The sequence below is a fragment of the Janthinobacterium sp. GW821-FHT03A03 genome, from assembly GCF_059421435.1.
Genome location: NZ_JBWKUZ010000009.1, coordinates 1 through 54,155 on the forward strand (window position 1 = coordinate 1; position 54,155 = coordinate 54,155).

Annotated in this window: 57 protein-coding genes (1 of these 57 running past the window's edge); 22 read left to right on the plus strand and 35 right to left on the minus strand. The window is 65.6% G+C overall.

The features are described 5' to 3' along the window. Positions 1-284: 284 nt before the first annotated feature. The gene (gene epsC, locus AC07VI_RS17475) at positions 285-1,223 is read left to right on the plus strand and encodes a serine O-acetyltransferase EpsC (RefSeq protein WP_099419904.1); all 939 of its coding nucleotides are present in this window, start codon (positions 285-287) and stop codon (positions 1,221-1,223) included. A 137-nt stretch (positions 1,224-1,360) separates the two neighbouring features. Here the strand turns inward: epsC and AC07VI_RS17480 are convergent, their stop codons facing one another. The 6 genes from AC07VI_RS17480 to AC07VI_RS17505 form a co-directional block, all read right to left on the minus strand. Further along, entirely contained in the window at positions 1,361-1,840 is a 480-nt protein-coding gene (locus tag AC07VI_RS17480) for an META domain-containing protein (RefSeq protein ID WP_086146399.1), read from the minus strand. Between the two features lie 73 nt (positions 1,841-1,913). Continuing rightward, on the minus strand, positions 1,914-2,816 hold the full coding sequence (gene bla / locus AC07VI_RS17485) for a subclass B3 metallo-beta-lactamase (RefSeq protein ID WP_172404777.1): 903 nt from the start codon (positions 2,814-2,816) through the stop codon (positions 1,914-1,916). A gap of 65 nt (positions 2,817-2,881) precedes the next feature. After that, positions 2,882-3,664, minus strand: coding sequence for a hypothetical protein (locus AC07VI_RS17490; RefSeq protein WP_492993533.1), 783 nt, complete (start codon positions 3,662-3,664; stop codon positions 2,882-2,884). Between the two features lie 65 nt (positions 3,665-3,729). Next, on the minus strand, positions 3,730-5,121 hold the full coding sequence (locus AC07VI_RS17495; RefSeq protein ID WP_099375676.1) for an LLM class flavin-dependent oxidoreductase: 1,392 nt from the start codon (positions 5,119-5,121) through the stop codon (positions 3,730-3,732). A gap of 3 nt (positions 5,122-5,124) precedes the next feature. Continuing rightward, positions 5,125-5,952 (minus strand): MetQ/NlpA family ABC transporter substrate-binding protein, encoded by an 828-nt coding sequence (locus AC07VI_RS17500; protein ID WP_086146396.1) that lies wholly within the window; start codon positions 5,950-5,952, stop codon positions 5,125-5,127. 21 nt (positions 5,953-5,973) lie between these two features. After that, entirely contained in the window at positions 5,974-7,188 is a 1,215-nt protein-coding gene (locus AC07VI_RS17505) for an acyl-CoA dehydrogenase family protein (RefSeq protein ID WP_099375677.1), read from the minus strand. A gap of 256 nt (positions 7,189-7,444) precedes the next feature. On the opposite strand from AC07VI_RS17505, the gene ssuE reads away from it, so the two are divergent. Genes ssuE through AC07VI_RS17530 form a run of 5 tightly spaced genes read left to right on the plus strand, consistent with a single transcriptional unit; the run spans position 7,445 to position 11,930 of the window. Beyond that, positions 7,445-8,065, plus strand: coding sequence for an NADPH-dependent FMN reductase (gene ssuE, locus AC07VI_RS17510; RefSeq protein WP_492993536.1), 621 nt, complete (start codon positions 7,445-7,447; stop codon positions 8,063-8,065). Between the two features lie 25 nt (positions 8,066-8,090). After that, the gene (locus AC07VI_RS17515) at positions 8,091-9,101 is read left to right on the plus strand and encodes a sulfonate ABC transporter substrate-binding protein (RefSeq protein WP_172404776.1); all 1,011 of its coding nucleotides are present in this window, start codon (positions 8,091-8,093) and stop codon (positions 9,099-9,101) included. A 12-nt stretch (positions 9,102-9,113) separates the two neighbouring features. Beyond that, a complete protein-coding gene (gene ssuD, locus AC07VI_RS17520) occupies positions 9,114-10,274 on the plus strand; it encodes an FMNH2-dependent alkanesulfonate monooxygenase (RefSeq protein WP_086146394.1) in 1,161 nt (386 codons plus the stop codon). 1 nt (position 10,275) lies between these two features. Next, positions 10,276-11,070: an aliphatic sulfonate ABC transporter permease SsuC gene (gene ssuC, locus AC07VI_RS17525; protein WP_086146393.1), complete on the plus strand. Its 795-nt coding sequence runs from the start codon at positions 10,276-10,278 to the stop codon at positions 11,068-11,070. Positions 11,071-11,084: 14 nt separating this feature from the next. Continuing rightward, entirely contained in the window at positions 11,085-11,930 is an 846-nt protein-coding gene (locus AC07VI_RS17530) for an ATP-binding cassette domain-containing protein (RefSeq protein ID WP_086146392.1), read from the plus strand. On the opposite strand, the gene AC07VI_RS17535 is transcribed toward AC07VI_RS17530, so the two are convergent. Next, positions 11,872-12,612, minus strand: coding sequence for an HAD-IA family hydrolase (locus AC07VI_RS17535; protein WP_099375681.1), 741 nt, complete (start codon positions 12,610-12,612; stop codon positions 11,872-11,874). The genes AC07VI_RS17530 and AC07VI_RS17535 overlap by 59 nt on opposite strands. A gap of 55 nt (positions 12,613-12,667) precedes the next feature. Next, positions 12,668-13,123: an META domain-containing protein gene (locus tag AC07VI_RS17540; RefSeq protein WP_086146390.1), complete on the minus strand. Its 456-nt coding sequence runs from the start codon at positions 13,121-13,123 to the stop codon at positions 12,668-12,670. Between the two features lie 158 nt (positions 13,124-13,281). On the opposite strand from AC07VI_RS17540, the gene AC07VI_RS17545 reads away from it, so the two are divergent. The 5 genes from AC07VI_RS17545 (at position 13,282) to AC07VI_RS17565 (ending at position 18,458) form a co-directional block, all read left to right on the plus strand. Continuing rightward, on the plus strand, positions 13,282-14,241 hold the full coding sequence (locus AC07VI_RS17545; protein ID WP_492993540.1) for a hypothetical protein: 960 nt from the start codon (positions 13,282-13,284) through the stop codon (positions 14,239-14,241). Further along, positions 14,238-15,707 carry a MocR-like pyridoxine biosynthesis transcription factor PdxR gene (pdxR, locus tag AC07VI_RS17550; protein WP_492993542.1) on the plus strand — a complete coding sequence of 490 codons (1,470 nt, stop codon included), beginning with the start codon at positions 14,238-14,240 and terminating at the stop codon, positions 15,705-15,707. The genes AC07VI_RS17545 and pdxR overlap by 4 nt, the downstream gene beginning before the upstream one ends. A gap of 188 nt (positions 15,708-15,895) precedes the next feature. Further along, positions 15,896-17,038, plus strand: a complete 1,143-nt coding sequence (locus AC07VI_RS17555) for a benzoate/H(+) symporter BenE family transporter (protein WP_492993544.1) — start codon at positions 15,896-15,898, stop codon at positions 17,036-17,038. Positions 17,039-17,136: 98 nt separating this feature from the next. Next, complete coding sequence (locus AC07VI_RS17560) at positions 17,137-17,880, plus strand: CPBP family intramembrane glutamic endopeptidase (RefSeq protein ID WP_086146386.1); 744 nt, start codon at positions 17,137-17,139, stop codon at positions 17,878-17,880. 35 nt (positions 17,881-17,915) lie between these two features. Continuing rightward, entirely contained in the window at positions 17,916-18,458 is a 543-nt protein-coding gene (locus AC07VI_RS17565; RefSeq protein WP_099375746.1) for a gamma carbonic anhydrase family protein, read from the plus strand. On the opposite strand, the gene AC07VI_RS17570 is transcribed toward AC07VI_RS17565, so the two are convergent. The 7 genes from AC07VI_RS17570 to AC07VI_RS17600 all read right to left on the minus strand — a co-directional run bounded on the left by AC07VI_RS17570 (position 18,431) and on the right by AC07VI_RS17600 (position 24,476). Further along, on the minus strand, positions 18,431-19,372 hold the full coding sequence (locus AC07VI_RS17570; protein ID WP_157792435.1) for an acyl-CoA desaturase: 942 nt from the start codon (positions 19,370-19,372) through the stop codon (positions 18,431-18,433). The genes AC07VI_RS17565 and AC07VI_RS17570 overlap by 28 nt on opposite strands. Further along, a complete protein-coding gene (locus tag AC07VI_RS17575; RefSeq protein ID WP_086146384.1) occupies positions 19,372-19,689 on the minus strand; it encodes a DUF3144 domain-containing protein in 318 nt (105 codons plus the stop codon). Before AC07VI_RS17575 ends, AC07VI_RS17570 begins: the two co-directional genes overlap by 1 nt. Positions 19,690-19,755: 66 nt before the next feature. After that, positions 19,756-20,226, minus strand: coding sequence for a gluconokinase (locus tag AC07VI_RS17580; RefSeq protein ID WP_492996294.1), 471 nt, complete (start codon positions 20,224-20,226; stop codon positions 19,756-19,758). A gap of 32 nt (positions 20,227-20,258) precedes the next feature. Further along, positions 20,259-20,768, minus strand: a complete 510-nt coding sequence (gene yfiB / locus AC07VI_RS17585) for an outer membrane lipoprotein YfiB (RefSeq protein ID WP_086146383.1) — start codon at positions 20,766-20,768, stop codon at positions 20,259-20,261. A gap of 17 nt (positions 20,769-20,785) precedes the next feature. Continuing rightward, on the minus strand, positions 20,786-22,057 hold the full coding sequence (gene dgcN, locus AC07VI_RS17590; RefSeq protein WP_086146382.1) for a diguanylate cyclase DgcN/YfiN: 1,272 nt from the start codon (positions 22,055-22,057) through the stop codon (positions 20,786-20,788). Beyond that, complete coding sequence (gene yfiR, locus AC07VI_RS17595) at positions 22,054-22,629, minus strand: regulatory sequestration protein YfiR (RefSeq protein WP_253251946.1); 576 nt, start codon at positions 22,627-22,629, stop codon at positions 22,054-22,056. The genes dgcN and yfiR overlap by 4 nt, the downstream gene beginning before the upstream one ends. A 194-nt stretch (positions 22,630-22,823) precedes the next feature. Beyond that, positions 22,824-24,476 (minus strand): Na+/H+ antiporter, encoded by a 1,653-nt coding sequence (locus AC07VI_RS17600; protein WP_099419898.1) that lies wholly within the window; start codon positions 24,474-24,476, stop codon positions 22,824-22,826. A 177-nt stretch (positions 24,477-24,653) separates the two neighbouring features. Between AC07VI_RS17600 and AC07VI_RS17605 the strand changes: the two genes are divergently transcribed. From AC07VI_RS17605 to AC07VI_RS17620, 4 genes are all read left to right on the plus strand, one after another. Next, positions 24,654-25,976: a cytochrome c gene (locus tag AC07VI_RS17605; RefSeq protein ID WP_492993548.1), complete on the plus strand. Its 1,323-nt coding sequence runs from the start codon at positions 24,654-24,656 to the stop codon at positions 25,974-25,976. A gap of 29 nt (positions 25,977-26,005) precedes the next feature. Next, a complete protein-coding gene (locus tag AC07VI_RS17610; protein WP_086146379.1) occupies positions 26,006-26,473 on the plus strand; it encodes a (2Fe-2S)-binding protein in 468 nt (155 codons plus the stop codon). Then, on the plus strand, positions 26,466-28,784 hold the full coding sequence (locus AC07VI_RS17615; RefSeq protein ID WP_492993551.1) for a xanthine dehydrogenase family protein molybdopterin-binding subunit: 2,319 nt from the start codon (positions 26,466-26,468) through the stop codon (positions 28,782-28,784). Before AC07VI_RS17610 ends, AC07VI_RS17615 begins: the two co-directional genes overlap by 8 nt. A 173-nt stretch (positions 28,785-28,957) precedes the next feature. Further along, positions 28,958-29,623, plus strand: coding sequence for a dienelactone hydrolase family protein (locus AC07VI_RS17620; RefSeq protein ID WP_086146377.1), 666 nt, complete (start codon positions 28,958-28,960; stop codon positions 29,621-29,623). An 18-nt stretch (positions 29,624-29,641) separates the two neighbouring features. Here the strand turns inward: AC07VI_RS17620 and fghA are convergent, their stop codons facing one another. The 7 genes from fghA to AC07VI_RS17655 form a co-directional block, all read right to left on the minus strand. After that, the gene (fghA, locus tag AC07VI_RS17625; protein WP_492993553.1) at positions 29,642-30,511 is read right to left on the minus strand and encodes an S-formylglutathione hydrolase; all 870 of its coding nucleotides are present in this window, start codon (positions 30,509-30,511) and stop codon (positions 29,642-29,644) included. Positions 30,512-30,567: 56 nt separating this feature from the next. Beyond that, positions 30,568-31,431, minus strand: a complete 864-nt coding sequence (locus AC07VI_RS17630) for an NAD-dependent protein deacetylase (RefSeq protein WP_086146376.1) — start codon at positions 31,429-31,431, stop codon at positions 30,568-30,570. An 87-nt stretch (positions 31,432-31,518) separates the two neighbouring features. Then, entirely contained in the window at positions 31,519-32,190 is a 672-nt protein-coding gene (gene lepB, locus AC07VI_RS17635; protein WP_099375693.1) for a signal peptidase I, read from the minus strand. A 187-nt stretch (positions 32,191-32,377) separates the two neighbouring features. Continuing rightward, complete coding sequence (locus AC07VI_RS17640; RefSeq protein WP_086146374.1) at positions 32,378-32,623, minus strand: hypothetical protein; 246 nt, start codon at positions 32,621-32,623, stop codon at positions 32,378-32,380. Beyond that, positions 32,620-32,871, minus strand: a complete 252-nt coding sequence (locus tag AC07VI_RS17645) for a hypothetical protein (protein WP_086146373.1) — start codon at positions 32,869-32,871, stop codon at positions 32,620-32,622. The genes AC07VI_RS17640 and AC07VI_RS17645 overlap by 4 nt, the downstream gene beginning before the upstream one ends. Positions 32,872-32,997: 126 nt before the next feature. Continuing rightward, positions 32,998-34,626 (minus strand): oleate hydratase, encoded by a 1,629-nt coding sequence (locus AC07VI_RS17650; RefSeq protein ID WP_492993556.1) that lies wholly within the window; start codon positions 34,624-34,626, stop codon positions 32,998-33,000. Positions 34,627-34,704: 78 nt separating this feature from the next. Then, on the minus strand, positions 34,705-35,247 hold the full coding sequence (locus tag AC07VI_RS17655; RefSeq protein WP_099419895.1) for a GNAT family N-acetyltransferase: 543 nt from the start codon (positions 35,245-35,247) through the stop codon (positions 34,705-34,707). Between the two features lie 83 nt (positions 35,248-35,330). On the opposite strand from AC07VI_RS17655, the gene AC07VI_RS17660 reads away from it, so the two are divergent. Then, on the plus strand, positions 35,331-35,723 hold the full coding sequence (locus AC07VI_RS17660) for a VOC family protein (protein ID WP_099419894.1): 393 nt from the start codon (positions 35,331-35,333) through the stop codon (positions 35,721-35,723). A gap of 1 nt (position 35,724) precedes the next feature. Here the strand turns inward: AC07VI_RS17660 and AC07VI_RS17665 are convergent, their stop codons facing one another. Beyond that, positions 35,725-36,309 carry a DinB family protein gene (locus AC07VI_RS17665; RefSeq protein WP_086146369.1) on the minus strand — a complete coding sequence of 195 codons (585 nt, stop codon included), beginning with the start codon at positions 36,307-36,309 and terminating at the stop codon, positions 35,725-35,727. Between the two features lie 239 nt (positions 36,310-36,548). Between AC07VI_RS17665 and AC07VI_RS17670 the strand changes: the two genes are divergently transcribed. Continuing rightward, a complete protein-coding gene (locus tag AC07VI_RS17670) occupies positions 36,549-37,463 on the plus strand; it encodes an HDOD domain-containing protein (protein WP_172404775.1) in 915 nt (304 codons plus the stop codon). 39 nt (positions 37,464-37,502) lie between these two features. Here AC07VI_RS17670 and AC07VI_RS17675 read toward each other — a convergent pair whose 3' ends face one another. From AC07VI_RS17675 to AC07VI_RS17710, 8 genes are all read right to left on the minus strand, one after another. Then, positions 37,503-38,204: an ABC transporter ATP-binding protein gene (locus tag AC07VI_RS17675; protein WP_086146402.1), complete on the minus strand. Its 702-nt coding sequence runs from the start codon at positions 38,202-38,204 to the stop codon at positions 37,503-37,505. 28 nt (positions 38,205-38,232) lie between these two features. Continuing rightward, positions 38,233-38,946 (minus strand): ABC transporter ATP-binding protein, encoded by a 714-nt coding sequence (locus tag AC07VI_RS17680; RefSeq protein ID WP_086146367.1) that lies wholly within the window; start codon positions 38,944-38,946, stop codon positions 38,233-38,235. Further along, complete coding sequence (locus tag AC07VI_RS17685; RefSeq protein ID WP_099419891.1) at positions 38,939-39,913, minus strand: branched-chain amino acid ABC transporter permease; 975 nt, start codon at positions 39,911-39,913, stop codon at positions 38,939-38,941. Before AC07VI_RS17685 ends, AC07VI_RS17680 begins: the two co-directional genes overlap by 8 nt. Further along, positions 39,910-40,782 carry a branched-chain amino acid ABC transporter permease gene (locus tag AC07VI_RS17690; protein ID WP_077402693.1) on the minus strand — a complete coding sequence of 291 codons (873 nt, stop codon included), beginning with the start codon at positions 40,780-40,782 and terminating at the stop codon, positions 39,910-39,912. Before AC07VI_RS17690 ends, AC07VI_RS17685 begins: the two co-directional genes overlap by 4 nt. Positions 40,783-40,886: 104 nt before the next feature. Beyond that, positions 40,887-42,053 carry an ABC transporter substrate-binding protein gene (locus tag AC07VI_RS17695; RefSeq protein WP_099375698.1) on the minus strand — a complete coding sequence of 389 codons (1,167 nt, stop codon included), beginning with the start codon at positions 42,051-42,053 and terminating at the stop codon, positions 40,887-40,889. A 74-nt stretch (positions 42,054-42,127) separates the two neighbouring features. After that, on the minus strand, positions 42,128-43,663 hold the full coding sequence (locus AC07VI_RS17700; protein ID WP_492993560.1) for a class I adenylate-forming enzyme family protein: 1,536 nt from the start codon (positions 43,661-43,663) through the stop codon (positions 42,128-42,130). 11 nt (positions 43,664-43,674) lie between these two features. Beyond that, entirely contained in the window at positions 43,675-44,829 is a 1,155-nt protein-coding gene (locus AC07VI_RS17705) for an acyl-CoA dehydrogenase family protein (protein WP_086146363.1), read from the minus strand. A 39-nt stretch (positions 44,830-44,868) separates the two neighbouring features. After that, positions 44,869-45,693: an IclR family transcriptional regulator gene (locus AC07VI_RS17710; protein ID WP_086146362.1), complete on the minus strand. Its 825-nt coding sequence runs from the start codon at positions 45,691-45,693 to the stop codon at positions 44,869-44,871. Between the two features lie 275 nt (positions 45,694-45,968). Between AC07VI_RS17710 and AC07VI_RS17715 the strand changes: the two genes are divergently transcribed. Both AC07VI_RS17715 and AC07VI_RS17720 read left to right on the plus strand, forming a co-directional pair. Beyond that, positions 45,969-47,957 carry a TonB-dependent receptor plug domain-containing protein gene (locus AC07VI_RS17715; protein WP_086146361.1) on the plus strand — a complete coding sequence of 663 codons (1,989 nt, stop codon included), beginning with the start codon at positions 45,969-45,971 and terminating at the stop codon, positions 47,955-47,957. Between the two features lie 30 nt (positions 47,958-47,987). Beyond that, positions 47,988-48,527: a molybdopterin-dependent oxidoreductase gene (locus AC07VI_RS17720; protein ID WP_492993561.1), complete on the plus strand. Its 540-nt coding sequence runs from the start codon at positions 47,988-47,990 to the stop codon at positions 48,525-48,527. A gap of 53 nt (positions 48,528-48,580) precedes the next feature. Here AC07VI_RS17720 and AC07VI_RS17725 read toward each other — a convergent pair whose 3' ends face one another. Genes AC07VI_RS17725 through AC07VI_RS17735 form a run of 3 tightly spaced genes read right to left on the minus strand, consistent with a single transcriptional unit; the run spans position 48,581 to position 51,454 of the window. Next, the gene (locus AC07VI_RS17725; protein WP_086146359.1) at positions 48,581-49,510 is read right to left on the minus strand and encodes an alpha/beta hydrolase; all 930 of its coding nucleotides are present in this window, start codon (positions 49,508-49,510) and stop codon (positions 48,581-48,583) included. Next, entirely contained in the window at positions 49,507-50,379 is an 873-nt protein-coding gene (locus tag AC07VI_RS17730; RefSeq protein WP_492993563.1) for an alpha/beta fold hydrolase, read from the minus strand. The genes AC07VI_RS17725 and AC07VI_RS17730 overlap by 4 nt, the downstream gene beginning before the upstream one ends. A gap of 13 nt (positions 50,380-50,392) precedes the next feature. Continuing rightward, a complete protein-coding gene (locus tag AC07VI_RS17735; RefSeq protein ID WP_492993565.1) occupies positions 50,393-51,454 on the minus strand; it encodes a sugar phosphate isomerase/epimerase family protein in 1,062 nt (353 codons plus the stop codon). 140 nt (positions 51,455-51,594) lie between these two features. On the opposite strand from AC07VI_RS17735, the gene AC07VI_RS17740 reads away from it, so the two are divergent. Beyond that, the gene (locus tag AC07VI_RS17740; RefSeq protein ID WP_086146356.1) at positions 51,595-52,194 is read left to right on the plus strand and encodes a TetR/AcrR family transcriptional regulator; all 600 of its coding nucleotides are present in this window, start codon (positions 51,595-51,597) and stop codon (positions 52,192-52,194) included. A gap of 25 nt (positions 52,195-52,219) precedes the next feature. Here the strand turns inward: AC07VI_RS17740 and AC07VI_RS17745 are convergent, their stop codons facing one another. Then, entirely contained in the window at positions 52,220-52,591 is a 372-nt protein-coding gene (locus tag AC07VI_RS17745) for a flagellar basal body protein (RefSeq protein WP_492993567.1), read from the minus strand. A gap of 263 nt (positions 52,592-52,854) precedes the next feature. On the opposite strand from AC07VI_RS17745, the gene AC07VI_RS17750 reads away from it, so the two are divergent. Then, positions 52,855-53,955 (plus strand): dienelactone hydrolase family protein, encoded by a 1,101-nt coding sequence (locus tag AC07VI_RS17750; protein ID WP_492993569.1) that lies wholly within the window; start codon positions 52,855-52,857, stop codon positions 53,953-53,955. Positions 53,956-54,066: 111 nt separating this feature from the next. Then, a protein-coding gene (locus AC07VI_RS17755) for an NYN domain-containing protein (RefSeq protein ID WP_492993571.1) crosses the window boundary here: on the plus strand, positions 54,067-54,155 show its 5' end (the start). Its footprint extends 1,411 nt past the window's final position; only the first 89 of its 1,500 coding nucleotides appear in the window; its start codon is at positions 54,067-54,069; the stop codon falls past the right edge of the window.

Below are 54,155 nucleotides of genomic sequence, written 5' to 3' on the forward strand. Positions count from 1 at the left end.
GCACGATGGCGGGGAAAGACGGCAGATAGGTGTCGATGGCAAGCGGTCCGACCATGGCCAGGCCCGCCAAAATCCAGGTTAATAATTTAGTCATGTTGAACAGTGTTTTTGTTAGTCCGTCATTTTACGCTAGCGGCAACAATCGGGTCTGGCGCGGGCCTTGTTGGTCGTCGATATGCGTTTTTCGCATATCGAACATTGAATTCCTTCGTTTGTTTTGCCTGTCGCCGCCGTTATGCTGGGGCGACCCGGCCTGTTTGCCGTTTTTTTGGAAGTGACACGCCATGCACAGTATTTACCCCGCGGCGCCAGCCGACGACACGGCCCAGTGGAACCTGGGGCCCGTGATCCAGGCCTTGCGCAGCTCGCGCGAAGACAAGCACAAGATCCGCCACAACGGCAGGGTGCGCGAACTGCCGTCGCGCGAAGCGCTGACCAGCATCGTCAACGGCCTGTCGGCGGCCCTGTTCCCCACGCATTACGGACGGCCGAACCTGACCGATGAAAGCATCGACTATTTTGTCGGCGACACGCTCAACACCACCCTGAACCGCCTCAGCGAGCAGGTGCGGCGCGGCCTGCTGTTTTCCGCTCCGGCCGGCGATGACGACGGCGGCGCCGGCGACGATGCGGCCCTGGCGCAGCGGGCGCGCGACATCACGCGCGCCTTCGCCGCCAGCCTGCCCGACATCCGCGCCCTGCTCGTGTCGGACGTGCAGGCCGCCTATGCGGGCGACCCGGCCGCCACCTCGGTGGCCGAGATCATGCTGTGCTATCCGGGCACCATCGCCATCTTGTACCACCGGCTGGCGCACCAGCTGCACGCGCTCGGTGCGCCATTCCTGGCGCGCCTGGTGGCCGATATCGCGCACACCTTGACGGGTATTGACATCCATCCGGGCGCGCGCATCGGCGCCTCCTTCTTCATCGACCACGGCACGGGCGTGGTGATCGGCGAGACGGCCATCATCGGCCAGCGCGTGCGCCTGTACCAGGCCGTCACGCTGGGCGCCAAGCGTTTTCCCGCGGACGCCGCCGGCGCGCTGATCAAGGGCACGCCGCGCCACCCCATCGTCGAGGACGATGTGGTGATATACGCGGGCGCGACGGTGCTGGGGCGCATTACCATCGGCGCGGGATCGACCATCGGGGGGAATGTGTGGCTGACGCAGAGCGTGCCGGCGAACAGCAATGTATCGCAGGCGCAGATGCGCAACGATTGAGGAGTGGCCGAGAAAACGTCCATGGCGGCGTTGCAGCGCCTGGCCGTACCAGCGCACTGCCTGCGGCGCTGCGCCTTGCCCTGAACGTTTTTCGGGCACTCTTCAAGCCGGGCGTGGCGCCTGGCTTTGCAAAGACCTTACTTCACCGTCAGCGCCTCATAGCGGGCCACGGGCACGCCATCGTTGAGCAGCAGCAGTTCCTGGTCGGCGTAGCGGTAGCCGTTGACTTCGCCCAGGGTGGTCAACAGTTCGCGTTCGAGGTCCATATCCTGCGGCTGGCACATCATCATGGTGCCGGCCAGCTGCGAGAAGGCCAGGGTGCTGACGCCGTCGCTGGTGTAGCCGCCCATCATCTGGTTGCAGCCGCTGTGGCCGCTGGCGCGGCCTTCGGCCAGCAGCAGCGTCACGTCGCGCTGCTCGGGCGCCTTGCGCGCGACTTTCTTGCCCTTCAATTCCTTCAGCTTCCACTGCGTGCCCGTCAGCTTCGGCGCCGGCCTGGCTGGCGAGGTGGCGCCTGGCGCGGCGGCGGCCGCATCGCTGGTCGCGGGTGTCTGTGCGCAGCCGGCCGTAATGGCGATGATGGCGGCGAGGGGAATCAGTCTGGCGATCTTGAACATGGCATTTCCTTCTTCAAATGAATGGCGCCAGCGTAGCAGATACGCGCCGCGCCGGCGTGCACGGTTGACAAGTCTACCGCTCCTGCTCCAGCCGCGCCTCGAGCAGGGCGCGCGCCGCCGCCACGTAGGCGCGGCAGGCCTGCTGGTCGACAAAGGCCTCGCTGCCGGCCGTGACGCTCGCTTCCAGTCGCTCCCACAGCTGCGACGCTTCCGGGTGGGCCGAGATGAGTACGTCGCAGGGCAGTTTTTCCAGGGTTGCGAAGCTGCGGCGCAGGTCGTCCACCGCATTCGGATACTCGCTGCTGGCGCTGAACCTGAAGCCGGGGCGAGAAACGGCGTTGAGGCTGTCCGCGTAGACCATGTTCAGGCAGCGGGGGCCGTCGCACGATTCCCAGGTCCAGCTCAGGCCTCCGGGCGTGTGGCCCGGCGTGGCGTGCGCCGTCAGGACTATGGGGCCGACGTTGAACTGGCCGCCTTCGCGCGCCAGACGCATGTCTGTCACGGGCGGGTACTTGGGCAGCGCATGGTATTGCGGGTCGTCCGGTCCCACTTCGCCCGACGCCAGGTCCAGCGCCGCCGAAGGGCTGGCGGCCACCAGCGCATTGCTGCGCCGCTGCAGTTCGGCCAGGCCGCCCGCATGGTCGATATGGCCGTGCGAATTGAGTATCAGCTTGACGTCCTCGATGCGGAAACCCAGCGCGTCGATATTGGCGATGATCTTGGGCGCCGACTCCGGCAAGCCGCCGTCGATCAGCACGTGACCCTGGGGCGACGTCACCAGCACGGAACTGAGGCCTTTGACGCCCACATAATAGGTATTGCCGAAAATGCGGAACGGCGCCTGGTCCGCGTTCCAGGCGGCGCAGACGTCGCAGCCCGGTGTCGGCGGCGTGGCTGGCGCCTGCGCCAGCGCCAGCGTGGCGGGGATGGCCAGCAGCGTGGTCATGGCCAGCGTGCGTGGGAGTGTGAGGGGCATTGCAGTCCTTATCAGTGGTGCCAGGATGGCGTATGCTGACATGGAACGGGGCCCGAGGCAAATGTTCACGGGGGCGCCGGCGGCCCGCCAGCGGCGTCATTCCTGTACTGCAGTTCGATCAGCGTGTCGTCCGGATAGCTGGTGTCGCCGATGGGAGCGACGAAGGAAGCGCCTTCTTTTTCCACCTTCAGGGGCACGCGGCGCTCGCCGGCGAGCAGGGTGGCGCTGGCAAGGGGCACATCGCTGCGGGCGCCCAGCTTGAGCTGTTCGGAGGAGCACCAGTCGGTGGTGCGCAGCAAGGTGCCGACCAGGGTCCGTACCCAGAACGCAATCTCCTTCTTGGCGATGGCGATCATCACCTGGCATTGCAGGCGCAAGTCACCCAGGCGGCGCATGTTGGCCGGCACGCCGTCGCTGTAGACGGAGGGCTGCCAGCGGTAATGGCCTTTTTTCTTGTTCGTGATCAGGTCCGCGTCTTCGCTGTCGGCCTGCGCGCTGCGCGGCAGCACGAAGCTGCCGTCGGCGGCCAGGGGCAGGGCAATCGCGGTTTCGTTGCCGGCGATGCGCAAGGTCAGGTCCTGCATGGCGTCTGCCGGCGCGCGGCTGCCCGCGACCAGCCTGAAGCGCACTTCGCGCGCTTGCGGCGCCAGCGCATGGTATTCATCGAAGGCGTCGAGACCTGCCGCCATCACGCGGTACGATTTCAGTTCCGGATTGCGGATGCTGTTGATGTGGATGGACTGGCCGGTTTCGGCCGGCGCGTCCGCTTGCACCGCGGCATGGCTGGCGGCCAGGAGGGCGAAGAGCAAGGTCGAAGGGCGCTTGCCGCGAAAGGAAAGGAGGTGCACGTCGTCGCCTGTGTGTTTTTGACATGACAAGCTAACATGATTGATAACGCTTGTCACTGGCGCCGTCAGGCCGCCGCCAGCGCCTCCTCGCCGGGCCCGATGCTGACCAGCCGTCCCGCGTGACCGGCCGGCAGGCGCGGGCCCCGGCCGAAGACCTTGTGGCGCAGGGTGCCTTCTTCATAATGCGTGCGGTAGCGGCCGCGCCGCTGCAGTTCCGGCACGATGTGGGCCACCACGTCGGCCATGCTGTCGTGGGCCACGGCGAAGGCAAGATTGAACCCGTCGATACCCGTTTCGTCGAGCCACGCTTCCAGCTGGTCGGCCACCTGGCGCGCATCGCCCACCAGTACGGGGCCGCGTCCGCCCAGGCCGATGTATTCGGCCGCCTCGCGCACTGTCCAGCGGCGTTCCGGGTCGGCCTGGCTGAACGAGGCCAGCGCCGAGCGTCCCGCCTCGGAATCGATGTAGTCGATGGTGGCGTCGAGCGGATAGCGGCTGAAATCGACGCCCGTCCAGCCCGACAGCAGCACCAGCGCCGCCTCGATATTGACATGGCGCAGATAGTCGGCGTGTTTGGCGCGCGCTTGCGCTTCCGTGGCGCCCGTGATGACCAGCGCCTGCGCATAGATCAGCAGCGCATCACCATCGCGCCCGCTTTGCCGCACGGCGGCGCGCAAGTCGTCCGCGTAACGCTTGACGACTGTCTTGCTGGGGCCACTGACAAACGTGGCTTCCGCGTGGCGCGCCGCGAAGCGCGTGCCGCGCGGCGAGGTGCCCGCCTGGTACAGCAGCGGCGTGCGCTGCGGCGACGGTTCGCACAAATGGATGCCGGGCACCTGGTAGTGGCGCCCGGCATGGTTGATCGGATGTACCTTGGCCGGATCGGCGTAGATTGCGCGCGCCTTGTCGTTGACGACGGCGTCGTCGTCCCAGCTTTTTTCCCACAGCTTGTAGACGACTTCCAGGTATTCATCGGCCAGGTCGTAGCGTTCGTCGTGGCCCAGCTGCTGGCTCAGGCCCAGGTTGCGCGCCGCGCTATCGAGGTAGCCCGTGACGATATTCCAGCCGATGCGCCCACCCGTCAGGTGGTCGAGCGTGGACATGCGCCGCGCGAACGTGTACGGGTGCTCATAGGTGAGGGCGCAGGTGACGCCGAAACCCAGGTGCGTGGTGGCCTGCGCCATGATGGGCACGAGGGCCAGCGGGTCGTTCAGCGGCACCTGCACGCCGTGTTCCAGGGCCGCATCGAGGCTGCCCCGGTACACGTCATACACGCCCAGCACGTCGGCAAGGAATACCGCGTCGAACAGGCCCGCCTCCAGCAGGCGCGCCAGTTCCGTCCAGTGTTCGGGATCGGTGTAGCGGTGGCTGCGGTCGCGCGCATGCGTCCACAGCCCCGGCGACTGGTGGCCTACCGTATTCATCTGGAATGCGTTGAAGCGTATCGTCTTGGCCATGGCTTATTTGGCCGCCGTCTGCAAGGCTTGCTGGTAGTCGGGTTTTGAATAGCCGGCAAAGTGTTTATTGGTGATGTCGAGGAATTCGCGCGAGCGGTAGGCGGCCGCCAGGTCTCTGGCGAACTGCTTGTCCTTGTCGGCCGTGCGGATGGCCACCAGGTTGATGTAGTTGGGCGAGATTTTCTCGGCCACCAGCGCATCCGTCAGTTTCAGCCCCGAGGCCAGCGCGTAATTGCCGTTGATGAAGGAGTAATCGGTGTCGCCCAGCGAGCGTGGCAGCTGCGCCGCTTCCAGCGGCAGCAGCTTGATTTTCTTCGTGTTGACGGCGATATCCTTTTCCGACGCGCGCACGGGGTCGAAGCTGGCGCGCAGCTTGATCCAGCCCAATTGATCGAGCAGCACCAGCGCGCGCGCCTGGTTGGTCGGATCGTTCGGCAAACCCACCGTCGTGCCTTCCCTCACGTCATCGAGCGTCTTGTGCTTCCTGCTGTAGATGGCGATCGGCGCCGTGGGGATCGTGATCAGGTCCGTCAGGGCCAGCTTGTGCTCGGTCGCGAACTTCTTCAGGTAGACGATGTGCTGGAAGACGTTGGCGTCCAGCGAACCCTCGGCCAGCGCGAAGTTCGGCTGGATGTAGTCGTTGAATTCCACCAGCTTGACCTTGTAGCCCTGTTTCTCCAGGATAGGCTTGATGCCCAGCTTGATCTGGTCCGCGTACGGCCCGGCGCTGGTGCCGATGGTGATGTCTTTCGGGTCCTTGGCGTGGGCGAAGCTGGCTGTCAAGGCCAGGGTCAGGGCGGTGAGGACGATGCTGCGGCGGGCGATGGTCATGGTGGCTCCTTGGTGGGTAAATTATGAGTACGCGGTCGGCTCGGGCACCGTGCCAGTCAGGGCAAAGCGTCCCAGGTCGCGCAGCTTGTAGTCGATGGGGTCGTGCAGCGTATGCACGCGCACGTTGCGCCAATAGCGGTCGAAGCCGTATTGGGCCGAGGTGGAACGGGCGCCCGTCAGTTCGAACATCTGGCTGCTGATTTCGAGGCCCGCCTTGTGCGCCAGGCATTTGGCTTCGGCCACGGCCACGGCCAGCAAGCCCCGTTCGCGCGCCGTCACCAGCGCGCCCTTGCGGAACACTTTTTCCAGTTCCTGCGCCGCGCCATCGGCCAGCACCTGCGCGGGGCGCAGCAGCAGCCATAGCTGGCCGTAGCGGTGCTGGATCAAAGGGTCGTCCGCAGCCCTGGCCACGCCCGAGGCGAACCAGGCTTTCGCCTGTTCGTCCGTGTAGCGGCGCGCCGCCTCGAAGGCGCCTTCGGCGATACCCAGATATAAATTTGTCATGATCAATTGCGCGATCTGCGAGCGCACGGTGGCTTGCGGCGTGGCGGCCTGCGCGGGCGCCTGCAGCACCAGCTCCTGCGGCAGGGCGACTCCTTCAAAGCGGACATTGCCGCTGTCCGTCTGGCGCTGGCCGAAAGCGTCCCAGTCCGCCTGCACGGTCACGCCGTCCTGGCGCGTGGGCAGGGCGGCGATCAGCGCCGTCTGCGTGGGCGCATGCCAGGCGGAGACGGTCAGCCAGTCGGAACCGACGGAGCCGGAAGAAAAGCTCTTGATGCCGTCGAGGATATAGCCGTTGTCGCTGTCGCTGGCCGCGACCCGCTTGTCGAGGGGATTGAGCGCATTGCCCCAGAACAGGCGCTCGTCCACGGTCAGGGTGAGCAGGCGGCGCTGCTGCTGCGCGCTGCCGTACAGCTGCAAGCCGGCCAGTTGTAGATGGTGGAAGCCGAAGACATGCGCCAGCGCGCTGTCGGCGCGCGCCAGGATGCGGATCACCTGGTACACGAGGGGCCAGGATGCGCCCTGGCCGCCGAATTCCACGGGAATCGACAAGGTGAGAAGACCCGAGTCGCGCAGCCATTCGCGTTCCCGGGCCGCGTGACCGCCGGCCTGGTCGCGGGCATTGGCTGTTTCGGCCAGGCGCGCGGCCAGCGACGTGGCGATGTGGATGGCGTCCTGCAGCGCTTGCTGGGCAGGGGCCCGGGAGCGGGCGGACTGGAGAAAAACGCTAGACATGGGTGACATTCCAGAAAGACGATGCAGCCGATATTGCACCGCTCCGCGTGCGCCGTACACGAAGAAAACCGCGCATGGATATGCGAAAAAAGCCGCGCCGGCGACGGCGCCACGGCTGGCGGGGCGTCAGGCGCGGATAGTCAAAAAACGCATATGGAAGCGCGAAAGCATTCGTTTTAACGCGCCCCTGATGGCGATAGGCTGCAAGCATCTTGAGTAGCCAAATTGATCGATCACGCACAGGGACGGACACCACATGAGCATCTTGTTATTGGGCGGCAGCCCGCAACTCCCATCGAGTTCCAGCCGCTTGCTGCTGCATGTTGGCGAGCAGCTGGCGCTGCGGGGCCACAACTGCGCCAGGCTGCATGTGCGCGACCTGCCGGCGCGCGCCCTGCTGCTGGCCGACCATGACGACGCGGCGATCGCCCGCGCCGTGCGCGCCGTGGCCGACGCCGACGCCATCGTGATCGCCACGCCCATCTACAAGGCGTCCTACACAGGCTTGCTGAAAGCCTTTCTCGACCTGCTGCCGCAGGATGGCCTGGCCGGCAAGCTGGTACTGCCGCTGGCCACGGGCGGCGGCCACGCCCACACCCTGGCGCTCGATTACGCGTTGCGCCCCGTGCTGCATGCGCTGGGCGCCAGGCAGGTGTTCACCAGCATCTATGCCAATGCGCAGCAACTGGCGTGGGACGAAGAGCGGCGCCTGAGCCTGGACACGCCGATCGCCGCGCGCGTGCAGGCCGGCGTCGAGGAAGTGGTGGCCGGCCTGTTCGTGCTGGAGGGCCAGCGCCCGCCGGCACCGGCAGAGGTCCCGCCTCCCGTGCGTTCGCTGCAAGACCAGCCTTACGCCCCCCAGTATCAAGCCGCCTGATTATTCACCGACCAAAGGAACCGCCATGACACATCGCCACGCACAACGCCTCTCGCGCCGTACCACTCTGGGCCTGCTGTTCGCCGCCGCTGCCGGCGTGATGGCGGCCGGCATGCCGGCCACGGCGCAGGCGCAGGCCAAGGGAGAAGTACAGGTGCAGGTGCGTATTGGCTACCAGAAATACGGCACCCTGACCTTGTTGAAGGGGCGCGGCACGCTGGAAAAACGCCTGGCCGAGCAGGGCGTGGGCGTGAAATGGACGGAATTTCCAGCCGGTCCCGTGCTGCTGGAAGGCTTGAACGTGGGCAGCATCGATTTCGGCACCGTGGGCGAGGCGCCGCCAATCTTTGCCCAGGCGGCCGGCGCCAATCTGGTATATGTCGGCAATGAGCCGGCGTCGCCCGCCAGCGAAGCCATCGTCGTGCCCAAGGGTTCCGGCCTGCGCACCCTGGCCGATTTGAAGGGCAAGAAAATCGCCCTGAACAAGGGCTCGAACGTGCATTACCTGCTGTTGAAAGCGCTGGAAAAGGCCGGCGTCGCGTATGCCGACATCCAGCCCGTGTTCCTGCCGCCGGCCGATGCGCGCGCCGCCTTCGAGCGGGGCAGCGTGGATGCCTGGGCCATCTGGGACCCGTTCCTGGCGGCCGCCGAAAAGCAGCTGGGCGCGCGCGTGCTGGCCGACGGCAAGGGCCTGGTGGCGAACTACCAGTTTTATCTGGCGTCGCGCACGTATGCGGAAAAGCATCCCGAGATCCTGCGCATCGTGCTCGACGAAGTGGCCAAGGTCGATGACTGGGGCCGCAACAACCCGGACGAGGTGGCGACGATCCTGTCGGCGCAGACCGGGCTGGGCAAGGATGTGGTGGCGCTGGCCGCCGCGCGCTATGCGTATGGCGTCAAACCCGTGTCCGTCGACGTCATCGCTTCGCAGCAAAGGGTGGCCGATGCCTTTTCCAGCCTGAAGCTGATACCGAAGCCGATCGTTGTCAAGGACGCGCTGCTGCCGGCGCGCCAGCTGGCCACCAGCGCAAAATAAGGAATAAATATCATGTCATTGAATGTCTTCTGGTTTATCCCCACCCACGGCGACAGCCGCTACCTGGGCACGTCGCAGGGCGCGCGTCCCGTCGACGCCGATTATTTGCGCCAGGTGGCCGTGGCCGCCGACACGCTTGGCTACGACGGCGTGCTGCTGCCCACGGGCCGCTCCTGCGAAGACGCGTGGGTGGTGGCGTCATCCTTGATCAGCGTGACGCAAAAGCTCAAATTCCTCGTGGCCGTGCGGCCCGGCCTGTCCACGCCCGGCCTGGCCGTGCGCATGGCGTCCACCTTTGACCGCCTGTCGAATGGGCGATTGCTGATCAACGTCGTCACGGGCGGCGACCAGGGCGAGCTGGAAGCGGACGGCCTGTTTGCCGACCACGCCAAGCGCTATGAAATCTCCGATGAATTCATCAAGGTGTGGCGCGCCACGCTGGCGGGCGAGGGCGGCGCTGCCGGCTACGATTTCGAGGGCAAGCATATCCAGGTGAAGGGCGCGAAAACCTTGTATCCGCCCGTGCAGAAACCGTATCCGCCCCTGTATTTCGGCGGTTCGTCGGAGCCGGCGCATGCGCTGGCGGCCGAGCAGATGGACGTCTACCTGACGTGGGGCGAGCCGCCCGCCGCCGTCGCCGAGAAAATCGCCGACATCCGCGCGCGCGCCGCCAAGCGGGGACGCACGGTGCGCTTCGGCATCCGATTGCACGTGATCGTGCGCGAAACCAACGAGGCGGCCTGGCGCGCGGCCGATGAACTGATCAGCCACCTCGACGACGACATCATCGCCAAGGCGCAGGCGGCGTTCGGCAAGATGGATTCCGTGGGCCAGCAGCGCATGGCGGCCCTGCACGGCGGGCGGCGCGACAAGCTCGAAGTGTCGCCCAATCTCTGGGCGGGCGTGGGCCTGGTGCGCGGCGGCGCGGGCACGGCCCTGGTCGGCGACGGCCCGACCGTGGTGGCGCGCATGCAGGAATACGCGGACCTGGGCATCGACACCTTCATTTTCTCCGGTTACCCGCACCTGGAAGAGTCGTACCGTTTCGCCGAACTGGTATTTCCGCTGCTGGGCAAGGGCAAGACCGTGGGTGAGCAGTCCTTGAGCGGCCCTTTCGGTGAAGTCATGGCCAGCAATATCGTGCCGGCCGCGCCGCAGAAAAAGGCGGCCTGAAATGGCGACGGCTGCCGTCAAGCGCCTTTCCGGCACGCCCTGGCGCAATGTCTTGGCGCCATGGGCCTTGCCCGTGGCGCTGCTGCTGGCCTGGCAGCTGGCGGCGCAGTGGGGCTGGCTGTCGAGCCGCATCCTGCCCGAGCCATGGGCCGTGGCGAAGGCCTTCTGGCACCTGGCGCTGTCGGGCGAGCTGTGGCTGCACCTGAAGACGAGCTTGTGGCGCGCCACGGTCGGTTTCGCCGTGGGCGCCGGACTGGGCTTGCTGCTGGGGCTGTTGACGGGCAGCTTCCGCCACGCGGAAACCCTGCTCGACACGACCTTGCAAATGGTGCGCAACATCCCGGCCCTGGCCCTGATTCCGCTGGTGATCCTGTGGTTCGGCATCGACGAGACGGCGAAACTGTTTCTGCTGGCCGTCGGCGTGTTCTTTCCCGTCTACCTGAACACCTTCCACGGCATCCGCGCGGCCGACCAGGGTTTGATCGAAATGGCGAAAAGCTATGGCCTGTCCGGCTGGCCCCTGTACCGCGACGTGATCCTGCCGGCCGCCATGCCCTCGATCCTGGTCGGCGTGCGCTTTTCGCTGGGCCTCGTGTGGGTGCTGCTGATCGTCGCCGAAACCATCTCGGCGCAGGCCGGCATTGGCTACATGACCATGAATGCGCGCGAATTTTTGCAAACGGACGTGGTGCTGGTGGGGATTTTGCTGTACGCCTTGCTGGGCAAGCTGGCCGATTTGCTTTCGCGCCGGCTGGAACGCTGCTGCCTGCGCTGGAATCCCGCCTACCGCCAATAATTGAAGAGGACACCATGCTGCTTGCACCGATCCAGATTGAAACGGATTTTCTGTCCCATTTCGTGCAGTACGACCCCGCCAGCGCGCCGCCGCAGGCCAGGGGCGCCCCGCAAACTCCTTTGCAGCGCCGCGGCGTGCCGCTGGCATTGACGCAATTGAGCAAGGCGTATGGCGCACGCTCCGTGCTGAACAACGTCGACCTGCAGCTCGAAGCGGGCGAGTTTGTCGCCATCGTGGGACGCAGCGGCTGCGGCAAGAGCACCTTGCTGCGCTCGATCGCGGGGCTGGAAAGCGTCGCGGAAGGGATGGTTGCCATCGGCAGCGGCGTGGGCGCGCCCGATATCCGCATCATGTTCCAGGAAGCGCGGCTGCTGCCTTGGAAAACCGTGCTGGAAAACGTGGCTTTGGGCTTGCCCCGCTCCGTGGGCGCGGCGGCGGCCGCCCTGTGGACGGTGGGCCTGGCAGAACGGGCCGATGACTGGCCGGCAGCCCTGTCGGGCGGGCAGAAGCAGCGCGTGGCGCTGGCGCGCGCCCTCGTGCACGAACCGCAATTGCTGTTGCTCGACGAGCCGCTGGGCGCGCTCGACGCCCTGACGCGCATCGAAATGCAGCAGCTGATCGAATCGCTGTGGCTGGCGCGCGGCTTTACGGCCGTGCTGGTGACGCACGACGTGGCCGAAGCCGTGGCCCTGGCCGACCGCGTGCTGCTGATCGAGGATGGCCAGATCACGCTGGACGCGCGGGTGGACTTGCCGCGCCCCCGCCAGCGCGGCCATGCGGCCTTTGCCGCGCTGGAGCAGGCTATCTTGTCGCGCGTGCTGCAGCCGCAGCAGGGGCAGGCAACTGCGCCAGCACGATAAAGCCGTCCGGATCCACCGTCGCCACGATGCCCTCGTAATTGGCGATGGCCGGATGGCGCGTGGCCAGCGGTTGCGCATGCGTGGCCGTGACGACGATGACCTGCGCGCCGGCCGCCTCGCCCGCCTCAATGCCGACCGACGCATCCTCGAAGACCAGGCAGTCAACGGGCGCCACGCCCAGTTTTTCTGCCGCCAGCAGGTAGCAATCCGGCCTGGGTTTGCCGGCCTTGACGTCTTCCGCCGTCACCATGATGGCGGGAATGGGCATACCGGCCGCCTGCAGGCGCGCGGTGGCCAGCGCGCGCGGCGCCGAGGTGACGATGGCCCACCGGGCCGGCGGCAGCGACCGCAGGAGGCGCCGTGCGCCGGCAACTTCAATGATCCCCGCCACGTCGATGATCTCGGCATCCGTGATGCCTTGCGACTCGCGTTGCGCGTCGACGCCGGGCAGGCGCAGCCTGGCGATGGTGTCGACCGAGCGCGCGCCGTGGATGGTGGGCAGAAAGGCCGCCACGTCGAGGCCCTGGCGCTGCGCCCATGTGCCCCAGATGCGTTCGGCGGCGGCGATGGAATTGATGACGGTGCCGTCCATGTCGAACAGCAGGGCGCGGTAGCGGCCTGCGGCGCGGGGCGGCGTCGGCGATAACGGTGGCTGCTGCGACGGCGAGGGCAGGGCGGACATGGCTTCCTTCCAGATGATGGGCTGGAAGCCATTGTAACGGCAGTCGATTTTTATTTCACAGGTAGACCGATTCAAACCGGGCCACGGGCGCGCCATCCTTGAGCAGGATCAGATATTCGCCTTCGAAACGGTAGCCCGTCACGCTGCTCAAGTTGGCCAGCACGGCGCTTTCCAGCTGCATCAAAGGCGGCGGGCAGGCCATGCGGGTGCCGGCCAGCTGCGTGAAGCGCAGGGCCGTGCCGGCCAGCGTATAGCCGCCCATGACGCGGTTGCAGCCCGTAAAACCGGTGACCTTGCCGTCATCGGACAGGGTGATGCGCACTTCGCGCTCCTGCCCGGGAGCCATCGCCACCTTGGCGCCATCGAGTTCCGTCAGCTTCCAGTAGGTATTCGTCAGGCTGTAGCTGGGGGCCAGCGCGTCGCCCGGAGCGGCATGGTCGCCTGTCCCGGCGCAGCCGGCGGCCAGGGCGATGGCGGCGGCCAGGGGCAGGTGTTTCAGTCGATGCAGCATGGGATGCTCCCGTGAAGGTGGATGATGGCTGCCAGACTAGCAGATTATCCGCCCGTCCCCCGGTACGGCAGCGCAGCGGCGATTATTTTTCATTTAGGCAGTATTGGCATTAAACTCATGCTTTATGCCTTTTTATCCTGTCACGGGGAGCCGAAGTGATGCAGCAAGCCCAATTGCTCAATAACCGACTGGTCGCCACCAGCGGCGATGACGTGCTGGTGGACCATATCGTGCCGGGCGCGCCGCTGGTCATCGCCTTCGGCTTCGTTTCATGGACCACGCGTCCCGCCTTTGATTTTTTCGGCCGCCTGAAAAAGCTGGAACAGGCCAGCGGACAGCACCTGAACAAAATCCTCGTGCGCGATTCGGCCAATGCCTGGTATCACCGGCGCATCGCAGGCCTGGGCAGCCATGTCGACGAAACGGCGCAAGCGCTGCGCGAGCTGGTGCGCCGCATCGCGCCGGGTAATGTCACCACCATCGGCCAGTCCATGGGCGCGTATGCGGCCGTCATGTATGGCTTGCTGCTGGAGGTGCAGCAGATCGTCGCCTTCGGGCCGCTGTCCTTTCTCGACGTGGAGCAGGCGCGTTTGTACCATGAGCTGCGCTGGCTGCCCGTGATGGAGTCGCTGGCCCAGGACCCGCCGCTGTCCGGCTACTACGACCTGGCCGCCCTGTGCCGCGCCAGGGCGACGCAGCGTACGCATACCCACCTGGTATTCGGCACGCGGCCTGACGCGGCCCGGCCTGACGTGGCCCGGCCTGACGCGGCCGGCGCCGGCGAATCGGTCAACCTCGACGCCATGCACGCGCAGCGCCTGGCCGCCTTCGGCCGCTGCACCCTGCACCCGTATCCGCACTCGGGACACGCGGTGGTGCAGCACCTGATCGACACGCAGCGCATCAACGGCTTGCTGGCCCAGTGCATACTCGGTCTCACCCTGGCGCCGGAAGCGATGCCGGAAATCGGCGCCGCCTGGAAGGACTGGGTGGCGGAAAACCTGCGCCTGGGCTGCGCCAGCGAGCAACTGGTGGCGGTGCTGCAGCAGCACGGCTTTTCGCACGCCAGCAGCATGGCCGCCGTGGCGGCTGCCAGCGCCATCCCGAAGGCCACATGACGCCGCAGCTCGAACTCGACACCCTGAAAATGCGCATCGCCGCCCCGCAACTGGCGGCGCTCGACTTGCGCGTGCGCGTCCAGCGCGCGCTGCGCCAGCTGATACTCGATGGCGTGCTCGCGCCCGGCCTGCGGCTGCCCGCCACGCGCGCGCTGGCGCAGTCGCTGGGGCTGTCGCGCGACACGGTGGAAATGGCGTACGCGCAGCTGCGCCTGGACGGCTATATCGAGCGGCAGGCGGGATCGGGCAGTTTCGTGTCGGCGACGATAGGGGCCAGCTTGCTGGGCAGGCCGTCGTCGGCATTCCAGCCCGCGTGCACCCAGCCGGTGGCCCTCAGCGCGCGCGGCGCGCAGATTCTCGCCAGCGGCGGCGTGGCCGACCAGCAGAGCGTGAAGGCGTTTGCCACGGGATTGCCGGAAACGCGGGCTTTCCCCGCCGACGTGTGGGAGCGCCTGCGGCGCCAGGCCGCCAGCGAACACCATGTGCTGCTGCACGGCGAGCCGCAAGGCGCGCAGCCGCTGCGCCAGGCCATCGCCGACTATGTCAACCTGGAGCGGGGCGCGCGGGCCACGGCGGACCAGGTGCTGGTGCTGAGCAGCACGCGCCAGGCCCTGTACCTGTGCGCGCAGGTGCTGGCCGACGCGCATGGCCCGATATTGATGGAAGATCCAGGCTATTTCGGCGCGCGCAAGGCCTTCGAGATGGCGCAATTGCAGGTCGTGCCCGTGCCAGTCGATGCGCACGGCTTGTCCATCGCCAGCCTGCGCGCGGACCGCAGCGGCGCCAACACGGTCTATGTGACGCCGTCGCACCAGTATCCGACGGGCGTCACCCTGGCGCTGGAGCGCCGCCTGGAGCTGGTTGCCTGGGCGGCGGAACGCCAGGGCTGGATCATCGAGGATGATTACGACAGCCAGTTTCACTACGCGGGCCTGCCGACGGCCTGCGTGCAGGGACTCGACACGCGGCAGCGCACCATATATCTGGGCACCTTCGCCAAGTCGCTGTATCCGGGGCTGCGCATCGGCTACATGGTGCTGCCGCCGGCCCTCGTCAAGCCGATGACGCATGCGCGCAGCATCCTCGACGGGCACACGCCGCAGCTGGACCAGCTGACCTTGGCCCGTTTCATCGCCGATGGCCATTTCGCCGCCCATGTGCGCGCCATGCGCAAGGTCTATGCCGTGCGCCGCGACGCGATGGCGCAGGCCGTGCAGCGGCATCTGCCGCACGTCGTCACGGCGCAGCTGCCGCCTGGCGGCTTGCAGCTGCCTTGTCTGCTGCACGAGGGCAGGGATGAGCTGCACACGCAACGCCTGGCGGCCCGGGCAGGCATCGCGCTGCCGGGCCTGAGCCGCCTGTACGCGCAGCCGCCGGCGCGGGGCGGCTGGCTGCTGGGTTTTGCGGCGCTCACGCCGCACGAGATCGACAACGGCATCATCGGCCTGGCCCGCGCGCTGGGGTAAGTCCATGTATGTGGTCTGCCGTGAGGTGGTGAATTGGACTGTCTGAGCAGTCCATGTGCGTCTTAAGATGCCTCCTTTCACTGGCAAGGGAGGCTATCCGCATGACGACAGGAGCAACAAGCGCAACAAGTGCAAAAACAGCAGGGGTGCCGGACAGGCTGCGCTGGCAAGACCTCGCGTCCCCCACGATGGCGGCCTTCATCTCCGTCCTCGTCAACTATGGCGGCACCTTCGTGCTGGTGTTCCAGGCGGCCCAACTGGCCCAGCTGAGCGCCGCGCAGACGGCGTCCTGGGTCTGGTCGCTGAGCATCGGCGTAGGCGTGACGGGCATCTGGCTCAGCTGCCGCTACCGCGCGCCCGTCATCACGGCCTGGTCCACGCCCGGCGTGGCCTTCCTGGCCACCGTCATGCCGCACACGCCGTATGCCGAGGTGATCGGCGCCTACATGGCGTCCGCGCTCGCCTTCATCGTGCTGGGCATGTCCGGCGCCTTCGAGCGCCTCGTGCGGCTGATTCCCGGCGGTATTGCCGCCGGCTTGCTGGCCGGTATCCTGCTGCAGTTTGGCGTGAACGCCTTCGGCGGCGCCAGCGCCGACCCGCTGCTGGTGGTGGTATTGCTGCTGTCGTACGCCGTGCTGCGCCGCTTTACGGCCCGCTACGCCGTGGTCGGCATCATGCTGATCGGCCTGGTCCTGCTGCTGGCGCAGGGGCGCATCGATGCGCAGGGCATCGAGCTGGCCCTGGCCGCGCCCGTGCTGCAGATGCCGCGCTTTTCCGTGGCGTCGCTGCTGGGCGTGGCGCTGCCGCTGTTCCTGATCACGCTGACGGGCCAGTACATGCCGGGCATGCTGGTGCTGCGCAATGACGGTTACCAGCTCAGCGCCAATCCCATCCTGACGGCGACGGGACTCGGCTCGCTGCTCATGGCGCCGTTCGGCGCGCACGCCTTCAACGTGGCCGCCATCACGGCCGCCATCTGCACGGGCAAGGATGCGCATGCGGAGCCGTCGAAACGCTATGTCGCGGGGCTGGCCTGCGGCGTGCTGTATATCCTCGTGGGCATCTTTGGCGTGACCCTGGCCAGCCTGTTCATGGTCTTGCCGCGCAGTTTTATTACGGCGCTGGCGGGCCTGGCCCTGCTCGGCGCCATCGGCAACAGCCTGGCACAGGCGATGGCGGACGTGCGCACGCGCGAGACTGCCCTGATCACCTTCCTCGCCACGGCGGCGAACGTGACCCTGCAGGGCGTGGGCGGCGCCCTGTGGGGGCTGGCGGCGGGCCTGGCGGCGCACATGGTGATCCATGGCTGGCGCAAGCCTGCGGCGCACTGATGGGGGACGATGGGCGATTTTCCGCCCATTTTTCCTGCCTCCGCATACAATTGCTGCGCCCGTGCCCGTTGGCACCGTATTTTTCCTTACCGTGAACGATGGCCGACTTGTCTTCCCTGGCGCCGTATTTGCTGGCGATCACGCCCGCCTTCCTCGTCTGCGCCGCCTTGCTGCTGGCCTTGCCACGTACTGCGCCACGCGCGGTGCCGCTGCTGCGCGTGCTCGTGCACATCCTGTTTTTCGTGCTGGCGCGCGACGCGATGACGGCGCACGGCTACTGGCAGGTGGCGGCGGGCGGCTTGCGCTTCACGGCGCCACCGCCGGTCTTGCTGGCGCTGGGCGCGCTATCGCTGGGGCTGGTGGCAAGTACTTGCTGGCTGGAAAGTGAGGCGCGCCGCCAGGTCCGCTGGGTCGGCCTGCGGCCAGCCCTGTCCGTATTGCTGGGCGTGGCGGGTGCGTGCGTGATCGTTGCGCTGGCAACGGGCTTGAAAGCCGTGTTCGGCCTGCCGTCGCTGGCGCCCGTGGCGCCGTCCGCGCTGCCCTTGCTGCTGGGTTTTGCGCTGGCGGCCAACTGTTATGAAGAATTGCTGTTCCGCGGCTTGCTGCAGCAGCAATTGCGTGCCTGGCTGCCGGCGTGGCGCGCGGCGCTCGTGTCGGGCCTGCTGTTCGGCCTGTGCCACGCTTTTCTCGCCACCACCGTCACGCAGGTGGGCGCGCCCATCCTCGTCTTTACCGTGATCGAGGGCGTGGTGGCGGGGCTGGTATATTGCCGTGCCGGCTTGCTGGGCGCAGCGCTGGCGCACGGCCTGGCGATTTTTGCGCTGGCGGCCGGCTGGGTGTAAATGTTTATTAATCAATAATGAAAAGCGAGAAAGCGATGCCTGTCAGTTCCTACCTGAATACCCGCCCCGTGCTGGGCGCCAGCGTCTACCTGCATGACACGGCGCAAGTGATCGGCGATGTGCAGATCGGCGACGACTGTTCCATCTGGTGCAACAGCGTGCTGCGCGGCGACGTCAACCGCATCGTCATCGGCGAAGGCAGCAACATCCAGGACTTTTCCATGGGCCATGTGTCGCACAAGAATGCGGCCAAGCCTGATGGTTCACCCTTGACCATCGGCAAGTACGTGACCATAGGCCATTCCGTGATCTTGCACGGCTGCACGATTGGCGACGAATGCCTGATCGGCATGGGCAGCATCGTCATGGATGACGTGGTGGTGGAAAAGCACGTGATGCTGGGCGCGGGCAGCCTGGTGTCACCCGGCAAGGTGCTGGAAAGCGGCCATCTGTACGTGGGCCGTCCCGCCGCCAAGGTGCGCCCGCTAACCGAGGCGGAGATTGCCTACCTGCGCTATTCGGCCGAGCACTATGTGCGCGTCAAGAACAATTACCTGGCCGGCGGCGACGACGCCTGACCGCCAGCGCCATCAAGGCGGCGCAGTTCCGGCCGCGGCGCCAGGTCTTGCGGCAGGCGCAGGGCGGACACCAGGCCCAGGCGCCGCAAGAGCAGCAGCGCCCACCAGCCCGGGTCCCATTCGCCCGGCAGCAGGCCCAGCCTGGCCGAGCCGGGATAGGCGTGGTGGTTGTTGTGCCAGCATTCGCCCATGGTCAGCAGCGACGTCAGGCGGATGTTTCTCCCTTGCACGGCGGCCCCGTCGACATGAAAATGCATGCGCCCATGGTTGTGGGCGAAGTAGCCGATCAGCCAGTGGCCGAGCACGCCGGCGCTGACCCTGGCGCAGACGCCCCAGCAGACAAAACCCCAGCCGCCCCAGACGAAGCACAGCACGGCCCACGGCAGTTGCTGCAGCATCCAGGTTGATTCCAGGAAACGATAGAAGCGGTCGCGCGCGATGCGCGGCTCGATGGCGATGTGCGGCGGGTGGTCGAGGTCCAGGCGGCAAAACAGTTGCCACCAGGCATCGCGCCAGAAGCCGGCGCCGTGGCGCAGGTAGGGGTGGCAGTCGGACAGGCGCTGGGCGTAGTCGCGCAGCTCGTGCTGGCGCAGCAGGCCCAGCGGGCCGCTGAGGCCCACCAGCACGCCCAGATACACGAGCAGGTATTCCAGCCATTGCGGGCATTCAAAGCTGTTGTGGATCAGCTTGCGGTGGCTGCCCAGCGAATGGCCGAACAGCAGGACGATGGCCGTGCCGGCCGCAAACAGCAGCAGGCCGCTCCAGCTGAAGAAGAACAGGGCGCCGCTGACGGCGCCGGCCAGCATGAGCGTCAGCCACAGCGATGGCAAAGGCGCATGGCGTACTGAACCATTGAGCACGCTGTCGGCGTGCGTGGCGCGGGCGCGGTGGCTGGCCAGGCCGGCCGTCGGCATCAGGCCTTGGGGGCCGACGACGGTTGCGTGTACTTGTCGAAGTTGGTGATGTAGTCGTTGAAGTTGTCGGTCAGCATGCGCTTGTACTGTTCCGTAAAGAAGGCCACGGCGCCTTCCTTTTCTTGTTGCATTTTTGCTACGTCATTGCTCTTGCTGGCGACGAGGAAGGCGTTGAAGCGGGCGGCCGCGTACAACAGCGAGGTGGCCACTTCATTGCCGCCGCTGTGCATGCATTGTTCATTGGCCAGGGCGATGACCTGGTCGGCGCGTTCCCAGAATTCCGGGCCCGGTGCTGGTTTGGTGGTTGGTGTGGTCATAAAATCCCTCATGAAAGTGCGCGCCAGTCTACACAGCGTGCCGCGGGCTGTCCAGCCGCGCGCCTGTCAGGATGCTTGCCGGATTTGTTCCACGAGCATGGCCAGCGGCTGGCGGATGTCGAGCACGATGCCGGCTTCGTCCGGCAGCAAAGGCTGCAGGGTGGCCAGCTGGCTGTCGAGCAGGCTGGGCGGCATGAAATGGCCGGGCCGCTGCATGCGGCGCGCCAGCAACTCGCGCGGCCCGTCCAGGTGGGCAAAGCGCAGGGCCGGGTCGCCTTCGCGCAGCAGGTCGCGGTAGGCGCGCTTCAGGGCCGAGCAGGAGACGACCAGGCCGCCGCCCTGGGCGCGGGCCGTGGCGATGTGCTCGCGCAAGGCGGCCAGCCAGCCGGCCCGGTCGGCATCGTCAAGCGGGATGCCGGCCGCCATCTTGGCCACGTTTTCCGGGGGATGCACGTCGTCGCCTTCCACGTACGGCACGTGCAAGGCAGCGGCCAGCAGGCTGCCGACGGCGCTCTTGCCGCAGCCGGACACGCCCATCACGACCCAGCGCACGGCGGGCGCCCCCACGTTCACGGTGCCGAGACGATGACGGTGACGCGGCGGTTTTCCGCCTGGCCCGCCTTGGTGGCGTTCGAGGCGACGGGCTTGCTCATGCCCAGGCCCTTGACGACGATATTGCCGCGTGGAATGCCGGCCACGCCCATGGCATCGGCCACCACGTTGGCGCGCGCCAGCGACAGCTTGTTGTTCAGCACTTCGGCGCCTTCGTTGTCCGTATGGCCTTCCACGCGCATGTGCGTGATGCCCACTTTCAGCAGGGCGGCGCTGATTTTCTGGATGGCGGCCCGGCTTGGCGCCGTCAGGCTGGAAGCGCCGAAATCGAACAGCAGCTTGTCGGTAAAGCTCAGTTCCCAGCCGTCATCCGTTTGCACGAAGCCTTGCTCCGTCAGGGTGGCGATCTGGTCGGCATTGAACGGCGCTTTCTTTTCAGGCGCGCTCTGGCAGGCGGCCAGCAGGCCCAGCATCAGGATGACGGGGCCGAGAAAGCCGAGGCGTAGTTGCTTGTAGAGGAATTGCATGGTGTAGCTCCTTGCGGTCAGGGGTGAAGGTGTGTCTGCGGTAATCGCGCCACCTGGCGCGTGCCGCGCTGCGCCTGCTTGGCGCGGTACATGGCCTCGTCCGCCGCGCCCACCAGCGACACGGCGTCGATGGCGTGATCGGGGAAGACGGCCACGCCGATGGTCAGCGAACTGACGATACTGTTGCCGGTAGGTAATTCAATGGCCTGCGCCATGGCGGCGATGATGTTGTCGGCGATGTGCATGGCATCGCTGCTGTTGCGCAGGGGCTTGAGCAGGATGGCGAATTCGTCGCCGCCCAGGCGCGCCACCAGGTCGCCTTCGCGCAATTGCTGCTTGATGCGCGCGGCAATCGTCACCAGCACGCGGTCGCCCGAGGCATGGCCGAAGGTATCGTTGATGTACTTGAAACGGTCGCTGTCGAGGAACAGGACGGCAACTTTTCCATTGCCGATCCGCGCTTCGAGGATGGCGCGCTCCAGCTCAGCTTCCATGAAGGCGCGGTTCGACAGGCCCGTCAGGCTGTCGTGGTTGGCGCGGTGCGACAGCGAGGCGTTTTCCATCTGCAGATGGCTTTGCCACGCTTCGAGCTCGTCGAGCAGGGCGTTGAAGTCGTCATTGATCTGGTTGAGCTCGGCGATCCCGGCGGCCGGCACGCGCAACTCGAACGAACGGTCGCGACGCACGCGGTGGGCCGTTTCGGCCAGGTGGCGCAGCGGCGCCGTGATATCCGTTTCCATGCGGCGCGACAGGCGCACGGCGACGATCAGGCTCAGCGCCAGACACGCCAGCAGGCAGGAAAGACCGCTCAGCAGGAAGGGCAGCAGGCTGCGGCTATGCGGCACCAGCTTGATGCTGCCGATTACATTGTCATCATGCGTGATGGGGAAAGTCAGGGAATCGGGCAGCATCCAGCCCGTCAAGGTGCGTTCGATGACGTAGCGGGTGCCGTGCTCGCCCCGCTCCCAGCGGGCCAGCACCTGGCCATCCTTGCTGTTGACTTGCGCCTGGTCGATATCTTCATTGATGCCGATCAAGGCCATTGCTTCCTTGGCGGCCATGGGGTCGCCGAAGACGACGGCCGCTTCCACCGTATAGCTCATCGAACGGGCCACCAGGCGCAGATTCTGCTCCGAATACACGCGCAGGGCCAGCAGCGCCACGGCCGTCAGGGTCAGGCCGGCCGCCAGCACGGCGACCAGCGACACGCTCAGGTGGGCGCGCCGCAGCACGCTGTCGAGCGTGGGCCGGGGTTTGCCGGCCGCTTTGACGTCGATCCGGCGGCTCATGGCTGCGGTCCCTTGCGACGTGCAATCTGCAAGGCGTTCGGATGCACGCGCAGGCCGCTGCGGGCGATGGCGTCGAGGTTGACGTCAAAGCCGATCTGCGCGTCGGCAAGGCGCAGGCAGAACATGGTGCCCACGGTGCAGCCCGTGCCCGGTTCGGCGACCGACAGGATGGGTTTGCCGATGATCTGCGCCAGCAGGTGTTCGCGTTCGCCGTCGGGCAGGCTGCCCATGTAGACGACGTCGCATTCGCTGGCGGCCAGGCCCGCCGGCTGCAGCTTGACGCGGATGCGCTGGCCCGTGCTGGAGCCGGGCGTATCGACTATGGCCGCGCCGTAGCGGGGCGCGCCGACCATGCAGACGCGCACTTCGGGGCGCGCCATGGGCCAGCGTACATAACTGATGATGCCGAACAGGACCTGGGACACTTCGGCCGGCCGCCTGGCGTCCATTGCCGCGCCCGCTTGCGCCCATGCCGCGGCCGGCACCTGCAGGAGCAAGGCGAACGCCAGCAGCACGGCAGTGAACTGGGCAGGCGGCGCGATGCGCTGCCGGTGGCAGGGGGAAGAGGGCACGGCGTCGAGTGTCTTTATTCAGGTCGGGTAGCTGCTCAAATGGCGATTCTTCAATGCAGACTGTACGGAACTGCATGGAGAAAGTAAATCACAGCGCTACATATAACCTTGCATTATAAACACTAATGTTAAAACTTGCATTCTTTGCCATGAAGATTACTCTTCAACATTGCTAAAAATAGCAGAGATTGTCTCTATTCTTCCAATGTCGCTTCCAGCAAGTCGATTTCACGCAACAGGCGCAAGTGAATGGAGTCGTCCAGTTCGCCTGATATGCGTCGGCGGAACAGTTCGTCGCGCTCGGCGTTGAGGGCTTCCAGGCGCAGGGCCCGCTCGGCCTTGGCCAGTTCCTGCATGCGCGCAGCCTCGTCGTTGCTGCTTTCGCCATACGCGAGGCGGCGCCGGTAGGCTTCGATCAGGCGGTTGGCCGCTTCCGTGACGACTTGTTGCTTGTCATCCTTGTCGATGCCTTCGCACACTTTTTCCAGCCGCGCGATGGCCGCCTCGGCCGCGGCGGCGCGCGCATTGCGTTCTTCCGTCGAGCGGCGCGCGGGCGGCGCGAACACCAGGCCCTTGGTCAGCAGGGGCAGGGTCACGCTGGCCAGCAGCAGCGACAGTAAAATCACGCCCATGGCGAGGAAGATGACGAGGTCGCGCGCGGGGAAACGATTCCCGTCAGGCAAGAACAGCGGCAGGGTCAGGATGCCGGCCAGGGTCAGCGCCCCGCGCACGCCCGCGAACGAGGCCACCAGCAGCAGGCGCAGGCTGGGGCGCGCCAGCAGCGCCGCCTCCTTCGGTTCGCCGGCCACCTTCTTGTGGTGCTTGAACAGGGTCAGCTTCATCGAGATGAAGACCCAGATGAAGCGCATGAAGGTCAGTCCCACCGTGATGGCGATGACGAACAGCGGCAGCTTCCAGGCGCTGCCGGCGCCCACTTCGGCGGACGCGGCCGGCAGGCCGGCGACGGTGGCGGGCAGCTGCGCGCCCAGCATGACGAAGATGGCGCCGTTCAGGACCAGTTGCACGGTGTCCCACACGGCCTTGCGCTGGGTGCGCGTGGCCGCCAGCGGACGGCCGATCAGGTCGGCGTAATGCATGGACACGCCCGCCGTGGCGGCGGCCAGGATGCCCGAGCCGTGGATCTGCTCGGCACCGAGGTAGGCGGCAAACGGGATCAGGATGCTGATCAGGATCTGCAGGCCCGGCTCTTCGCCGACCTTGCTTACCAGCCATTTATTCGCCAGGCCCACGCCCCAGGAGATGCCCAGGCCGATGACGATGCCGCCGCCTGCTTCCTGCAGAAAACTGAGCGAGGCGGCGCCGAGGGAAAAGCCGCCCGTCATCATGGCGCCCACGGCAAACGTGAAGCAGACCAGGCCCGAGGCGTCGTTCAGCAGGGACTCGCCTTCGAGGATGTGCATCAGGCGCGGCGGAATCGGGTTGCCGGCCGCGATGGCCGACACGGCCACGGGGTCCGTCGGCGACAGGATGGCGCCCAGCGCGAAGGCGACGGCCAGCGGCACGCTGGGGATCAGCCAGTCGATGAAAAAGCCCATGCCCAGCACGGTAAACAGCACCAGGCCGATGGCCAGCATCAGGATCGAGCGCGCGTCGGAAAAGAAGGCGCCCTTGGGAATGCGCCAGCCGTCGAGAAACAGCAGCGGCGGGATGAAGAGCAAGAAGAAAATGTCGGGATCGAGCGGCACTTGCACGCCAAACACGGCCAATCCCGTGCCGCCGGCGATCTGGATCAGCGGCAGCGGCAGCTTGACCCAGCGCGAGCGGGCAATGAAGCCGCACAGGACGACGGTCAACACGAGGATGAGGATGATGGTAACGGTATGCATTGAGGAGAGCGGCGGGGTGCTGAAACGCTGATTATAAGGCGCAGCCCGCCTGCGGAACCGCCTGCGTGTCATTGCGTACATACAACAAGTCACAATCGCGGTAAGATTGTCACCATCGTTTGCCGCCGCCGTCCCTGCGCGGCGGGCGCGTGCTTAGCCTTTTACCGGATTCCTGTTTTGCTCAAGAAAATTTTCACCGGCCTGCTGTCGTTGCTGGCGATGCTTATCGCCGCCGTGCTCGCCGCGTATCTGTATTACTGGCGCCCCGCGCTGGCGCCCGTCAATCCGCCCGCCGCCGCGGCGTTTTCTGCGCAGGCGGTGGACCGGGGCCGCATCCTGGCCGGCATGGGCAATTGCGCTGCCTGCCACACGGCCAGGGGCGGCGCCGATTACGCGGGCGGCCACGGACTGGCCACGCCGTTCGGCACGATTTACGCGACGAATATCACGCCGGACAAGCAAACGGGCATCGGCCGCTGGTCGCTGGCCGCCTTCCTGCGGGCCATGCGCGAAGGCGTGGGCCGCGATGGCGCCCATTTGTTTCCAGTTTTTCCGTACACCCATTTCAATCTCGTCTCGGACGCGGACTTGACGGCCCTGTACGCCTACTTCATGACGCGCCCGCCCGTGTATGCGGTGACGCCCGCCAATAGCGTGCCGTTCCCCTTGAACCTGCGGCCCTTGCAGGCGGGCTGGAAGTTGCTGTTTTTCAAGCCGGCCAGCTACCGGATTGATCCTGCGCAAGGGCTGGACTGGAACCGGGGCCGCTACCTGGCCGAGGGACTGGCCCATTGCGCCGCCTGCCACACGCCGCGCAATGCGCTGGGCGCCGAGCTTGGCGGTGCGGCGTATCTGGGCGCATCCATCGACCACTGGTATGCGCCGGCCTTGACCAGCGCCAATACGGCGCCCCTGCCCTGGACGCGGGACGAACTGTATGCCTTTTTGCGCACGGGGGCGACGGCCCTGCACGGCGTGGCGGCCGGCCCCATGTCGGCCGTCGTGCATGAAGGCATGGATGCCGTGCCGGACAGCGATATCCGCGCCCTGGCCACGTATTTTGCCGGCGTGGCGGGGGCAGAGCAGCGCAAGGTCGATGCCGATGCCGTGATCAAGGCCGGCATCGTCCGTTCGCAGCGCGTCAGCCTGGTCGACAACGACCGCGGCGCCAGCCTGTACGTGGTCGCCTGCGCGTCGTGCCACTCGAACAGCGATGGAAAGCCCGTGGCCCTGCGTCCGGAACTGAGCCTGAACAGCGCCGTCAGCGCGCCCGATCCCGCCAACCTGATCCAGGTGATTTTGCACGGCATCAGCAAGGACGCGGCCATGCCCGGCGTGCTGATGCCCGGTTTTGCCGCCGCGCTGACGGACAACGATGTGGCCCAGCTGGCCGCCTATCTGCGCCGCAGCCGCAGCCATCAGCCGGCCTGGACGAACCTGGAAGCGGCCGTGGCGCGCGCCCGTGCCACGGCGCTTGGCATGGATGGCGCCGGCAAGTAATTATTGAAAGTTTCTTATGTGCAATTCTTATGTATAACATTACCGTCAATGGCCAGCCTTTCGGCACCGAGGCGGACGCCGAGACACCCCTGCTGTGGGTGCTGCGCGACGAAGTCAACTTAAAAGGCACCAAGTTCGGCTGCGGCATCGGCATGTGCGGCGCCTGCACCGTGCATGTCGATGGCCGCGCCATGCGCTCGTGCATCACGCCGATTGCCGCCGTGGCCGGCTGTGCCATCACCACCATCGAGGGCCTGTCGCCGGACGGCACGCACCCGCTGCAGCAGGCGTGGATCGCCACGCAGGCGCCCCAGTGCGGTTATTGCCAGTCGGGCCAGATCATGCAGGCGGCCACCTTGCTGCGCGACTATCCGCAGCCGACGGACGCGAATATCGATGCCGTCATGAGCGGCAACCTGTGCCGCTGCATGGCGTATGTACGGATCCGCAAGGCAATTAAACTGGCGGCCGGCATGCAGGAGGCGCCTGGTGTTTAAGTTGCCTAAAGAAAATTCTTCCGGCCGTCCCGGTGCGCTGGACCGGCGCGGTTTCCTGATCGCCGCCGCCGGCACGGGTTTGACGCTGGCCTTTTTGCGCGCCGACAGCTCATTGGCCGCCGGCAAGGCGGCATCCGTACCGCCAGAACAAAGTGCCGCGCCCGCGTTCGATCCCAGCATCTGGTTCCAGATTGGCCGCGACGGCATGATCACCGTCAATATCGCCAAGGCGGAAATGGGCCAGCATATCGGCACGGCCCTGGCGCGCATCGTGGCCGAGGAGCTGGAAGCGGACTGGAGCAAGGTGCGCCTGCATTACGTGGATACGGACCCGAAATGGGGGCTGATGGTGACGGGCGGCAGCTGGTCCGTCTGGCAGAATTTCGACCCGCTCAGCCGTGCCGGCGCGGCCGGCCGCCTCGCGCTGGTGGAAGAAGGCGCGCGCCTGCTGCGCGTGCCCGTGTCCGCCTGCCACGCCAGGCTGGGCGTCGTGCATGGACGGGGCCGCTCGATTGCCTATGGCGAGATCGTGCGCCGCGGCAAGCTGGCGCGCCGCTATACGCCGGAGCAGCTGAAGGCTATCGTGCTGAAAACGCCGCAGCAGCGCAGGCTGGTCGGCCAGCAGGTGCCGGCGCTGGACATTCCGGCGAAGACGAATGGCACGGCCGTGTACGGCATCGATGCGCAGGTCGAGGGCATGCTGTATGCGCGCCCGAAGATCCCGCCCACGCGCTACGGTGCCAAGGTGGTCTCCATCGACGACTCGGCGGCAAAAAAAGTGCAGGGCTATCTGCGCAGCGTGGCCTTGCAGGATCCCAGCGGCACGGTGCCCGGCTGGGTCATGGTCTATGCGCAAACGTATGCGGCCGCCTGCCGCGCGGCCGAGCTGGTGCAGGTGAAATGGCGGGCCGGCGCGGCGGCCCATGTGTCGGAGCAGGATATCGTCAGCTATGCGGCCAAGCAGCTGGCCGACGCCAGCCTGGGCGCCCGCGTGGTCGATGATGAGGGCGTGGAGCAAGCGTTCAAGGATGCCAGCCTGAAGCTGGAACGCCACTACACGACGAGCACGGTGCTGCATTTCCAGCTCGAACCCGTCAATGCGCTGGCGCAGGAAATCGACGGCGTCTGGCACGTTCATGCGGGCAATCAATGGCAATCGCTGATCCTGCCCGTGCTGGCGCAAGCACTCAAGGTGCCGGAGAGCAAGGTGATGCTGCACACCTATCTGCTCGGCGGCGGCTTCGGGCGGCGCCTGAACGGCGATTATTGCGTGCCGGCCGCGCTGGCGGCGCAAGCCGTGGGGCGTCCCGTCAAGATGATCTGCACGCGCGCCGACGATGCCCGTTTCGATTCGCCCCGGTCGCCTTCCGTGCAGCACCTGCGCATGGCCTTCGACGAGGCCGGCAAGGTGGCGGCCATGGTGCATGAAGCGAGCGCGGGCTGGCCCACGCAGGCCATGATACCGGCCTTGCTGGCCAAGGATAAGCAAGGTCATCCGTATGATCCGTTCGCCATCGCCGGCGCCGACCACTGGTACACGGTGGGCGCGCAGCGCGTGCGGGCCGTGTCGAACGACCTGGCCAACAGCAGCTTCCGTCCCGGCTGGCTGCGCTCCGTGGGGCCGGGCTGGACGAATTGGGCCGTGGAAAGCTTCATGGACGAGGCGGCGCAGGCGGCCAAGGTCGATCCGCTGGCCTTCCGCCTGTCCTTGCTGCAGGCCACGGGGCGCAATGCGGGCAGCGCGCCGAATGCCGTCGGCGGCGCCGCGCGCCTGGCCCACGTGCTGCGGCGCGCGGCGGAGAAGGCGGGCTGGGGCACGGCCATGCCGCCCGACACGGGCCTGGGCATCGCCGCCACCTTCGGCCAGGAGCGCGACATGCCCACCTGGACGGCGTGCGTTGCCAGGGTGAAAGTGGACCGCAGCACCTGCATGGTAAAGGTGGAAAAGCTGACCATGGTGATCGACGCGGGCACCATCGTCGACCCCGATGGCGCGCTGGCGCAGGCGGAAGGAGGGGCGCTATGGGGCCTGAGCATGGCCATCCATGAAGGCACGGCTTTCCTCAATGGCGAAGTGAAGGATACCAATCTGAATACCTACACGCCCCTGCGCATGGCCGACGTGCCCGAGCTCGACATCGAATTTGTCGCCAGCAAGCAAACGGCGACGGGCATGGGCGAGCCGCCCACGACAGTCGTGGCGCCCGCCATCGGCAACGCCATCTTTGCCGCCGTGGCCTCGCGCGTGCGGCATTTGCCGATCCGTCCGGAAGCCGTGCTGAAGGGGCTGGACCGGCACGGCGCCGTCTGACGGCGGCGCGCGGCAAAATTTGACGTGCGCCGCGCGTGAACGGGCGCAGGCTGGTACACTGAGGCTTGCCGCTCGGGGCGCGCAGGCTGTGCCCGGCCCGGCAAGATCAGCGCAATTGCAGAGTGATTTCAGCGTGATGTCAGCTCGATTCCAGTTCGATAGCGGAGGCAGCCATGCAAGAACAATTTGTCAGCATTACGGCCGATGAACTTCAAATGGACGGCGTGCTTGAAATGCCCGAGCGGCCCGTGGGCATCGTCCTGTTCGCCCACGGCGCGCGCGCCGACAGCGACTACCTGGACGCCTCCAGCCACGCCACTTCGCAAGATTTCTTGCGAGCGGGCATCGCCACCCTGCGCTTCGACCAGGGCGGTGTCGAGCCTGGCGGCGGCAGCAACGGCCATGCGTATTTCGTGCGCAGCGATATCGTGCTGCTGGCGCGCCAGCTGGAAAAAGCCCTGGGCTGGCTGCAGGTCGACCCGACCACGCGGCGCCTGCCCTGCGGCCTGTATGGCTACGGCACCAGCGCGGCCGTGGTGATGCAGCTGGCAGCCTGGCGCAGCGCCGAGATCGCCGCGCTGGCCGTTTGCGATGGCCAGGTGGAAATGGCGGGCAAGGCGGCGCTGGAAAACGTGCGCGTGCCTTCGCTGCTGATCGTGGGCGGGCGCGATCCCGACGTGGCCGGCCTGAACCGCATGGCCTTTGCCGCCTTGCGCTGCGACAAACAATTGGAACAGATCGCCGCGCCTGGCGGCCCCGACACGCGCCACCAGGCGGCCCTGCTGGCCACGGACTGGTATATGCGCCATTTCAACGGGCATACGAGCTCGGCCCAGTAGTTCAATCTGGCAAGGGCGTCAGGCCAGCGCGCGCAGATTCCTCGCATGGAAGCGCACATGCTCTTCCATGAAGGTGGCGATGAAGTAGTAGCCGTGGTCATAGCCGGCCTGGCGGCGCAGCTGCAAGGGCTGGCCGGCGTCGCGGGAGGCCGCCTCGAACACCTCGGGGTACAGTTGTTCCGGTAAAAACTTGTCGGCCAGGCCCTGGTCGATCAAGATGCCGTCAGGAAATAGCGCCGGCTTGCCCTGCAGGCCACGCATCAGCGCGCTGGCGTCATAGGGCTGCCAGCTGGCTTCGTCGCTGCCCAGGTAGCCCGTGAATGCTTTTTTGCCCCATGGACACTGGCTCGGTGCGGCGATGGGGGCGAAGGCGGAGACGGAGCGGAACAGTTCCGGATTGCGCAAGGCCAGCACCAGCGCGCCATGGCCGCCCATCGAGTGGCCAAAGATGCCCGTGCGTTGCGCATCGATAGCCAGTTCCTGCTCCAGCAGCGCGCGCAATTCCAGGATGTAGCTGTACATGCGGTAGTGGCTGTTCCACGGCGCTTCGGTGGCGTCCACGTAAAAGCCGGCGCCCGCGCCGAAATCCCAGGCATCCGTCTCGCCCGCGATGTTGGCGCCGCGGGGGCTGGTGTCGGGGGCGATCAGGATCAGACCTTCCTCGGCGGCCACGCGCTGGGCGCCGCCCTTGATCATGAAAGTTTCTTCCGTGCAAGTTAGTCCCGCCAGGTAAAACAGGGCGGGGCGCTTGCTCAGGGCCGTGGCGCCGGGCGCCGTGTCGGGAATGAAGGCCGAAAAACGCATGGGCAAGCCGGTGGCTTGCGCGTCGTGGCGATAAAAACGTTGTACGCCGCCAAAACAGGCGTGTTCACTCAACAGTTCCAGCATGAATTCTCCTCGTCAATCCCACAGTATAGCGAGCGCGGCGTAGCGCCGAGCCGGTATCAGCCCAGCATGGCCGCTATTGCGGGCAAGATGTCCTGTGCCGCCGCTTCCGTCTTGAACGCCAGCAGATGGTCGGCGCGCGTCTTGCCCAGGTTGATGGCAGCCACGGGCTTGCCCGTCTCGGCCGCCATGCGGCACAGGCGAAAGCTCGAATACACCATCACGGACGAGCCCACCACCAGCAGGGCGCTGGCCTCGGCCATCTTGCGCCCGGCTTCGGCGGCCCGCTCCGAGGGCACGCCATCGCCGAAAAACACCACGTCCGGCTGCAGGGTGCCGCCGCAGCGGGGACAGACGGGCAGGTGGAAGGTGGCCAGCCGGGACGGCTCCAGCAGGGCGTCGCCATCGGGCGCCGGCGTGGCCGTGGCGCCCAGCATCTGCGGATTGTCGTGTTCCAGCATGTCCTGGATCAGGCGTCGGGTGTGGCTGGCGCGGCAATCGAGGCACACCACGCCATGTATGCTGCCGTGCAACTCCGTGACGGCGCCGCTGCCTGCCTGCTGATGCAGGCCATCCACGTTTTGCGTGACCAGAGCGCCGATGTGCCGCCGCTGCGCCAGTTGCGCGATGGCCAGGTGGCCCGGATTCGGCGCGGCCCGCGCCAGCGTAGGCCAGCCCACCATGCTGCGTGCCCAGTAGCGGCGGCGCACGGCTTCCTGGCGGCGAAAATCCGGTCCTTGCACGGGGGCATTGCCGCGCCGCACGCCGTCCGCGTCGCGGTAATCGGGGATGCCGGACGCCGTGCTGATGCCGGCGCCTGTCAGCAGCAGCACGTCCGGATGGCGCTGCAGGAATTGCGCCAGCTGATCGAGGACGTGATGCGTGCTGGCGGGCCGCTGGCTGGCTGAAGAAAAGTTTTGCATGATGCGCCATGCTAACCGAAAAGCACGGCATCGTCGCAGGGGCGGGGCTGAGCGCCTATCCCCGCATTCATCGACTGAGCTAGGCTCTTATTCCAGTTTCATGCCGAAGCGCTGCAGCCGCGGCTGCCAATGCTCTTCGACGTTGGCCGAGACGAGGATGCGCTCGGCCTTGCCGATCAGCAATTGCCGTGGGACGAAGCCGAAATAGCGCGAGTCGGCGCTGTTGTCGCGGTTATCGCCGAGCATCAAAAAATGGTCGGCGGGCACCGTCACGGGAGCAAAACTGCGTGCGGCGCCCTTGATCTGCGGCAAGAGCTGGATGCGGTGCTGTTCCGTACTGTTGCGTTCGCTGATGCGCTGCGCCGTCAGCCGGCCCACGTGGGAAATGGTTTCGGGCGCCGTATCGAGTGCCGTGTACTGGGCAGGCTGGCCATTGATGATCAGTTGTTCCTCGCGCATCTCCACGGTATCGCCGGGCAGGGCGATGATGCGCTTGATCAGGCGCGTACCGTCTTTTGGCGAGGAAAAGGTCACGATGTCGCCCCGTTGTGGTTCGCCCAGGCGTTGCAATACGATATCGGTCAGCGGCACTTTCAGGTTGAAGGCGAGGCGGTTGACGAAGACCACGTCCCCTTCCAGCAGGTTGGGGCGCATGGATGCCGACGGTATGGGATTCCAGTCCGCCACGGCCGTGCGGAACACGCCGAACAGCAGGAGAAACATCAAAAAGCCTTTGTTGGCGCGCATCCATGTTTTCATCGTGTCTCGCTTTCGGCCAGTGCCTGTGATCGTTGGGGAACGCGCCAGCGGTACCGGCGCCATGCCACGATGCACGGCGAGGCTGAAGCCGGTCTTAAATCCGGTGAGAAATCAGGGGACTGGGCGCAATGGCGGGAACGCTGTTGCGTGCATACATCACTCGCGTTTCAACATTTCCGTTCCCGCTTCACGGATGCCGGCACGGCGTATGCGTATCGTCGCCGCCGTTTCGCAGGCGCTTGCCGTGCATGTCGTCCCACAGTTCACCCAGCGCCACCAGCAGGCCGCCAGCCACGAGGGGGATCGCCACCAGCCATGGAATGCTGTCGAGCCATGGGCCCAGCACGATGGCCGAGGCCACGGCAATGACGATGGCGCTGCACCAGAAGCGGCGCGGATGCCGCAGGGTCAGCAGGTAGTGCAGGTTGTTCATAAATCCTCCTTGGTGAGCATGCGGAACAGCCGGGCGGCCAGGATGCTGCTGACGGCGATGACGATGCAGCCGTCCAGGAAAAACAGGATCTTGCCCACCAGGTGCATGCCCTGTATCAGGTAGGCGGGCAGTTCCTGCACTTCCGCCCATTGCGTCATGCGCGCCAGCACGATGGCGGCGGCAAAGATGGCGAGCGCCAATGCCAGTACCAGCAGCACATGTTCAAATAGGCGTTGACGCAATTTCATGTCGGACTTTGCAAGGCAGGGAAGATTCCCGTACCTTGACGTTATCAGTCCAATATCGCACTGCTTTGCGCTGCGACAAAGTCGCGCCGGATTGCCGGACAGGCGCATTGCTGTCCGGCAAAGCGGCTATTTGAAGGCCTTGATGACGGCGTCCAGCTTGACTTTCAATGACTTGTCGTGCGCGTGGATGGCCGGCACCTCGCGCTGTACGCCGAGCAACTGGTAGACGGCCGTTTGCGCCGCGCGCACCGAGTATTCCACGGTAAACACGACATCGTCGGCGATTTCCACGAATTGGCTGACAAAGGCCAGGTTGACGCAGCTGGCCGGCACGGGCAGCGGACGGTCGCTTTTCGCGCGCGGCATGAACATGCTGGTGATGTAGGGCATGCGGCAGGGAATGCAGTTGGCCGTGGCCATGATGTCCAGGTCGAAGTTCAGGTGGCCGCACAGTTCGCGCAGGATCTCCTCGCCGCTGCATTCGGACATGGGCTTGGCGACGAAGTTGCCGATGCGGTCGGGGTGCAGCGCGTAGCCCCAGAACACTTGCACGCCAGCGGGCTGGCCGGCGAAATGGGGCTGGTGCGCCAGCACCACCGACATGAACCAGTTGCTGTCCTTGAAGGTGACGAGGCCGCCCGTGCCCGCGCTGTTGCCCGTGAATTGTTCCATCCTGTCAAAGAAGGCGCTGTCCTTCAGCGTGACCGTGTACGACGCCCAGTACGATTCCGGGATGCTGCTGTTGAAGACGGCGGGACGGCCCAGTTCCGGGCGGCCTTCGGCCAGCTTTTCCCACAGGCGCCAGCCATGGCTGTCGTTCTTCGTGCGCTTGGCCGGCGCGCTGTGCATGCTGCCATAGCTGGAAGCATCCGTCATCGAGGCATTCTGGAAGAACACCAGGTCGCCGGCGGCAACGGCAATCACGTCGGCCAGGCCGCGGCGCTGGCAGTGCAGGGCGGTGGCGGTCAGGCGGCCGTCGGTCTCCTGCAGCGTGATATCCGTGACGGCGCAATCCATGACGATGGTCACGCCTTGCTCCTGCAGCCAGGCGACCAGGGGGCGCACCAGCGAATCGTACTGGTTGTAGACGGTGCGCTTGACCCCTGCCAGGGTTTCGATGCGCGAAAACTCCAGCATGAAGCGGTGCAGATAGCGCTTGAACTCGACCGCGCTGTGCCAGGGCTGGAAGGCGAACGTGGTGGCCCACATGTACCAGAAGCTGGTGTCGAAGAATGCGGGCGAGAGCCAGTCCGTGATGGCGCTGCTGCCCAGGGTGTCTTCATCGGCTTCCGTCAGCTTCAGCAGTTCCAGCCTGTCCTGCATGGAAAAGCCCATGCTGCTGACATCGACCTTGAAGCGGTTGCGGTCGATCAGGCGCGCGCGCGAGTGGGGAATGTGCCGTTCGTTGAAGGCGATGGTTTCATCGTAGACGCTCAGGCCCGCATGTTCGAGCGAGGGGATGCTCTTGAACAAGTCCCAGGTGCACTCATAATTGTCGGTGGTCAGCATGCGCCCGCCGCGCAGCGTGTAGCCATCCTCGGCGTTGCCACCGCCGTCGAGGCTGCCCCCGGTCACGGGCGCCGCTTCAAAGATGCTGATATTGCTGCCTTGCATGCCGCCGTCGCGTAGCATGAAGGCCGCCGCGGCCAGCGAGCCGATGCCGCCGCCTACCAGATAGGCTTTTTTGTCTGTATTACTCATGTTTTTCCCCGAATGTGTGCGCAGTCGCGTGCGCGAAAGGCTGGCAAGCGGCACGGCGGAGGCCGTGCCATATTTGCCTATCTTATAACATCGAGGGGCAGCATGGCTGCTCAATAGAGCAATTGCTCGGTTTTACTCGAGCATGGCATGGTCCTTGCGCCGTTCAAAGTACAGCAAGTCCGACCATGCATTCTGGAAAAACATGGCTTGTGCCGACTTGCCATACTGGTGAAAGCCGTTGCGTTGCATGACGGCGATCGAGCCGAGGTTTTGCGGCCGCGCCGTCGCTTCCAGGCGCCACAGTTCGAGTGCGCCGAACGCCTCTTGCAGCAGCAGGGCGACCACGCGCGTGGCGTAGCCGCGTCCGCCGAAGCGTTCGCCGATACGGTAACCGAGCGTTGCCTTGTTGAAATACGGGCGCGTGACGGCCGTCAGGTTGACCCTGCCGATGATTTGCCCGTCCAGCTTGGCCAGGTACTGATGTGCCGTGTCTTTCTCGCGTTCGCGCTGCGCCTGCTCGATGGCGGCGGCGATGGCTTCTTGGTGGTAGTAGGACGGCGCCCGGGCCGTGACCCAGGATTCAAAATAGGCGCGGTTTTCCAGCTCGAAGGCGAGCAAGCCGGGGAGGTCGGCGCTGGTCGGGGGGGACAGTTGGAGGCGGTCGATGTCTGGCATGGGATGGTGTCGGGTAGCGATGCGCCATTATAATCAGCTCGCGCACTTCGCCGCACACCCGTATGCATTCATGAAGGAGCAGCATGCTGTCCCATCTCTGCCTCGGCACCAACGATTTCCCCCGCGCCTACGCCTTCTATGCGGTTCTGCTGGGAGAACTCGACCTGATCGAAAAATTTCATGACCCGGCCCGGCCCTGGGCTGGCTGGATGGCGCAGGGCGCGCCGCGTCCCCTGTTCGTGCTGACGGCACCGCACGACGGCTTGCCGGCGACTGCCGGCAACGGCCAGATGACGGCCTTGCTGGCGGCCAGCCGCGCCCAGGTGGACCGCTGCCACCAGGCCGCGCTGGCGCTGGGCGCCGTGTGCGAGGGGCCGCCCGGCTTGCGGCCGCATTATCATGCCGACTACTATGGCGCCTACTTCCGCGACCTCGATGGCAACAAGCTGTGCGTCTGCTGCCACGCCGAAGAATGATTCAGCGCGGTGCCCAGACGCCGTCCTCCGTCCATCCCAGCTCCAGAAAATCCTGCGCCCGCTCGTCCGCTTCGCCGGCGCAATAGAACTCGTCGAGCTGGGGCGGCGCGATGCGCGTGCCGGCCAGCATGGCGTGGACTTGTCCGCGGTGGTGAATCTGGTGCTGGAACAGATGCGCCAGCAGGCGCTGGCGCGTGTCGATTTGCGGCGTGTCGCGCAATATCGTCACGGGCCGCGCCAGGTCCGCATCGCACAGGCTGCGGCAATGGGCGATCAGGCGCGCATCCGAGGCGCGCTGCGCCGCGTGCAGGGCCGCACTGTCGGCGAATGGCTCGTCCTTTTCAAAAAAGACATAGCAGTCGGGGTGGGGCGCTTCGCCGCGCAGCTCGCGCTCGAGCGCGTCGAGATAAAACCAGTCGCATGTGAGGATGTGGTTCAGGGTGTAGCCGATGGTGGGGAAGAAACTGACGCGCGTGGCCTGGAACTCGGCCTGGGTCAGCTGCCCGCAAGCCTTCAGCAGGCGGTGGTTGGCCCAGGCGTTGTTGTACGCCTGGCTGGTGACGTACTGGGCCAGCATATTGCTCATGATATACCTTGCAAAGCAGGGGGACCTGCGAGAGTGCTACTGTAGCACTTTGCGGCGGCTGAACAACGCCGCTCACGCCAGCCGCACCAGCGCTGCTGTCATCAAGTAAAATCGCGCAGCGGATTGCGCGATAGTGATGCACATAGGGCTGGAAGAAGAAAATGGGTTGGATAGGAAAATTACTGAACGGCGGCGACAAAAACAAGCCGGCTCCCCTCACGGCAGCGGCGGCGCCCGAGATGACACGGCAGCCAGCCACCATCACCGAAATCGATGCCGTCTACTACCGCTGGCTGGCGGCCGCGGGTTCGGCGCAGGCGTCAAAGCAGGCCGAACAGCAGATTCTGGACGAATTGACGCGCCTGGCCAGTGAACCGGTCGCCGGCGCGGCGCTGGTGCCGCGCATTCCGGCCATCATTCCGCAGTTGATGCGTACCCTGCAAGATGAAAACATGAGCGCGGCCCAGCTGTCGCGCCAGCTGTCCCAGGACGTGCTGCTGGTCGCCGAGGTCTACCGCGAAGCGAACCGGCCCTGCTACCATTCGCGCTACAACGCCAGCCCGTCGATCGACAACATGGAAGGCGCCATCATGCTGCTCGGGCAGAACGGCATGCGCATGCTGCTGGCCCGCGTCGCCTTCCGCCCCATCGTCAGCATGCAGAGCGGCGGGCTGACCATCCGCACGGCGCCGCTGATCTGGCGCCAGTCCGAGAAATGCGCGCTGGCGGCCAACCTGGTCGCGCCTGCGCTGCAGGCCAACGCCTTCGACGCCTACCTGGCGGGACTGATGGCCAATGTCGGCCTGGTGGTGGCCTTCCGGCTGATCGACCAGATGCATGCGCCCGACGCCTTTCCGCAATCGGACGCCTTCATTGCCCAGGTGTTCGCGCAAGCGCGCATCTTGTCGGTGCGGATCGCCGAATTGTGGGAGTTCCCCGAGTCCGTCACCCGCGCGATCGGGCAAGCCTGGCAAGCCGATGCCGATCCGCAGGCGCAAGCGCTGGCGCAGGGCGAGCGCTTGAGCAAGCTGCGCATGCTGGTCGATACGGGCCGCCTTCCTGCCGACGACCCCTTCGTGATGACCGGACTCGGCAAGAGTGAGCTGCAGGTGTTCGACAAACTGGCCGACGACGAGGACGAGGACGAGGATTGATGGCCGCAGGCCGCTCTACCTCGGCGCCGGCCATGCCGCTCAGCGCGCAAAATACAGCGCATGCAGATGCTCGAGGTCGACATCAACCGCCGCCTGCGACAGCGCCACCTTACCGCTTTGCATCAGGTAGACGTGATCGGCCACGCCGACGGCGCGCGCCGTGTTCTGCTCCACTAAAATGATGGTGCGCTTGCCGTCATTCAGGCGCGCGAGTATCTCGAACAGCTCGTTGACCACCAGCGGCGCCAGGCCCAGCGACGGCTCGTCGATGATCAGCAGCGACGGATCCGACATCAGGCCCCGCGCCATCGCCAGCATCTGCGCCTCGCCGCCGGAGAGCGACCCGGCCAGCTGCTTGCGCCGCTCGTGCAGGCGCGGGAACATGGCGTAGGCTTGGGCCAGGCGCGCAGGCATGTGGCGGCGGTGCTCCTTCGGAAAGGCGCCCATGATCAGGTTTTCTTCCACGCTCATGTCGCGGAAGGTCATGCGTCCCTCGGGGATCATGGTGACCCTCGCATCGCTCATCTTCCACGTCGGCGTGCCGTTGATGGGCGTGCCGTCGAGCGCGATGCTGCCCGCGCCCACGGGCAGCAGACCCATGATGGCGCGCAGCAAGGTCGTCTTGCCGGCGCCGTTCGGGCCGATGATGGTGGTCAGCTTGCCCTTCTGGATGGACAGCGATACATCCCACAGCACATTGATGGCGCCATAGCCGGCGCGCAGTTGATTTATCTCAAGCATCGTTTCAGGCATCGTTTCAAGCATCGATTCAGGCATGAGCGGCTCCCGTATAGCTTTCGATGACGGCCGGATCGCGGAAGACGCAATCGGGCGTGCCGTCGGCGATCAGCTGGCCAAAATTGAGCACGGCCACGCGCTGGCACAGATTGCTGATGGTCTCGATATCGTGCTCGATCATGACGATGCCCACGCCAAAGGCGGCGTGCAAGTCCTTGAGCATGCCCATGAAGCGGCGCTTGCCGTTTGTTTCCAGGCCGGCCAGCACTTCATCTAACAGCAGCAGTTTCGGATTCGTCGCCAGCGCCTTGGCCACTTCCAGCGCTTTGAGCTCCGTCAGCGCCAGTTCGCTGGCCGCGTCGCGCTGCGCCTTGTCCGCCAGGCTCGTGAAATCGAGGATTTCATCGATCTTGCGCATGTCGATCTTGCCGGTGCCGAAGCGCTGCGCCACGACGAGGTTTTCGCGCACCGTCAATTCATGCATCGGTTGCGGAATCTGGAAGGTGCGGCCCAGCCCCAGGCGCGCGCGCTGGTACATGGGCGTGGCCATGATGTCGCGTCCCTCGAAGCGGATGCCGCCGCCGGTGGGGCGCACCAGGCCGGAAATGGCGTTGAACAGGGTGGTCTTGCCGGCGCCGTTCGCGCCCACGAGGCCGATCACGTCGTGGCTGCCCACCTTTAACGTGACGGCATCGACGGCCGTCAGGCCGCCGAAGCGCACGGATACATTATCGAGTTCAAGCATGTGCTTTCCCCTTCGCTTTGAACATGTTTTTCAGCCATTTTTGCAGCAGCGGCAGCAGGCCGTTCGGGCTGAAGACGATCATCGCCACCAGCAGCACGCCCAGCACCAGCTGGTGGCCGGTGGGAATCAGCGACTTGAAAACCAGCTGGTCGACCAGGTACACCACGACGGCGCCCAGCACGGGGCCGAGTATCGTGCGGTAGCCGCCGAAGATGGCCGCCACGATCGGTAACGTGACCCACAGGCTGTTGAAGGCGTAGTCGGGCTCGAGGAAGTTGATGTAGTGGGCGTTGAAGGCGCCGAACAGGCCCGCCATGAAGGCCGACACGAGCAGCATCGCGCCTTTCAGCAAGGTGCTGTTGACGCCGACGACGCGCGTGGCGTCTTCGCTGTCGTGCATGGCGCGCAGCGCGATGCCGTAATGGCTGGCGCGGATGCGGCCGTAGGCGAACGCACACGCCACCACCAGAGTCAGCACCACCAGGTAGGCGCCCGTCTTGCTGGCCAGATCAAAACCGAAGACGGCGGGCAAGGCCGGGATATTGTTGATGCCGCCGGCGCCGCCCGTCACCGAGCTCCATTCCGTGGCCAGGATGCGGAAGATGTGGGCGTAGGCGAGGATGGCCAGCGCAAAATACGGCCCGCGCAGCCGCAGCACGGGCAGCATGATGACGGCGGCGAGGGCCGCGCCGATGCCGCCCAGCAGCATGGCGGCAAACACGGGCACGCCCAGTTTCACGGTGGCCAGCGCGGAGACATACGCGCCCACGCCGAAGAATGCCGCGTGGCCGAAGCTGACCATGCCGCCCAGGTTGCCCAGCAGGGCCCAGGACATGGCCACGCCGCCGATGATCAGCGCCGCCACCACCATGCTCATCACGTACTGGTTGGCGCCCAGGGCCAGCGGCACGGCGACATACGCGGCCAGCAGCAGGATTGCCGTGGAAATCCAGGTCGAGCGCTTCATCCGCGCCTCCGTTGTGCGCCGAACAGGCCGTTCGGCATGATGAACAGCACCAGCAGGAACAGCACCATGCCCGACAATTCCTGCAGCGCGGAGCTGGCCAGGGTGACGGTCAGCGCTTCGGCCACGCCCAGCAGCACGGCGGCCAGCAGCACGCCCGGTATCGAGCCGATGCCGGCCAGTACCGTGATGATGAAGGCTTTCACTGTCAGCGCGCCGCCGTAGGCCGGCTGGATCACGCCATAGCTGAACAGGGCGACGCCGGCGAAGGCGGCCAGGATGCCGGCGACTAAGAAGGAGACCAGTTCCGTGCGGCCCGGGTCGATGCCCATCAGCTTGGCCGCATCGCGGTTGCTGGACACGGCGCGCACGGCGCGGCCATACCAGCTGGTCGACAGCCAGCGCCACAGGGCCGCCATCAGCACCAGGCTGACGCCGAAGAAAATGACTTCGCTGCGCATGCTGAAAAACGGGCCGATCTCGAAGCCTTCCTGCAGCCAGCTCGACGACGTCGAGCGGATGTCGGCCTTCCAGACCAGCAAAATGAAGTTGGTGAGGATGACGCCGATGCCGTAGGTGAGGATCAGCGAATTGATTTCGCGGTCCTTCTTGATGCGGCTGACGATCAGGTAGACGCCCACGGACGTCAGGCTGACGATCACCAGCGCGATGGGAATGGCGAACATCGGCCCCAGGCCCATGCCTGACTCCACGCTGTAGGCGATATAGGCGGCCAGCAGCACCAGTTCGCCGTGCGCCAGGTTGATCACTTTCATGGTGCCGAAGACCAGCGCCAGCCCCAGTGCGATCAGGGCGTAGGAGCCGCCCTGCAGCAAGCCCGAATACAGGGCCTGCAAGATTAATTCTGTCATGTCGTCATCCCGTCAGGCGGCCCGGGCGCATCGCGAAGAGGCACCAGGACCGCCGTTCATCGGTGCACGCCCGGCGGGCGCGCGCGTGTGCAGCGGGAGGCTGCTTACCAGGGCAGGGCCGGGTAGTTCAGTTTGCCCGTGGCGTGCTCCTTCGGCCAGACGATCACCACCTTCTTGTCCTGGTGCTGCGCCATGCGGTGCACGAAGTTCAGGTTGTCGCCATTGGCCGCGAACTGTACCCGGCCGATCAGGGTTTCGCGGTCCGTCTTGCGCATTTCCTCGGCCACGCCGCCTTTCTTCAGCGTGCCCTTGTCGGCCGCGCGGGCGATCGCCTCGAACAGCAGCATCGACTGCACATAGCCGAACTGGCCCAGGTAGTCCGGCTCCTTCTTGTACAGCTGCTTGTAGGCGTCGCTGAAGGCCTTGCCGTCGGCCGTCTTGAATTCGGTCGGGAAGGGCAGCAGGGCCGTGCCGAAGACGTTCGGCATCAGGTCGGGGAAGTCGGACGCCATCTTCGGCGTGGCCAGCGACCACACGCCCACCATGGCCTTGATCTTCGGTTTCAGCACGCGGGCGGCGCGGATGATGCCCACGTAGTCGTTTTCGTAGCCGACCATGGCCACGACTTCGGATTTATCCTGCAGCTTGATCTTGTTGATGATGGGCTTGAAGTCCGTGATCGCCGGGTCGAACGAGTGCGTCGTCACCTTCACGCCCCTGGCGCTCAGGGCCTTCTCCACGTCCTTGGCCAGGCCCGTGGTGGCGTCCTTGGTCGAATACACGATGGAGACGGATTTGGCGCCCACGTCGGCTAGCAGTCCCAGCATGGCTTTTTCGTAGCCGGCCGTGTTATTGATGCGGAAAAAATTCTTGCGTCCGCTGGCCACCAGGCTGTCGTCCACGCCGCCCGAGGTGATGTAGACCAGGCCCAGTTTATTGGCCGTGTCCGAGGCGGGCGAGATATTGTTCGAGCCGTAGCCGCCCGTGATGGCCACCACGCCCTGGCTGGCGAGTTTTTCCACGGCGGCGATGGCCTTGGCGGGCGCCGATTCGTCGTCGACGGTGATGATCTTGATGGTGTGCTTGCCGTTGGTCTTGTTGAAGACTTCGGCCGCGACCATGATCCCTTCCTGCATGCCGGCGCCGACCCGCGCCAGGTTGCCCGTCAGCGGGATTTCCGCGCCGACCAGGAATTCGTCGGCGCTGGCCTGTGCCATCCAGGCGCTGGCGACCAGCGCTGCCATGGCGATGCGTGTGTAGGTGCGTTTCATCGTGTCTCCTCCGGTGATGTGGCTTGGTTTTATTGTCGGGTCTCTTGAGAGCAAGTGCAATGTTGAATTGACTACTAGTTCTGTGCCATCTGCCGCAATTGCCCCTTCAGGATCTTGCCCGTGGCGGCAGCCGGCAGCGCTTCCATGATGAGGATGGCGGACGGGCACTTGTACGGCGACAGGGTCTGCGCCAGGTAATCGTGCAAGGCCTGCACCGTCACGGGGCGCTGCGGGTCCAGTTCCACGTAAGCGATGACGTCCTCGTTGCCGTCGGCCAGGCTGCGGCCGACGACGGCCGACTGCACCACGGAGGGGTGGGCGTTGAGCGCCGTTTCCACTTCCAGCGGATACACATTGAAGCCGGAGCGGATGATCAGTTCCTTGGTGCGGCCGACGATGAACAGGGCGCCGTCAGGCTCCTGGCGGGCCATGTCGCCCGTGTTGAGCCAGCCGCCGTCGCGCATGGTGGCCGCCGTCATGGCCGGTTCGCGGTAATAGCCGGCCATGACGTTCGGTCCGCGTATCCATAATTCCCCGGGCTCGCCCGGCGTCACGTCCTTGCCGGCCACGTCCACCACGCGCACTTGCACGCCCGGAATCGGCGTGCCGACGGAATCGTCAAGGCGCGGCGTTTCCAGGCGCGTCTGGCTGATGGTGGGGGCGCTTTCCGTCATGCCGTAGCCATTGTGCAGTGCGGTGCCCAGCAGCTTTTCCACGTCGCGCTTGAGCGACGGCGCCAGCGGCGATCCGCCCGCATACGCAAAGCGCAGCCGCGTGGCCAGCGGCGTATCGGCGCCGCCCAGGGTTTGCAGCAGCTTGGCATACATGGCGGGCACGCCTTGCACGATGGTCAAGCCGTCGTCTTTCAGTGCGGCCAGCAAGCCGTCGACGGAAAAGCGCGGCACCAGGTACAGCGCGGCGCCCGCATACAGGGTGCCCAGGGCCACCGAGGCCAGGCCGTACACGTGGGAAATCGGCAGCACGCCGTAGGCGCGGTCGGTGCTGCTCAAACCGCGCAGGGTGCTGGAGACGGCGGCGATGAACAGCAGGTTGCGGTGCGTGAGCATCACGCCCTTCGACTGCCCGGTGGTGCCTGTCGTGTAGATCAGCGCGGCCACCTGTTCGTTGCCGGGCACCGTGTCTTCCGCCATGGCCGCCTCGTTCAAGTCGCCCGCCAGCAGCTCGCCCATGCCGTCGACGGTGAAGGGGGCGGCGGCACCCAGGCGTGCGGCATGGGCGGCCGCTTCCGGCGAGGCGCCGGCCAGGAACAGCAGCCGCCGCGCGGAACTGTGCGTGGCGATGGTGTCGATCTCGCGCGCCGACAGCCGCGCATTGACGTTGACGATCCACGCGTCGATGCTGGCGGCGGCAAAAATCAGCGCCACCTGCAGCGCGCAGTTCTCGCCCACCACCATCAAGCGGTCGCCGGCGCGCACGTGCAGCCGGCGCAACAACTGTGCCGCATGTTCCACACTGTGCTGCAGCTGGGCGTAAGTCCAGCTGCGGCCGCCTTCATGCAGCGCGGGCGCATCGGGCGCGCGCGCCGCCCAGTGGGCGGGAATGGCCGACAGGCGCGCCGGCAAGTGGGCCAGCAGGGCGGGAATGTCCATCGCGGCCTCCTTCACTTTTGCGCTGCCTTGATCATGTTGCGGGCGATGACGATCTGCTGGATCTGCGTCGTGCCTTCATAGATGCGGAACAGGCGCACGTCGCGGTAAAAGCGCTCGGCCGCGTATTCGCTGATGTAGCCGGCGCCGCCGTGGATCTGCACGGAGCGGTCGGCGACTCTGCCGCACATTTCGGAGGCGAACAGCTTGCAGCACGACGCTTCCGTCGAGATGTCTTCCTTGTTGTCGCGCCGGCGCGCCGCGTCGAGCACCATGCTGCGCGCCGCGTAGATCTCGGCCTTGCTGTCGGCCAGCATGGCCTGGATCAGCTGGAATTCGGCGATGGGCTGGCCGAACTGCTGGCGCTCCATGGCGTAGGCCAGGGCGTCGGCCAGCATGCGCTCGGCCGCGCCCACGCAGACGGCGGCGATGTGTAAGCGACCCTTGTCGAGCACCTTCATGGCTGTTTTAAAACCCACGCCTTCCTTGCCGCCGATGATGTTCGCGGCCGGCACCTTGCAATTTTCGAAGATGACGTCGCAGGTATGCGCGCCTTGCTGGCCCATTTTTTTATCGATTTTGCCCAGCGACAGGCCCGGCGTATCCTTTTCCACGATGAAGGCGGAAATGGCCGAGGCGCCGCGCTTGACGGGGTCCGTGCGCGCCATGACCGTAAAGATGCTCGCTTCGGGCGCGTTGGTGATATAGCGCTTGCTGCCGTTGAGGATGTAAAAGTCGCCATCGCGCACGGCCGTCGTGCGCAGCGAGGCGGCATCGGACCCCGATCCCGCTTCCGTCAGGGCGAACGAGCCGATGATCTCGCCGGCCGCCAGCTTGGGCAGATAGTATTGTTTTTGCGCTTCCGTGCCGTCGATGACGATGCCTTGCGAGCCGATGCCGTTGTTCGTGCCGATCAGCGAGCGGAAGGCGGGCGAGGTGCGGGCGATCTCGAACGCGACCCGCACTTCCTCTTCCATGCTCAGTTCCAGGCCGCCGTAGGCTTCCGGAATGGACAGGCCGAACAGGCCCAGTTCGCGCATCTGCGCCACGATGGCGGGCGGGATCGTGTCCGTCTCGGCCACCAGCGCCTCGTTCGGCACCAGCACTTCGCGCACGAAACGGGCGATGCTGTCGAGCAGGATGTTCAGGGTTTCTTCGTCGCGTATCATCGGGGTCCTCGAAGGCGATATTGAGAAGGGGCGCGCAGTCTAACCGCGGCCCAGGTTTTTTTCCACTGTCTTGACCAGGGCCACCAGGCGCGGTCCCAGGTCGGACTCGAGTTTTTCGCGCGACAGCAGGAAGGCGGGGCCGCCGCAATTGAAGGCCATCACCTGTTCGCCGTCGGCACCCAGCATCGGAACGCCCACGGCATGCACGTCGTTCTGCCACTCGCCGGCCGAGATGCAAAAGCCCCGGTCCTGGTAATCCTTGAAGCCTTGCTCGATGCCGGCCTTGATGCGCGGCCAGCGCTCCGTCTCGTGCACGCGCGCATGGTCCATCAGGTAGTCGCGCTCGGCCTGCGGCAGGATGCACAGCAGGGCTTTGCCCATGGCCGTGGTCATCAGGGGAATGCGCGAACCGACGTCGAGGCGCAGGGTGACGTTGGCGCTGCTGCGGCAGGTTTCCACGTACACCATGCTGAGGCGGTCGCGCGTGCCCAGCGAGACGGACGCCTGCGCATGCTCGGCCAGTTCTTCCATCAGCGGGCGCGCCATCTTGCGCACGTCCAGGTTCGACAGCATGCGGTAGCCGAGGGCCAGCACGCCGGCGCCCAGCTGGTACTTGCCCAGGCTGTCCGAGTAGTTCAGGTAGCCGAGTTTGGTGAGGGTGTAGGTGAGGCGCGAAATCGTCGGTTTCGGGATGGCCGTGCGCTTGGCCATGTCTGCGTTCGACAGATAGACTTCGCCGGGACGGAAGCACCGGAGCACTTCCAGTCCGCGCGCCAGCGCATTGACGAACTGGCGGTCCTTGCCTTCGTCGTCGTCGCTGAAGACGATGATTTCCGGATCTGCTGCGGCCTGAATATTTGTCATATTTGCATTCATTTGCTGACTCCCTGGAAACCAGTTTGCCTAGCGCCATTCCGCGTGTCAATCGTTTTGTGAAACATTCGTTCGCATAGCGAAATGCTGCAATGCATGAAAAAGGCCTGAAATTTGACTTGCACGCACGCTTTTGGTCTTGTCGCTTGAGCATCGCTATATACGTCTGTATATTGCGCTGCTGGGTAACGGCTGTCGCAAGGCGGCCGCTTTTTTGAATATCGTTATATAAGACGATATATAGCGAGAGTGGAAAGATCAAGACGATGTTGAAACAGGTAATGGCAGGCGCGGTGATGCTGGCGCTGGCGCAAATGGCGCAGGCGCAGCAGACAAGCGGCAAGGATGAGGTGGATGGGGCGGCGCCGTTCGTGCTGGGCACGGTGACAGTGGTAGGCCAGCGGGAGCAGGCAGGCCAGATGGAGCAGCAGGTGGCCTCGCAAGTGAGCCGGGCCGAGATGCGCCGCTTTAACCGCGACAACGTGGGAGACGCCTTGAATTTGCTCTCGGGCGTGTCGCTGTCGACCAATTCGCGCAACGAGAAAACCGTCGCCCTACGCGGCTTCGATGCGCGCCAGGTGCCGCTGTACATCGACGGCATTCCCGTCTACGTGCCGTATGACGGCTACGTCGACTTCAACCGATTTACGACGGCCGACCTGGCCGCCATCCAGGTGGCCAAGGGCTACAGCTCCGTGGCGTATGGCGCCAATACCCTGGGCGGCGCCATCAACCTGATCTCGCGCAAGCCGTCCGCGCCGATGGAGGGCGACGTATCCGTCGGTTTCGGCTCCGGCAGCGAGCGCCAGGTGTCGGCGAACGTGGGCACGAACCAGGGTTTGTGGTATCTGCAGGCGGGCGTGTCGTACATCGACAGCGACGGCTTCCCCATGTCGTCCGATTTCCGCCCCACGGCCACGGAAGACGGCGGCATGCGCAACAACGCGTATCGCAAGGACCATAAACTGTCGTTCAAGGTGGGCTACACGCCGGCGGGCGGCGACGAGTATGCCTTCAGCTACTACAAGCAGCATGGCGAAAAGGGGCAGCCGCCATCGACGAATCCCGCCGGCGCCCGCTATTGGCAATGGCCGTACTGGAACAAGGAAAGCGTGTATTTCGTCTCGCAGACGCGACTGGGCCAGCAGGAACGCCTGAAACTGCGCCTTTACCACGACAGCTACGACAATGAAATCACCTCGTTCACCAATGGCAGCTACAGCACCATCAAGACCAGCGGCCAGGGCAGCGTCAGCGGCGGGCGCAGCATCTACAACGACCGCACGAATGGCGGCGCGGTGGAACTCGAATCGTTCCGCCTGGCCGCGCACAGCCTGCGCTTTGTCGCCAGCTACAAGGCCGACGAGCACCAGGAACTCGACGCCAGGGGCGTGCGCAACACCTGGTACAAGGATGCGCTGTGGACCCTGGGCGCGGAAGACAGCATCGCCCTCAATGCGGCGACGGAACTGTCGCTGGGCGCCTCGCGCAACGCGCTGCGCCCGGACACCGTCTACAGCGCCGGCAATGCCTATACCTTGCCCGGCAATCAGTCGGCCACCGACCTGCAGGCGGGATTGTTCCACAAGACTGGTCTTGACTCGCGCGTGTACGCCACCGTGGCGCGCAAGTCGCGTCTGCCGACCCTGAAGGACCGCTACTCGCAGCGCCTGGGCACGTATATCGAAAACCCGGCCTTGCGCGCGGAAGAGGCGATGAACTATGAGCTTGGGTATCAGGGAAACGTGCAGGGCGCCAGCCTGGAAGCGGCGCTGTTCTACAGCGACGTGAAGGACAAGATTCAGAGCGTGGCGAATGTTTCTGGCGTGCGTGCGCAGATGCAGAACGTGGGCAGGGCGCATATCAGCGGCGTGGAGCTGGGTTTGCGTGGCCGCGCCGGCGCCTGGCTGGAGGTCGGCGGCAATTACACGTACACGGACATGAAAAATGTCAGCGACCGCGCCACGCGCCTGACGGACGTGCCGCGCCACAAGCTGACGGCGCATGCCGTGCTGCACGCGGCGCGCCAGGTCGACGTGGTGGCCATCGCTGAAGCGAACAGCGGACGCTGGGTCTCGAATACGCTGGAATTGGGCGGCTTTGCCACGCTGAACCTGAAGGCCGTGTACCGCCCGTTGCCGGCTTTGACACTGGAAGCGGGCGTGGCGAACCTCGGTGACCGCAATTTTGCGCTGGCCGACGGCTTTCCCGGCGCGGGCCGCACATGGCTGGCCAATGCGCAGTACCAGTTCTGATTTTTTGACTACTCAATGAAAGGACACAGCATGTTGAAGAAAATATTGGCTGGCTTTACCTCGGTGGCGTTGCTGGCCGCGGCGCCCGCGTGGTCTGCCGCTCCTGCTCCCGCGCGCGACAATATGAGCCACGCGCTGGCCGTGACGGGCATGGTGGAAACGCCGTTGAGCCTGAAGGTGACCGACCTGCGCCAGCTGCCGCCGGCCAACGGCGGGGAAATCGTCGTCACGCGGCACAATGGCGACAAGGCCGAGACCATCACCAGCTACAAGGGCGTGCGCCTGCGCGACATTCTCGACAAGGCGGTGCTCGATGCGCCCGGCCATAACGACGTCAAGAAGCTCGCCGTCATCGCCACGGCCACCGACGGCTATGCGGTGGTGTTTTCCTGGGGCGAGCTGTATAACGCTCCGGCCGGCGAGGGCGTGATCGTCTACTATGAAAAGAACGGCAAGGCGCTCGACGACAACGATGGAGAGATTGCCCTCATCTCGGCGAAGGACATCCGCACGGGCCCGCGCCATGTGAAGTGGCTCAATGGCATTGAGGTGCGCAAGCTGGTGGAGTGATGCGCAGCTGATGGAGGAAAAACGCGCCGTGGAGCCATCCCCGGCGCGTTTTTTTATGTTGCCAGCGCTTGCCGCATCGCCTGGCCTGCGATGTCAAATAGTCCCCGCGCCGCTGGCGTCAGGCCCAGCATGTGCATCGATGCGTGGATCATGCCGTCGAGCTGCACGCACTGCACCGCCACGCCGTCGTCGCGCAAATACCGCGCATAGGCTTCGCCTTCGTCATGCAGCGGATCGTATTCACACACCAGCACCGTCGCCGGCGGCAAGTCCTTCAGCGAGGCCGCCCGCAGGGGCGCCGCGTAAGGCTGCGCGCCGTCGGCCGGCTCGTTCAGGTAGGCAGACCAGCAAAAACGCATCGCTTCCCGGGTCAGCGAATGGCCATCCGCGTAGCGCTGGTAGGAAGGCGTGTCGAAGGCGAAATCGAGCGCCGGGTACAGCAGCAGCTGGTGCGCCAGCGCCGGTCCGGCCTGGTCGCGCGCCATCAGGGCCGCTGCCGCGGCCAGGTTGCCGCCGGCGCTGTCGCCGCCCACGGCCAGGCGTTTCGCATCGATGCCCAGCATCTCCGCCTGGTCGGCGACCCAGCACAGGGCACTGTAAAAGTCGCTTAGCGGCACGGGGAACTTGTGCTCGGGCGCCAGCCGGTAGTCGACGGAGAAAATCACGCAGCCGGTGGCGTTGGCCAGCGCGCGGCATGGATTGTCGTACAGGTCCAGCGAACACAGACACCATCCGCCGCCGTGCGCGAAGACGATGGCCGGCAAGGGCTGGCCCATGTCCGCGCCGGCCGGCATGTAGGCGCGCACGGTCAGCGCATGTTCGCCGGGCAGCACGTAGTCGGTGACGGACGCCACTTCCTCCAGGGCGCCGTGCAGCTGGCGCAACCCCGTTTCCGTGGCTGCGCGCAGGTCCGCCAGCGAGGCGGGCGGCGGCGCGTCTTTCGTCTGTTCCAGCCAGGCGGCGATCAGCGGGTCCAGGCTCATGCCGCATCTCCTGCCAGGAAGGGCAGCAGATGGGCGATGAACGCTTGCGGCTGTTCTTCCATGATGAAGTGGCCGCATTCGGCGACGATGGCGCCTTTGAGAATATCCGCCTTGCCCTGCATGGTCAGCAGCGGGGCATCATTGGTCGCGTGGTCGGCGCCGATGGCCAGCACGGGCATGGCCAGGCTGCGTTTTGCCCGTTCCAGGTTTTGCCGGATGGTTTTCGGAATCGCCCGGTAGTAGGCGAAACCGGCGCGCAGGGCGCCCGGCGTGGCGTAGGCGTCCGCATACACGTCGACGGCGACCTGGTCGCGGCGGTATGACCAGCGGTCGAAAATGAAGCGGATATATTCGCGCTCCTTGCCTGCAGTGAGCATTTCCGGCAAATCCAGCACCTGGTTGAACATGAAGTGCCACAGGAAGATGTTGTCGGACGGCGCGACAAAAATCGGCGGCGCGGGCGCCAGGCCGGGAATCACGGCTTCCGTCAGCGCCAGTTTCGTCACCGCCTGCGGGAAATCGCTGGCCAGCGCGTAGCCCACCCACATGCCGATGTCATGGCCCACCACGTCGTACTGCGCGTGGCCCAGGGCCAGCATGGCGCGGTGCAGGGTGGCCGCCACGGCGCCGGTGTCATAGCCGCCGGCCGGCCGGCTGGAGTGGCCGCTGCCCGGCGGGTCGATGGCGATGGCCTGATAGCCGTTGGCGGCCAGCGCCGCCATCACATGGCGCCACGCGTACCAGGTCTGCGGCCAGCCGGGAATCAGCAGCACGGGCTTGCCGGTGCCGGGACCAGCGATGACGCAATGCAGGCGCTCGCCGTCGAGGCGGACGTAATCATGTGTAAATTCGTCGGTAAAATCGTTCATTGGGTTTCCTTGTTTAGTTATGCTCGATGCCGAGCAGGGTGTTGATCTGCTGCGCGCTGACGGGGGCGCCGGCGAAGTCGTCGAAGATCTTGTCAGTCACGGGGATGATGTGGGCGTTGATGAAGGCCACGCCTTCGCGCGCCCCTACCTCCTGGTCTTTCAGGCAGCACTCCCATTCCAGCGTGGCCCAGCCGGCGTAGTCGTTCTGCGCCATCTTCGAAAAAATCGCCTTGAAATCGACCTGACCATCGCCCAGCGAGCGGAAGCGCCCGGCGCGGTTTTCCCACGACTGGTAGCCGCCATAGATGCCTTGCCGTCCGGTCGGATTGAATTCCGCATCCTTCACATGGAACATGCGGATGTGGTCCTTGTAGATATCGATGAATTCCAGGTAATTGAGCTGCTGCAGCACGAAGTGGCTGGGATCGAACAGCATCTTGCAGCGCGGATGGCGGCCCACGCGCTTGTAAAACATCTCGAAGCTGATGCCGTCATGCAGGTCTTCGCTCGGGTGGATTTCGTAGCACAGGTTGACACCCTGTTCCTCGCATACGTCGAGGATGGGCAGCCAGCGGCGCGCCAGCTCGTCGAAAGCCGCCTCGATCAGGCCGGGCGGGCGCTGCGGGAACGGGAACAGGTAGGGCCAGGCGAACGAGCCGGAGAACGTGCCCATGTCGGTCAGGCCCAGGCGTTTCGAGGCCATGGCCGCCAGTTTCACTTGCTCGATGGCCCACTCGGTGCGCGCGGCCGGCTGGCCGTGCAGGTGTGCCGGGGCGAAGCTGTCGCACAGCGCGTCGTAGGCCGGGTGCACGGCCACCAGCTGGCCGAGGATGTGCGTCGTCAGTTCGCTGATGACGAGGCCATGGCTGGCCAGCATGGCCACCAGCTCGTCGCAGTATTGCTGGCTGTGCGCGGCTTGCGCCACGTCGAACAGGCGCGCATCCCAGGCGGGAATCTGCAGGGCCTTGAAGCCCATGCCGGCCGCCCACTCGGCAATGGCGGGCAGGGTGTTAAAGGGCGCCGTGTCGGCGGCGAATTGTGCCAGGTGCAGGCTTGGTCCTTGGATGGTTTTCATATCGGCTCCTATTGTTTGTCGATCGACAAAGAATAGGCGAAATTTCCCGTCCGGTCAAGACGCTGATGCAAAATAAATCGGGAACGCGCCGCGGGCGCCAGGCGTTATACTGGCCGCCACTTCGCAAGCAGAGGATCAAGATGGCAGGAAGACCGAGGGAATTTGACCGCGCGCTGGCGCTGGAAAAAGCGCGCGACGCGTTCTGGACGCGCGGCTACGAAGGCGTATCGATGGCCGACCTGGTGGCGGCGCTGGGCATTGCCTCGGCGCGCATCTATGCGGCGTTCGGCTCGAAGGAGCAGTTGTTCCGCGAAGCCGTGGAACTGTATGAAACGGGAGAAGGCGCGTTTGCCGTGCACGCGCTGGCGGCCAGCCTGAGCGTGCGCGACGCGGTGGCGCGCATGCTGGAAGAAGCCGTGCTGCTGTACACGCGCAGCGGCCAGCCGCAAGGCTGCATGGTGGTCACGGCCGCCACGAATACGAGCGCGGACAACGCCGGCATCGCCGACTGGCTGGCGCAGCACCGCCGCGCGCGCACGCAAGCCGTCATCGAGCGCCTGCGCGCGGCGCAGCTGGCTGGGGAATTAAAAGGAGAGGCGGACGTGCAGGCGCTGGGCGACTACTATGCGGCCTTGCTGCACGGTTTGTCGGTGCAGGCGCGCGACGGCATTCCTGCCGAACGGCTGCTGGCGCTGATCACGCCGGCCATGGCGCCGCTGGCGCTGGAAATGCAAAGCTAGACTAGCTTGTCGATAGTCGGTGTCTTCAAGTCTTGACGTCGATCAGGCTGCCCAGGGCCTGGTCGGCCGCCTTGACGACATTTGCCGATAAATTAAAACCAGCCTTGTAGACGAGGTTATCGGTCAGTTCGGAAGCGAGGCCCACGCCGTTCGGCCGGCTTTCGGCTGCCTTGGCCGCATTCGCGTTGGCGCCGCTGACGCTTTCGCTGGCGGCCAGCTTGCGCCCTTCGACGGAGAGGGTGACGCCCGTGCCGGCCGGGCTGGCTTCCTGGAAGTTGGCCGATTGCGGCTGGAAGCCCGGCGTATTCGCATTGGCGACATTGTTGGCGGCCACGTCCAGCGCGCGCTGGTTGGCGGTCAGCCCCGAGGTACCGGTGGTGAGGGCGGATATGGACATGGCGACTCCTTCAGAAGGCTTCCAGTTTACTCCCGCCAGCGGAAAAGTGCTTGGCGCAAGGCAATAATTTTCCTGCCCGTTGTTTTCTCTAAAAAAAATTATTTAACGTAACTGTTTGATATTGTTCTGTGGCATGGCGCTGCCTAGACTGGCTGGGAATCGTTCATGCGCCTGATCAGGAGTCCGCCATTTCCCGCGTCGCCCGCCTGTTGTCGCCGAGTTTGCTGCTCGGCTCGCTCTGCCTTCCCTCGCAAGCCCAGCGCGTGCCATTGCCGCTCGATGCGCGCCTGAACGAGCAGATCATCATGGTGCCTGCCGGTGACGGCATGCATGAAGCATTGGAAACGACGGTATTTCGCCCCGGCGGCCCCGGCCCGTTTCCCCTGTTGCTGATGAATCATGGCAAACAGGCGGGGCCGGCCAGGCAGCAGCAGCGCGAGCGCTTCATCTACATGGCGACCGAATTCGTGCGCCGCGGCTATGCCGTGATGTTGCCCATGCGCACTGGATTTGCCCAATCCACGGGCACTTACCGCGATTTCGGCTGCGACATGCTGGCCAACGCCCGTGGGCAGGCGCGCGACGTGCTCGATGCGCTGGCCTATGCCCGGCGCCAGAGCTGGGTCGACCCCGAGCGCATCGTCGTGGCCGGCCAGTCGTATGGCGGCATGGCGGCGCTGGCGCTGGCTACCCGGGCGCTGCCCGGCGTGCGCGGGGTGTTCAATTTCGCCGGGGGCTTGCGCGTCGACATGCCAGGCTGCGACTGGCCGTCGGCCCTGGCCAAGGCCTTCGCCACCTTCGGCGCCTACAGCCGCATCCCCAGCCTGTGGCTGTATGGCGCGAACGACTCCTATTTTGCGCCGGCGCTGGTGCAGCGCCTGTTCCACTCGTTTGCCGGCTCGGGCGGCAGGGGCGAGCTGTTTGCCTACGGACCGTTCAAGCGCGACGCCCACCTGACCCTGGGCAGCCGCGATGGCGTGGCCGTCTGGCTGCCGCCCGCCGAGCGTTTCCTGCAAAAAATCGGCATGCCGGTGCGCCAGGTCTACGCTGTGGCCGATGCGCCGTCTCCGCCCGACACGCATTTCGCGCTGCAGGGCGACATCGCCGCCGTGCCTTACCTGGCCGAGCAGGGGCGCGCCGCCTACCGCACCTTCCTCGGCAAGACTACGCCGCGCGCCTTTGCCGTCTCGGCCAGCGGCGCCTGGGGCTGGGCGGAAGAGGGCGAAAGTCCCGATTTCCGCGCGCTGGCGTCGTGCCAGCGGCGCAGCAGCACCCCCTGCCAGCTATACTCGGTCGATGAGAGCGTCGTGTGGCCGGGCGGCGCTCGCGTCCCCAGCGCAAGCGCCGCCGGCGGCGCCGATTAAGCGGCTGCGCACGATAGTTGTCGCCGAAACGGGGGATGGGCGAATATACTAGGCGAAAAGGGAGGCGTTGCGCTTCCCGTCCGCCCTTATCATCAGCGAGAATTCACCCTTATGGCGTCATCCCCAGAAAACCTCAGCATGGCCGTGTTTTGCGACTTTGAAAACGTCGCGCTCGGCGTGCGAGATGCAAATTACGAAAA

Excerpts from the sequence above, each read along its gene's own strand:
- AC07VI_RS17545 (WP_492993540.1), top strand. The coding sequence starts at position 13,282 with ATGCAGCAAGCCCAATTGCTCAATAACCGACTGGTCGCCACCAGCGGC.
- AC07VI_RS17720 (WP_492993561.1), top strand. The coding sequence starts at position 47,988 with ATGTTGAAGAAAATATTGGCTGGCTTTACCTCGGTGGCGTTGCTGGCC.
- AC07VI_RS17705 (WP_086146363.1), bottom strand. The coding sequence starts at position 44,829 with ATGATACGCGACGAAGAAACCCTGAACATCCTGCTCGACAGCATCGCC.
- AC07VI_RS17575 (WP_086146384.1), bottom strand. The coding sequence starts at position 19,689 with ATGACCACACCAACCACCAAACCAGCACCGGGCCCGGAATTCTGGGAA.
- AC07VI_RS17645 (WP_086146373.1), bottom strand. The coding sequence starts at position 32,871 with ATGAAATTGCGTCAACGCCTATTTGAACATGTGCTGCTGGTACTGGCA.
- AC07VI_RS17715 (WP_086146361.1), top strand. The coding sequence starts at position 45,969 with ATGTTGAAACAGGTAATGGCAGGCGCGGTGATGCTGGCGCTGGCGCAA.
- AC07VI_RS17740 (WP_086146356.1), top strand. The coding sequence starts at position 51,595 with ATGGCAGGAAGACCGAGGGAATTTGACCGCGCGCTGGCGCTGGAAAAA.
- pdxR (WP_492993542.1), top strand. The coding sequence starts at position 14,238 with ATGACGCCGCAGCTCGAACTCGACACCCTGAAAATGCGCATCGCCGCC.
- AC07VI_RS17730 (WP_492993563.1), bottom strand. The coding sequence starts at position 50,379 with ATGAACGATTTTACCGACGAATTTACACATGATTACGTCCGCCTCGAC.
- AC07VI_RS17745 (WP_492993567.1), bottom strand. The coding sequence starts at position 52,591 with ATGTCCATATCCGCCCTCACCACCGGTACCTCGGGGCTGACCGCCAAC.
- bla (WP_172404777.1), bottom strand. The coding sequence starts at position 2,816 with ATGCCCCTCACACTCCCACGCACGCTGGCCATGACCACGCTGCTGGCC.
- AC07VI_RS17725 (WP_086146359.1), bottom strand. The coding sequence starts at position 49,510 with ATGAGCCTGGACCCGCTGATCGCCGCCTGGCTGGAACAGACGAAAGAC.
- AC07VI_RS17480 (WP_086146399.1), bottom strand. The coding sequence starts at position 1,840 with ATGTTCAAGATCGCCAGACTGATTCCCCTCGCCGCCATCATCGCCATT.
- AC07VI_RS17710 (WP_086146362.1), bottom strand. The coding sequence starts at position 45,693 with ATGACAAATATTCAGGCCGCAGCAGATCCGGAAATCATCGTCTTCAGC.
- ssuD (WP_086146394.1), top strand. The coding sequence starts at position 9,114 with ATGTCATTGAATGTCTTCTGGTTTATCCCCACCCACGGCGACAGCCGC.
- AC07VI_RS17500 (WP_086146396.1), bottom strand. The coding sequence starts at position 5,952 with ATGACCATCGCCCGCCGCAGCATCGTCCTCACCGCCCTGACCCTGGCC.
- AC07VI_RS17515 (WP_172404776.1), top strand. The coding sequence starts at position 8,091 with ATGACACATCGCCACGCACAACGCCTCTCGCGCCGTACCACTCTGGGC.
- AC07VI_RS17570 (WP_157792435.1), bottom strand. The coding sequence starts at position 19,372 with ATGCCGACGGCCGGCCTGGCCAGCCACCGCGCCCGCGCCACGCACGCC.
- ssuE (WP_492993536.1), top strand. The coding sequence starts at position 7,445 with ATGAGCATCTTGTTATTGGGCGGCAGCCCGCAACTCCCATCGAGTTCC.
- AC07VI_RS17660 (WP_099419894.1), top strand. The coding sequence starts at position 35,331 with ATGCTGTCCCATCTCTGCCTCGGCACCAACGATTTCCCCCGCGCCTAC.
- lepB (WP_099375693.1), bottom strand. The coding sequence starts at position 32,190 with ATGAAAACATGGATGCGCGCCAACAAAGGCTTTTTGATGTTTCTCCTG.
- epsC (WP_099419904.1), top strand. The coding sequence starts at position 285 with ATGCACAGTATTTACCCCGCGGCGCCAGCCGACGACACGGCCCAGTGG.
- AC07VI_RS17690 (WP_077402693.1), bottom strand. The coding sequence starts at position 40,782 with ATGACAGAATTAATCTTGCAGGCCCTGTATTCGGGCTTGCTGCAGGGC.
- AC07VI_RS17565 (WP_099375746.1), top strand. The coding sequence starts at position 17,916 with ATGCCTGTCAGTTCCTACCTGAATACCCGCCCCGTGCTGGGCGCCAGC.
- AC07VI_RS17620 (WP_086146377.1), top strand. The coding sequence starts at position 28,958 with ATGCAAGAACAATTTGTCAGCATTACGGCCGATGAACTTCAAATGGAC.
- AC07VI_RS17680 (WP_086146367.1), bottom strand. The coding sequence starts at position 38,946 with ATGCTTGAACTCGATAATGTATCCGTGCGCTTCGGCGGCCTGACGGCC.
- AC07VI_RS17540 (WP_086146390.1), bottom strand. The coding sequence starts at position 13,123 with ATGCTGCATCGACTGAAACACCTGCCCCTGGCCGCCGCCATCGCCCTG.
- AC07VI_RS17700 (WP_492993560.1), bottom strand. The coding sequence starts at position 43,663 with ATGGACATTCCCGCCCTGCTGGCCCACTTGCCGGCGCGCCTGTCGGCC.
- AC07VI_RS17580 (WP_492996294.1), bottom strand. The coding sequence starts at position 20,226 with ATGGGCGTGTCCGGCTGCGGCAAGAGCGCCGTCGGCAGCCTGCTGGCC.
- AC07VI_RS17610 (WP_086146379.1), top strand. The coding sequence starts at position 26,006 with ATGTATAACATTACCGTCAATGGCCAGCCTTTCGGCACCGAGGCGGAC.
- AC07VI_RS17655 (WP_099419895.1), bottom strand. The coding sequence starts at position 35,247 with ATGCCAGACATCGACCGCCTCCAACTGTCCCCCCCGACCAGCGCCGAC.
- AC07VI_RS17675 (WP_086146402.1), bottom strand. The coding sequence starts at position 38,204 with ATGCTTGAGATAAATCAACTGCGCGCCGGCTATGGCGCCATCAATGTG.
- AC07VI_RS17640 (WP_086146374.1), bottom strand. The coding sequence starts at position 32,623 with ATGAACAACCTGCACTACCTGCTGACCCTGCGGCATCCGCGCCGCTTC.
- AC07VI_RS17670 (WP_172404775.1), top strand. The coding sequence starts at position 36,549 with ATGACACGGCAGCCAGCCACCATCACCGAAATCGATGCCGTCTACTAC.
- AC07VI_RS17735 (WP_492993565.1), bottom strand. The coding sequence starts at position 51,454 with ATGAAAACCATCCAAGGACCAAGCCTGCACCTGGCACAATTCGCCGCC.
- ssuC (WP_086146393.1), top strand. The coding sequence starts at position 10,276 with ATGGCGACGGCTGCCGTCAAGCGCCTTTCCGGCACGCCCTGGCGCAAT.
- AC07VI_RS17630 (WP_086146376.1), bottom strand. The coding sequence starts at position 31,431 with ATGCAAAACTTTTCTTCAGCCAGCCAGCGGCCCGCCAGCACGCATCAC.
- yfiB (WP_086146383.1), bottom strand. The coding sequence starts at position 20,768 with ATGCAATTCCTCTACAAGCAACTACGCCTCGGCTTTCTCGGCCCCGTC.
- AC07VI_RS17530 (WP_086146392.1), top strand. The coding sequence starts at position 11,085 with ATGCTGCTTGCACCGATCCAGATTGAAACGGATTTTCTGTCCCATTTC.
- AC07VI_RS17695 (WP_099375698.1), bottom strand. The coding sequence starts at position 42,053 with ATGAAACGCACCTACACACGCATCGCCATGGCAGCGCTGGTCGCCAGC.
- AC07VI_RS17555 (WP_492993544.1), top strand. The coding sequence starts at position 15,896 with ATGGCGGCCTTCATCTCCGTCCTCGTCAACTATGGCGGCACCTTCGTG.
- dgcN (WP_086146382.1), bottom strand. The coding sequence starts at position 22,057 with ATGAGCCGCCGGATCGACGTCAAAGCGGCCGGCAAACCCCGGCCCACG.
- AC07VI_RS17535 (WP_099375681.1), bottom strand. The coding sequence starts at position 12,612 with ATGTCCGCCCTGCCCTCGCCGTCGCAGCAGCCACCGTTATCGCCGACG.
- AC07VI_RS17665 (WP_086146369.1), bottom strand. The coding sequence starts at position 36,309 with ATGAGCAATATGCTGGCCCAGTACGTCACCAGCCAGGCGTACAACAAC.
- AC07VI_RS17495 (WP_099375676.1), bottom strand. The coding sequence starts at position 5,121 with ATGGCCAAGACGATACGCTTCAACGCATTCCAGATGAATACGGTAGGC.
- AC07VI_RS17685 (WP_099419891.1), bottom strand. The coding sequence starts at position 39,913 with ATGAAGCGCTCGACCTGGATTTCCACGGCAATCCTGCTGCTGGCCGCG.
- AC07VI_RS17600 (WP_099419898.1), bottom strand. The coding sequence starts at position 24,476 with ATGCATACCGTTACCATCATCCTCATCCTCGTGTTGACCGTCGTCCTG.
- AC07VI_RS17560 (WP_086146386.1), top strand. The coding sequence starts at position 17,137 with ATGGCCGACTTGTCTTCCCTGGCGCCGTATTTGCTGGCGATCACGCCC.
- AC07VI_RS17505 (WP_099375677.1), bottom strand. The coding sequence starts at position 7,188 with ATGTCTAGCGTTTTTCTCCAGTCCGCCCGCTCCCGGGCCCCTGCCCAG.
- fghA (WP_492993553.1), bottom strand. The coding sequence starts at position 30,511 with ATGCTGGAACTGTTGAGTGAACACGCCTGTTTTGGCGGCGTACAACGT.